The organism is Cytobacillus sp. C11.1 (assembly GCF_058145115.1).
In genome coordinates, this window is sequence record NZ_CM176935.1 from 115,344 (window position 1) to 171,658 (window position 56,315).

The following is a 56,315-nucleotide window of genomic DNA, read 5'->3' on the forward strand; positions in this document are numbered from 1 at the left end:
CACTTCTTCATTAATCTCTATTCCTGTCAGGTCAGCATTGGGAAACTTTTGGCTGATCCTGGTCAAATAGCCTCCTTCTCCACAGCCAATGTCAATAATCCGCCTTATCTTGTTTTTACGGATTGTTTTTAAAAGCCGGGGCAGGGCGAGCTGTTCAAGAAGTGAGGAGGTTCTCGCAACTGTTTGCCCATGTTCTTCATGGTTAAAAATGTTTCTCTTATTAGAACGAAGCAGTTCCGGATATGAAAGCAGTGTTGGGATATGAACCTCCATCATTTCTTTCAGAATGATCCCTGTGGACCTAGGATTATCCGGTGTCGAGGGCAGACTGAATTTGGAAGCTGTTTTAATTTTATCCTTCCCTTTCTTTTTTAAATGGCGGATGGCCAGTCCCACCTCCACCCATCTTAAAAGCAGCTCTTCCTGCAGATTCCTGCTTGATGCCACTTCTTTAACTGTCCTCCATTTCCTGAACTGTGAAAAAAGGTCAAGCTCGAAGCCTACATAAGCATGCCAGCTATACAGAAACGGCTGGTTTTTTTTCATCCAATTCCTTGCTTTGAGTAAACGTACATATTCCTTTATCATCTTTGTCCAACCTTCTTTCAGCTTTTCCAAGGATAGTCGTCTTTATCTGTGTAAAAGTAATTCCTTTTTGCATTCGAGGAAAGGCCTCTATTTCTTGCAGGCAGCACTCCCGCCTGTACAAAACGGTCCAATGCCGATTCGGACCAGTACCCAAGCCCGGAGACATTCAGCATTTGTTTAAATTGAAGTGTCTTGTCCCTTTCAATTTGCTTCAATCCTTTCCGGCGAATTCCAGTAATGAATCGGTTGGAATAGGAGTAAACCAAAGCGGATAAGTGGCTGAGGCTGATCATTTTTTCAGCCCGCGGCTTTCGGACTTTTTCATACCACTTCAGCCTGCCGGGTGAAATTCTCCCGGTTGAATACATACTTTCATACAATTCCCCAAGGATATCAGCATCCTGGATGGCCATATTCATCCCCTCGCCGGCCATTGGATGAACCGTATGGGCGGCATCACCCAATATTGCGTACCTGCCATTCACATATTTATCAGCATAAAAAGCTGTCGGAATCATTAGCTGAATATCACTCCAATCCTTTAGCCTCGTTACGTACCCCTTCAAGTCCGGAAAAAGCTCCAGATAGTTTTGATGAAAATGGTCTATCCCCTTTGCGTGAAACTCCTTATAACTCCCCTTTGGAATCAGGTAGACAGACCTGACCTTAGCTTTGGGCAGCGGAAATAAACCAAGGAACCGTTCATCTTTTGAAATGATTTTTCCTTCATCCAGCGATTGAGGCCTTGGAAAAGTGACAGTCAAAAAATGATGGTTATAATCTATTTTTTTAATTTTGCTATTCATTTCTTTTCTGGTAATAGAGTTCCTGCCTTCTGCACCGACGTAGAAATCAGCCATTACAGAGAGCCTTTCCTTCCTATTCTTCCTCTCTACTATTAAACGCCCATCACAATAGCCTTTTCCGAAAGCGCCGGATAAGTACTGAAAGTTCGGATACTGCAGTGCCTGGCTGAGGAGAATTCTCTTCAGCTTTTCATGTTCGATCATAACGGCATAATCATAGTCTCCCGGCAGTATTCCATAGTCCATAAAAAACTCATTTTTTCCTTCCTCAAAGGCAATCCTGGAAAAAGAATAACCATTACATTGAATCTCTTTCAGAACATGAAGCTTCTCGAAAATTTGCAGGCTCTTCGGCTGCAGGAGCTCTCCTTTGTAAATGGAAGATGGCTCTTCAAGCTTTTCAATTACCATTACATCTATCTTCGACCTGGCAAGCTTCAGCCCGAGCGTCAATCCTCCAATCCCTCCTCCGACAACAGCTACCTCGGTATTCAAGGACATACTTCGCACCACCTTTGCCCTTTATTTATCCTCCTTTTTAAAAAGCAAAACCAATGGATATGCTGATATTACAGTGTTTGGAAAATTTTTATAAACCGTTCTAACGAAAAAAGGAGTATGATTAGGGAAGGCACCTTTATTTTCAAATTCCTATTTAATAGATAAAATAGAGACATACGAAATAATCTTTGATCCATCAAGGACAATCTATATAGCATTTAATTTGGAGGCATTTCTATGAGAGAAATAACTGTAGAACAATATATTCAAATGGATAAGGCAGTTCCGGTTGATGTAAGGTCTCCAATTGAATTTGAGGAGTGCAGCATTCCAGGAGCTGTGAATGTACCGCTTTTCACCAATGAAGAACGCGTGGAAATTGGTACTCTTTATAAAAAAGAGGGCTCTGATGCTGCTAAATGGAGAGCGATGGAAATGGTTTCACCCAAAATCCCATCCATGCTCGGGAAAATTCGGGACCTGAAAAATGAGGGCTACCAGCCTGTTATCTACTGCTGGCGCGGCGGCATGCGCAGTAAATCTGTAGCCACCTTTTTAACCTATGCAGGCGTGTCTTTCCCTCGTTTAGTTGGGGGATACAGAGCCTACAGGCAATATATTCTTGAAAACACAGCTGAGTTAATTCCAGATCAATCAGTTGTTTTGCACGGCATGACTGGCGTGGGAAAAACGGATGTACTGAAGGTATTAAACGAGAGAGGTTATCCTGTTATAGACCTTGAAGAAATGGCGGGACACCGAGGCTCGATTTTCGGCTCGTTTGGAATGGGTGAGGGCAGCAGCCAAAAAACCTTTGATGCGCTGCTGTATCAAGCACTTTCAGAGGTTAAGGGGTCTCCATATATCATTATGGAAGCAGAGAGCAAGCGAATCGGCAAGGTCGTTCAGCCAGATGAACTGCTGGATACGAAGAAAACAGGTATTCACATCGATATGTATGCAGGTATGGAGTCCCGTGTTCAGCGTATTCTCAGGGATTATGTTGAGCCCTATCAAAAGGAAGAATGGTTCAAGCCTAAAGTAAGCGAAAGCCTTATATTTATAAAAAAAAGACTCAAGGATCATGATATTCGTGCCCAGCTTGATGGAGCTGTTGAAAAAGAAAACTACCCACTGTTCATTAAGCTATTATTGGAACACTATTATGACCCCCGCTATGCCTTTAAGCAGCATGACTATGAAGGGCAGTTCCATCATGTTAACGCTGATGATGTTGAAGCAGCAGCTGAAAAAGTCATCAAAATCATTGAAACACAAAATGCTCCCGTCCTGTGACGTGGAGCATTTATTATAAAACTATCTATATAATTTGGTTATTGCTGTGGTATGATAATAACATTGAACAAATCGTTCTTTATATGGAACCTTTCTGTGAATTCTGCTATAATCATATTACATACAATAATAAGGTGTGTGAGATACAATGATCGGTGATCGTGTTAAAAAACTTCGCCAGGAAAAAAGAATGTCTTTATCAGAGCTTGCTGAACAGGCTGGTGTGGCCAAGTCTTACCTAAGCTCTTTAGAACGCAACCTGCAGACAAACCCATCCATTCAATTCCTTGAAAAAATTGCGGCCGTTTTGAATGTCCCAGTTGACCATTTAATCCATGAGCAAATAAACAAGGACGAGCTCGACACAGAATGGATGAAAATCGTAAAGGAAGCGATGGAATCCGGTGTTTCCAAAGAGCAATTCCGCGAGTTTTTGGATTTTAATAAGTGGAGAAGCGAACAGAAATAAAAATTTATAGAGCCTGAAATTTTTCAGGCTCTATTTATAAAAAACCCTTTACCATCACCTATAAAATTTGGTTTTACCGGGCCTTAGTTAAAACTTCCTTCACTTCATTTTTATGTAGAAATTCACGGATTTCCTCTTTTTCAAGGCCTAAGTTTTTTGCTTCCAAGATCAGCTGCATCCATTCCATATCAATTCCATCCATTTTTAAACCTATTGCCGCCACAACTATTCCCCCCAAAATACTATCGTATTCCAGGCAATCCAGCCATCCTAGTATTTCCCCTAATACCTTAGACCTGTGACTTTGCGTCCTCACCTTTCAATGAGTTTGCCTTTTTCTGTACCTTTTTACTTATCTTTTTCCTAATAAATGTATTCTACTATCATGATATTGATAATGTTGTCATAATATGTCAGCATCCTGCCTTTTTTAAAATATTTAATTAACTTATAATTCGACATATTCTTTTTAAATACTAGGTGCACTGGCCTAAATATTAAATGAGTTTTTCAAGACTTTGCCACTTCTAATAAAAAGATGTTACATATAGTCGAATTCTTTTTTTGTATAGTAAGAAAGTCCAATCCTTTTTTTAAAATTTTCATTAATTTGCTTAAATGAATTTTTTAATGGCTTATTCTTTCTGTAAATGACATGGATCGGCTCCATCGTCATGGCATCCAAAAAATCATTTTCAGTTAAATCATTTCCGCAGCAAGGACAGTGCCAATGCCCAATTTCACTGCTGCTGAAGGATGGGCTATCGCATTTATCACAGTTCTTTTGATACATAGAGCACCACCTAAAAACCTCCGTTCAGAATATTTAAGCTAAAATTAAAACAGAAATGAAATACTAGTCCTTTATAACGAACAGGTAATCTGAGTATAGTTCATATTATCTATTTTGCAAAATTCTAAAAATGGCTGTTTTTTCTCTAAAAAGAACACTTTTTGTTCTATTACTCTAAATACCTTCGTTTATCTCACTATTCCTTACTTTTTATTGAACGAAATGTTCGTTATAATGAATATATATATATATTTTTTTATAAGGAGCATTATGCCTATGGTAGGTAGACGCATTAAAAATTTGAGGATCAAAAGAGGGTATTCTATTAATGAACTCTCCGAAAAAGCCGAGGTATCCAAGTCTTATTTAAGCTACATTGAAAGAGGCATCCAAAAGAATCCCTCTTTGCAGGTACTATCAAGAATAGCAAAAACGCTTGATGCCAATCTTGAGGATTTATTGGAAGAAAATAAAGATATGATAGCCGATCTAACATCCCTGGATGAGGAATGGGTCAGCCTAGTAAGGGAGGCTATACGGCAGGGGATTACGAAGGCAGACTTTTCCTATTATTTAGAGTTTATTAAGTTCAAGAAAATGAATGAAGGGAAAGGATGATTGCTTTAATTTATGACGTACCCGCAGCGTCCTCCTCTATCTTTTAAACAGAACGGGCGGCTTATGTTGCTTAAATGAAAAAGCCAAGCCTATCATTAGCAGATAAAGCCTGGCTTCTCTTTCTTATTTATTATTCAGGCTGACGGCAATTTTAGAGCCAACCTCCGCATTATTCTTTACCAATGCAATATTGGCAGTCAGACTCGTACCTTCTGTTAATTCTTTTACCTTACCTAATAGAAACGGTGTTACTTTTTTACCAGCGATATTGTTTTCCTTCGCTTCTTTTAAAGCTGTTTCAATAACACTTGTAATAAATGCCTCTTCCATCGCATCTTTCTCAGGAATCGGGTTTGCAAGGACAACGCCGCCTTTTAGGCCAAGTTTCCATTTGGTACGGATCATTTCTGCCGCTTCCTCCGCACTGTCTACACGGTAATTTACGTTAAAAGGACTCGTGCGTGTATAGAATGCCGGCAAAACATCTGTTTCAAATCCAACAACCGGGACGCCATGCGTTTCCAAGTATTCAAGGGTTAATCCAATATCCAGGATGGATTTTGCCCCTGCACAGACAACAGCAACATTAGTTTGAGCCAGTTCCTTAAGATCTGCTGAAATGTCCATGGTGGTTTCTGCCTCGCGGTGTACCCCGCCAATTCCGCCTGTCACGAAGACTTCAATCCCTGCCAGCTGTGCGCAGATCATCGTAGCTGCTACAGTTGTTGCACCATTTCTCTTTTTCGCCACCAAAAATGGCAGGTCACGTCTGCTTGCCTTTTCTACATCCTTGCTTTGGGCCAGAAACTCCAGCTCTTCATCAGATAAACCGATTTTGATTTTCCCATTTAAAATCGCAATGGTTGCAGGCACCGCTCCATTTTTACGAATAATTTCTTCGACCTCTTTTGCTGTCTGAACGTTCTGCGGGTATGGCATACCATGTGAAATAATCGTTGATTCCAATGCAACAACCGGTTTATTTTCTTTCTTTGCTTTCAAAACTTCTTCTGAGTACTCGAGCCAATTTTCTAACATGATGTCACAATCTCCTTAGTTAAAATATTGTTTGAAGGTTTCCTGTAAGCGTGTATTATTAAGGTTTGGATTAACGGTTTCAAGTGATTGCAGCGCTAGCATTGAGCAGGCAATGCCAATTTTACAGGCATCCTCGGTATTCAAACCCTTCATATGAGCAAAAATAATTCCTGCTACAAGTGAATCTCCAGCACCTGTCACATCGGCAATTTTCACCTTTGGAGGTAGCAATACGCCCGCCTCTCCTTTGTTTGTAAAATAAATCAGCCCTTTATCACCCCGGGTAATGACAATTTTTTCCGCCCCTTTTTTCATCATTTTTTCTGCCGCTTTAAAAAAGTCTCCCTCACTGCTGATTTCCATCCCTGCCAAGGCCTCTGCCTCGTTTTTGTTAGCAATCAGCCAGGTAACACCATTCAGGTTCTTCGGCAGATTTTTTATTTTCGGAGCAGATACAGGCGTGATGCAAAGAGGTATGCTCTCTTCATCACATCTGGAAATAATCTGCTTTAGAACGGGTGGAGGGAAATTCGTATCAAGTATGACCATTTCGGAAGATGCAAGGTATCCCCACTTTCTCTCTACAAACTCCGTGTTGACGCTTTCATAAATAGACATATCTGCAAGAGCCACGGCCATTTCCCCTTCTTGGTCTAACACTGCCGTGTAAGTCCCAGTGGTAAGCCCTGACAAGGACAGAGAAGGTGTGATATCAACAAAAGCCTTTGTATACTCGAGCAGCCATTCCCCATCAGGGTCATCACCAACAACTGTCATCAGGCCAACATCACAGCCCAGCCTGCCAAGGTTCTCAGCAATATTGCGGGACACTCCTCCACAGGATTGCGAGCTTTCAGCGGGATTTGAAGTTCCATACTGAAGCTGCCCCGTCACCTGAATCTTTCTGTCAATATTGGAACCGCCAATACAAAGCACTTCTTTTTTCTCAGGAAGGACATAGGCTCTGCCCAAAATCTTTCCCTGCTTTGTAAGTGAAGAAATATATCCGGCTACAGCAGATCTGGAAAGCTTGGTCTTTTCAGCTAGATCATTCTGTGCGATAAAAGGATCCTCTTTAATAAGCTGCAAAATCAATGACTCTTTTTCGTTCATAATTAATCAGCCCTGTCGTAATAAACTTTTGTTTATATTATAAACTTTTGTTAATATGAAAAACAAGTGTTATTTTTCAAATAATTCTATAAACCAGTGACGCAACATTTTTATTCGCCTGTACACAAGGTTTGCAAAATTATAGGATTGTTCGCTAAATTTTCTTGCACCTTTCTTGATTAGCTAGTTTTCAGCTTTTTTTGTCAGGTCTGCAATTTGAAACAGCCGTCGTGCCCAATCAAATAAAAAAGCCTCCCGCCATTAGGCGGAAGACCATTTATTACGCTGCATGATCATCTTTTTTAATATCTTTTAAATAATATTGTTCAGATGTGAAGAATTCGTCTTTCAGCTGCTTGACTTCTTTGCTTAGAAGCAGGACAGCTAGGATGTTCGGTATCAGAATCATAGCAAGAGCCAGATCAAGGAATTGCCAGATGGTTTTCGCCGCTCCAACTGAACCGAGAACAATGGCACCAATGTAAACCACTTTGATGGCTTTTCCGGCAAAAGAGCCAAAAAGGAACTCGGCCATTTTCGAGCCATAAAAGACAACTACAATAATGGTTGAGATAACAAAGAATATTAAAGAAATCGCAACCAGTATTCCACCAAATGCACCGAAATATTGTGTGAAAGCTGCTGCTGTCAAGGCTGAAGGATCTTCCATTGCTCCTTCCCTTGTCCAAACGCCTGACGATAACACGACAAAGGCAGTTGCTGTACACACAATCAGTGTATCAACGACGATTCCAACAATTGCCCAAAAGCCCTGCCTTACCGGATGGTCCGTTGTAGCTGCAGCGTGGGCGATCGGTGCGGTTCCAAGTCCTGCCTCATTGGAATATAATCCTCGAGCAAATCCCCAGCGAATGATTTCACCAATAGCAGCCCCGGCAAATCCACCGATTGCAGACATTGGCTGGAACGCATAAGTGAAGATTAATTCCAACACTTCAGGAAGCTTGCCAAGATTCATAAATAATATAATTAGGGCACTGCCTACATAAATGAAAGCCATGAATGGAACAACAATCTCTGTGACTTTTCCGATTCTTTTAATACCGCCAAAAACGACTAATGAAACCAGAACAGCAACAGCAATTCCAGTATATAACCCGTTGATGCTGAAAGTTTCTCCAACTGCCGCGGCTACTGCATTCCCCTGAACCATAATGCTCGGAATCAGTTCTATCATGAGCGCAAAGGCAAAAATAACTCCAAGCCACTTCATATTGAGCCCTTTTGTCATATAGTACATCGGCCCGCCGACATATTCCCCTTCGTCATTTTTCTCACGGTACTTTACAGCCAATACACTTTCTGAGAATTTAATCGCCATACCAATCAAAGCAATGACCCACATCCAGAATACAGCACCGGGACCGCCAAACATTATCGCAGCCGGAACACCAACGATATTCGCAGCTCCTATAGTCGATGAAAGTGCAGAGGTCAATGCCTGTAGAGGTGTAACGGTACCCTTTCCTTTAGGCTTTTTAAAAATGCTTCCAAAGGTTTGCTTAAAAATATATACCGGGTAACGGAACTGAAAGAAACCTAGCAAAAAGGTTAAATATAAACCCGTTCCCGCTAATAATAGGATGATTGGGTAGCCCCACAGCCATCCTGAAACACTTGCAACGATCTCTAATAACTTGTCCAAAAAAATTTTCCCCCTTAGTTTTAAATACACAGCTGTCCCTACTGTTCTATTCCCTTTTATTTACCAGTTAAACATTGAGTTGGCTTAGGTTTACGAGAATGTAACTAAAGGGGGAATTCCGGTTGTGGCGGTAGACATTTTTTTGATTACCATGTATAGTTAGCTAGGTAACTATTTTAAGAAGGTGATTAAATGTATTCTAATCAAAGCGAATTTTTCCACTCCATAAATCAATTTACTCGCCATTTTTCTAAAGTACTTAATGAATGTTTAGTTCCGCTGGGTTTGTATGCTGCACAATGGACGATCATCTATCGCCTTAAAATAGGCGGTCCCAGCACGCAAAAAGAACTTTCTACCTATCTTGGCGTTGAAGCGCCAACAATGACTCGGACACTGGCCCGTTTAGAAAAATCCGGATGGGTTTCAAGAACAGCCGGCAAAGACAAACGCGAGAAAAAGATTACGCTGACCGAAGCAGCCATTCAAGAATATGACAATTGGCTCCAAGCCGTCCGCACAAGCGAAAGCACTGTTCTGACCAATATCACTGAAGAAGAAATCAACACCATGATCAGACTCATGGCGAAAATGAAAGAAAACATGGTACCAGGCACCTAGACCAGTTGAAGAAAGTGGTATAGGTACCTGGTACCAAATTGTTAGGAGGACAACATGAAGAAACAGCCGTTATGGACAAAGGATTTTTTGAGTATTTCTATTACTAGTTTTTTCTTATTTATGGGTTTTTATATTTTGCTGACAACGCTTCCCCTTTATATTTTGGATGATTTAAGCGGAGACGAGACACAGGTTGGTCTGATTATATCGGTATTCCTGATTGCCGCTGTGATCAGCCGACCATTTACTGGGAAGTGGATTGACGAGCTTGGCCGCAGGAAGATCTTGCTTGCTTCATTACTAGTCTTTGCAGTCTCATCCCTGCTTTACTTTTGGGCTGACTCCACGCCAACTCTGCTTGCACTGAGGTTCCTGCACGGAATCGGCTTTGGTATGGCAACGACAGCAACCGGAGCGATTGTCGCTGACATTGTTCCCAATGAACGGAGAGGCGAAGGGCTTGGCTATTATGCAATGTTTATGAATCTGGCCATGGTTATCGGGCCATTTGCAGGCTTGACGATTGTTCAATATGCCAACTTTGTATGGATTTTCGCTTTATGTACGGTTTTATCATTCATAGCGCTTTTATTGGGTGCTTTTGTAAACATTCCGCAAAGAGCCGGGAACGCTGTCAAGCATCCAAAATTTACTCTTTCAAGCTTGTTTGAGAAAAATGCAGTTCCTGTAGCAATTGCAGCAGGAATCCTGGCATTTGCTTACGCAGGAATTCTTTCCTTTATTTCTGTTTATGCCAAAGAGCTTGGCCTGCTTGAAGCTGCAAGTTTCTTTTTTGTGGTGTATGCTGCGTTCATTATCATGTCCCGCCCCTTCACAGGCCGCTGGTTTGATACTTATGGTGAAAATAAAGTCATTTATCCAGGCATTATCCTGTTTGCCGCCGGATTATTTTTGCTTAGCCAGGCAAACGGCACATTTTTGTTCCTGCTGTCCGGCGCAATTATCGGATTAGGCTACGGCACTATCGTTCCAAGCCTTCAAACAGTAGCGATCAAACAAGCCGATCCATCGAAAAGAGGCCTTGCTACTTCTACCTTCTTCACACTATTTGATACTGGGATTGGATTAGGCTCCTATGTTTTGGGAATACTCGCGGTTCAAACTGGATTTTCATCCCTATATTTCATGCTTGCGGGAGTTGCGCTGTTTGGCCTGTTCGTCTACTATTTGCTTCACGGGAGACAGAAAAAGCCAAATACAGTGCACTCTGAAGCTAATCTGCCGTTATAACTTGTATAGCTGCTTATTCCGGAAAAGAGCCCATTGCGGCTCTTTTTCTTTTATTGTTTGTCAACCCTTAATTGTGTATATTTTCTGAATATTTTATGTGTTTTTTGTGAAATCTAGCATATAATGTAATTAATATGTATGAATTTTTATGCCTTACTCCTCGAATAACACCTTACGAAGAGAATGCGAATGCCTTTTCGAAGATCTCGCTCCTTCCGCGCCAATAAACAACAGTGTAAAATCAAAATTAGCTTTACAACAGCTTTCTTAAAGGAGGTTAATAAATGACAATTGTTCATATTTTGAATTTCTCTATTCCTATTGCATGCGTCTTTCTTTTTGGTGTAATGGTTGACCGCATGTGCAAACCGGACGGATCTGAACAAGAGGCAAATGAATAAGGAATTTTTATTTTTGCAAAGCTGCTGAATATCAGCGCTTTTTGTTTTTTTTGACGTCCATACTGATATTTTAGTGAAAACCATTACATGCCCGCTGGAATTGAGATCTTTGCAAATTCAGGTATTTTATTAGTAACTTTTGAATACTAATAGCAATTTCAGTACCGCATTCACCCTTCACCCAAAAAAGAAACCAGCCCTGCTAGGACTGATTTCCCGTTCTCGGCAATATTAAAATTTCTACCCGTCTGTTTTTGGCTCTGCTATCTTTTGTTTTATTGTCGGCAACCGGCTGAAATTCGCCAAATCCCTTTGCGCTGAACCAGCGTGGGTCCAATTTATCATGATGAAGGATAATTTTCATAAAGTTGACCGCCCGCATTACACTCAGTTCCCAGTTAGATTCAAAGCGGGAATTACGGATTGGAACATTGTCTGTATGTCCGCTGATAATGATATTCCGAGGCGGATCCATGACGAGGAGCTCTGCTATTTCATTAGCTATTATTAAATCCTCTGTCCGAACCTCAGCACTTCCTGAGCTAAATAGGACATTATCTCTGATTGAAACAAGCAGCCCCTCTGTGGTTAAAGAAGTCTCCAACTTTTCTGCCAGATTCTTGTTCTCTATAAATGCATTCACTTTTTGCTGAAGGGCGGCCAATTCTTCCTGGTCTGCAGCCTGCTTCAGCTGCTCTTTTTCCAGCTTATCAAGCGCAGCCATTCCCTCCAGATCCTTGCTCTGTTTCTCTAATATAGCATCTGGTGATTGCATTTGGCCTTCAGGCATCGGGCTTGGAAATTCCAAGACACCTGTGCCGCCAGTAAAAACGTCATTGAATGCTTTCGATAACTTCTGAAACTTTTGTGCATCAACTGAACTCATGGCGAACAGAACAATAAAAAGAGCAAGCAGCAGGGTTAAAAGGTCAGCATATGGCAGAAGCCAGGATTCATCCACATGCTCATCGTGATGCTGCTTCTTTTTACGCCTACTCATCCTTGGCCACGCTGCTTTCTTCAAGGAATTTTCTGCGTTCTCCTGATGGAAGATAAGAAGCCAATTTTTGTTCAATTATCCGCGGTGCTTCGCCTTCCAGGATGGACAGGATTCCTTCAATCATCATGCTTTTCAGCTTTGCTTCCTGTTTAGATTTTCTCTTTAGCTTGTTGGCAAAAGGATGCCAAAGTACATATCCAGTGAAGATCCCCAGCAAAGTTGCAACGAATGCCGCACTAATGGCATGGCCCAAGCTGGTGGTATCATTCATATTGCCCAATGCTGCAATCAATCCAATAACAGCCCCCAACACTCCCAGAGAAGGAGCATACGTGCCTGCCTGACTGAAAATCAAAGCCCCTGATTGGTGCCTTTCTTCCATGGCATCAATTTCTTCGCTTAGCACATCACGGATGTAGTCAGCGCTTTGACCGTCAACGGCTAGAGATAATCCATTTTTTAAGAAGGTGTCTTCAATTTCATTGGTTTTAACTTCAAGGGCAAGCAGTCCTTCTTTTCTTGCAAGCTGAGCCCACTCTGAAAACATTTTGATCATTTCAGTAGGATTCATGAGCTTTTCTTCTTTAAATAAGACTGCAAATAACTTTGGTACCCTTTTTATTTCACTCGTTGGAAAAGCAATGGCAACAGCTGCTGCCGTTCCCAAAATGATAATCAGGATAGCTGCAGGGTTAAGGAGAACTGCCGGACTTACCCCTTTATAAATCATCCCTACTCCAACCGCTATAAATCCCAAAATTATTCCTATTATCGTTGTTTTATCCATGCATGCCACACCTATCTATGTAGTCTAAGAAAACGGTATTTCCACTTACTATTAATTTCGGATACTTTTTACAGTTCTTTAGGAAAAATCCCTTATAAATATAATAGGACAGGATCAAATAGTCCCTGTCCTGTAAACGCATTTTTTTAGATCCAGCGGCAGCCGCAATGCCTTCTGCGTCTTCTGTCGTCATCCTCTGCACCGCGGACTCTGTCACCTCTGCAGCCTCTTCCTGTTCCGGCTAAATCTCTGTTGTACCATAAGTCACCGGCGCCTGCTATATCGTGATGACGTCTTCTTCTGCGGTCATCTTCTGCTCCGCCAACATTATTACCGCAACCGAAATGTCTTCTGCGGTTATCTTCCACTCCTGCTACATCGTCATCACGGCGATGATGTCTTCTGCGATCGTCTCGGCGGTCATCTCGATCGTCTCGGCGATCATCTCGACGGTCGTCTCTCCGATCATCCCGACGGTCATCTCGGCGATCATCCCGACGATCTTCCCGGCGATCTTCCCGACGGTCGTCTCTCCGATCATCTCTACGGTCGTCTTTCCGATCATCCTCACCACGTCTATCATCTTCATCCCTTACAACAACTTCATCCGCACGGATTACTACTTCATCCGCATTGATCTCAAATCTTCTTCTCCAATTTCTTGACATATAAATACCTCCTTTCTCCTGGATACTATAGAATATGTTTTTGTGGAGATTTCCGCATGGACAAATCCCCAGACTGACAGAAATTGTGCATGTCATTAATATAAAAATAAAAAAACTCCTTTCCTTTTTAGGAGAGAAGTTATCCTGAACTATATTTTTTGAAAAACTAAATTATTGATCTTCATCAAGTGCTTTAATGCAGCCTGGAATGTGGCATGTGTTTCCGCATTAAGCTCAATGCCGGATAAGACAATTTCCTTTATTAACTGAGGCGTCATACCGACAAAATAAGGTTTAACACCCATTAGATGGATTGATTCTGTCAGATTTCGGACTTGCTGGCCCAATTCAACAAGGCACATCTTCTCAATTCGCTCGCCCGTAATATCAGTAAAATCGATGATGGCAAACTCTATATCATGATCTTTAATATGGTTTAGTATTTTTACTGTAATCTTTTCAAACCTTTCTGCCATGAGAAGGCCAGTTATCGGAACCAAAATAGTTTGCGGAACAATCGATGGAATGATTGGTGCAGTCATATCGGCGATGGCTGCTTCGTATTCTTCTACTCTTTTTTCAAGAAACTTTATATATTCATCTTTATTCATGGTTACTCCTTAATTGTTTCGTCATGCCTATCAGGGGAACTGTTAGGCGGGCAGCATTAAAACAATTTACTGTTTATTTTTTCTTCGTAGTTTTTAAAAATCGACGAATTGGTATTTTGTCTTCTTTTCGACATCATGCTATTAAAACGAAGCATTTTTTCATTCAGCTTCTGCTGTAATTCTTTCTTTTCTACACTATTCTCACACTTTTTGATTAAGTCTTCAATTGTGAGCATTTCCTGTTTAATCTGGCTTTCTTCCTCGGTATAGCCTGCATTTTTTAGAATGCGGTAAGCCATTCGCAGATTCTCCGGCACTGATGCGAGCTCATCAAAAGGAAGCGGCTTTCCATAACCAGGCAAATTGTCAAACTCACCATCTTTGTATGCCTTTTTAATCCGATCCTCTGACATAATGGTAAAGAAGTCCATTCATAAGTTCCCCCTTTACATAATTTGTTACTTCTTATTATATATTTTAAGCTCTGCTTATTAAAGGAATTATATTTTTTAGAAGCCTACGAAAAAACAAGAGAAAGCTTCCACCTCCTCCTGCTTAGATCTTACCTATTAAATTCGGATCCCGGTTGATGCCAGGCTGGCCAGGCTGCCAGTTGGCAGGTACTCCCTGCCCTGTCTGCTGGGCGTATTGAATGCCCTGCATCATTCTGACATGTTCATGAAGATTCCGGCCAACTTCCCCTGGGTAAATTAATTTTGCAGAGATGATCCCATTTGGATCAATAAAAACGGAAGCTCTTACAGCTGCCCCAGACTTTTCATCCAGAACCCGGTATGATCTGCTGATCGTATGTGTCCTGTCACTTACCATTGGAAAATTCACATTTTTTAAAGATGGAGAGGTCTCCTTGAATACTTTGTGGGAATACACACTGTCCGTACTAATGGACATGACTTCACAGTTGAGTGCTTTTAAGTAAGGATTAACAGCGGCGACCGCCGCCAATTCTGTCGGTCAAACAAATGTAAAGTCGCTTGGATAAAAAAACAGCAGTACCCACTTACCCTTATAATTCTCTAAATTGATTTTTTTTATTTGATTATCAATAATGGCATCAGCAGTGAAAACCGGAGCGCGGTCTCCACGGCTTGCGCAAAAAACCGCTGGGCTTGCAGCGACGGCTGCGTTAAATTCATTCACCATTCCGTTGCTCCCTTCATACTTCAATATCCACCATATATACTTATGCTTTTAAAAAGGAAAATGAACGCGAAAGAATGAAAATAAGCTGCCATACATAGTCCTTAAACTCGGGGGGGAAAATAGTGAAAGACCCGTAACCTTAAAGATGAAAGGAGCATTACCATGTCACGTGGAGTACATTTTAACCATAAAAGAAAGCACCATCCTGGGAATTTCCCCGAACATACAATGGTAGAGCAGCATACAACCGAAGCTCAGGAAGATGAGGAATTAATTGTTACACAAGAAGCATTTAAAAACCGCTTTGAAGAAGATGAAGCAAAAGAGCTAGAAGATCGGGCTAAGGAATAAGAATCAGGGTCTGAAAAATTTCAGACCCTGATTTTTTATATTGCTTCAATATCAAATTTTTTCAGCCAGGAAGCACATGACTCAATATCCTTTGAGAAAATGCGATCCTTTGTAATGGAAGGGACTATTTTTCTGGCTTCTTCATAGAATTTCTTTGTTTTATCAGCCATTTTCTCTTGTCCGCGGTATTCTGCTGCCTGAAGGGCGCAAATTAATTCAATGGCAAGGACTTTATTAACATTTTGGATAATTTGATACGCATGCCTTGACCCGATTGTTCCCATGCTGACATGGTCTTCTTGATTACCGGAGGAAGGAATGGAATCTACACTTGCCGGATGTGCAAGTGTCTTATTTTCCGATACAAGAGACGCCGCCACATACTGGAGAATCATTGCGCCTGATTGCAGTCCTGGTTCAGGGCTTAAAAATGGCGGCAGATCACTTAGCTGCGGATTTACAAGCCTTTCAATTCTGCGCTCAGAGATATTAGCGAGTTCAGCGACAGCTATTTTCATAAAATCCATTGCGAGCGCAATCGGCTGGCCGTGAAAATTCCCCCCGGAAATGACGCTTTCTCCATTATCAAAAATGAGCGGATTATCTGTTGCTGCGTTCATCTCGATCTCAAGCTTTTCTTTTACATAATCAAGCGCCTGCCAGGATGCACCGTGCACCTGAGGTATGCACCGGATTGAATAAGCATCCTGAACTCTAATCTCTCCCTGCCTTGTGATCAAACTGCTGCCTGAAAGATATTCACGAATCCTCCTCGCTGTATCCACTTGCTGCTGGTAGCCTCTAGCCTGATGGACATTTTCATCAAAGGCGTCAATAATTCCATTTAAGCCCTCCATTGTCACAGCGGCAATCAATTCACTTTGATAAGCCATCCTTTCTGCTTCAAGATAAGCTACAACACCCATTGCCGTCATGGCCTGTGTACCATTGATAAGCGCAAGGCCTTCCTTGGCTTCCAATTTTAGCGGTGCTATTCCTTCTTGCTCAAGAACTTCCATTGCAGGCTTCCTTTCACCCCTGTAAAATACCTCTCCCTCTCCAACTAAGACCAGAGCTAAATGGGAAAGAGGCGCCAAATCGCCGCTTGCACCAAGCGACCCCTGCTGTGGAATAACTGGATGGATATTTTTATTAACCAGCTCAAGCAGTGTCTCAATAACTGTTGGGCGAACCCCTGAAAACCCTTTTAATAATGCATTGGCTCTTAATAGCAGCATTGCTCTTGATACCGGCTCAGGAAATGGCTCTCCGACACCGCATGCATGCGAACGGATCAGATTCAATTGAAGATCCTGTACGTCCCCCTGGTCAATGAGCACATCGCTGAACTTTCCAAAGCCTGTATTAATGCCGTAGATTACCTTTTCTTCACTGACAATTTTTTTTACTGCTGCATGGCTGTTTTTGACACTCTCCATACTTTCTTCGGATGCTGCCGCTTGTTCTCCTTCATATAAGACTCTATTGATATCCTCCAAAGTGAGCTGGTTCCCATTTAAAATAACCACTTTATTTTCCCTCCCCTGTGTTATAGTCATCAAAGATCCTGTTAAATTTTCCATTTCATATCCTCCCCGGTACATTAGCGAAATAAAGAAAAGGCTGTATTTCAAACACAGGTTTGAAATACAGCCTTTTTAAAAAGATTATTCGCAGCGAAATTTTTTGGGTGTTTCATGGTCATCAGTCCAATATCTATATATTTTCTGAATATAATTAATTTTATGTGTCCTAAAGAGTGTTGTCAATTATTTTTTACCAGTTTTTAACAAATTAGATTATTAGAATGGTAATACAGTAAAGCGTTTATAACAATTTTTCATCTAAAAAAGAGCCTGCAATCCAGCAAGCTCTTCTCTCTCTAATATTATTCTTTGTTTTCAATCCCTTGCCTTCTCAAGGCCTGCTTTAATGTACTGTAAGTATCTATACCTGTAAAGTCCAAACCCAATTGGATAGAGGTCTGGGCAACTTCAGGGCGAATGCCGGAAATGGTTGACCTTACACCCAGCAGCTTTAATCCAGTTGTGAGTGAAAATATTTGATGGGCTACCATCGTATCAATAATGGCAACACCCGATAAATCAATAAATAGGTGCTCTATGTTTTCCTTTGCACATTTTTGCGGGATTTGCTCCAGAAGCAATTGGGCGCGCTCAGTGTCAATATCGCCGATCAGCGGCAAAACCGCAGTTGAATCTTTAATAGGAATAACTGGGGACCCCAGTTCGTTAATAAGATTTTGCTGGGCGATAAGCCTTCTATTTGTAAGGTTATAGTACTTCTCCGTAAACTTATTAATTAACTGATCGAATGCTGTATTAATGATGGAACTCCACTTCAATACATCGTCTGTAGAAATATCATCCTGATTTTCCTTTATAAACTTTTCAACAAAATGCCAAAAGGTTTCTCTTACATTGCTTAAAGCTTCAAGGACTTCATAAATAGGCGTATCTGATTCGATTCTGCTTTCCGCTACTGTGCTCGCCCACCTCTCCCTGTTTTCGGCGAATTGCTTCTCGTCCTCCAGCAGAGCAGTAGAAACGGTATAGTTAGTAAAAGCGTTTTGTTCCCGCAGCAATCTCTCGTAAGCCGGATCTGCATCGGCTGAGTATATCGAATTTTCCTGTTTTTCTCTCATAGAAAGCCACTTGTCAGTAATGTTTTTTGAGTTGGCTTGAATAAAATCAAATAGTCTTCTGTTTTTTGAATCCATAATTTCACCTTGTCTTTCCATTTGTAAAGATACTGGTAATTTCATTGTAAAATGAATGGACTTTAAATTGAAAGCAATACACCTTATGCCGCCTAACTTATCTTTCCAAACCAGTGGAACGTTTATATCTTTTCTTTGAGGATTACCTATCTTGTTCAATAAAGATAGCCCCCTCCATTACAAATTTTGTTGCTTTTCCGCTATACTGAGTAAGGATAGAAAAAGATTGCGGTCTTGCCGTAATCGAAAGGAGTTACGATGAAATCACTTGTTCTTGCAGAAAAGCCCAGTGTTGCACGTGAACTTGCAAGGGTGCTGGGCTGCCGGCAATCACATAAAAGCTATATAGAAGGCGACAAATTTGTCGTTACTTGGGCTCTGGGACATTTAATCGAATTAAAGATGCCCGAACACTATGACAGCAAATATAAAACATGGAAGCTGGAGGACCTGCCTATCATCCCAGAGCAAATGGGGCTAAAGGTGATGAAGCAGACAAGCCACCAGTATAAAGCGATTGAAAACCTGGCAAAACGAAAGGATATCAATGAGGTCATTATTGCAACGGATGCAGGCCGGGAAGGTGAGCTTGTCGCTCGCTGGATACTGGAAAAAATCCGCTGGCGCAAACCAATCAAACGTCTATGGATCTCCTCTGTTACAGATCGCGCTATCCGGGATGGCTTTAAAAACCTGAAGCCGGGGAAGCAATTTGATGATCTATATGAATCCGCAGTCTGCAGGGCAGAAGCCGATTGGCTCATTGGCTTAAATGTAACAAGAGCCCTGACAACCAAATATAAGGATCCTCTTTCTGCAGGAAGGGTGCAGACACCGACTCTGGCTCTTATTATGGAAAGGGAAAAAACCATTCAAAAATTTGTTCCTAAAGAGTACTGGACCATTCGTGCCCAGGTAGGGCCTCTTCAGGCTGATTGGGAAAAAAACAGTGAAAAACGCGTTTTTTCAAAAGAAACAGCTGATAAAATCGTCTCTAAAACAGAAGGGCAAAAAGCCGTTATCCACTCCATAAACCGGAAGGAAAAAACGGAGCCGCCGCCGCTTCCTTATGATTTGACCGAGCTGCAGCGTGATGCCAATAAACGTTTTGGCTTTTCGGCCAAGAAAACATCAAATGTGCTGCAGAAGCTTTATGAACAGCATAAGCTTGTCACATATCCGAGAACAGATTCCCGTTATTTGACCAAGGATATGGAAGCAACAATGATTGACCGCCTCCATGGCATTGCCGCTTCCTATAAAGATGAAGTACGGCCGATACTGGCCAATCAGGGAAAGGTACTTGCAAAGCGGGTCTTTAACAATGAAAAAGTCACAGACCACCATGCCATCATTCCGACGGAGGAACGTGTCCATCTAGGAGATTTGTCCACAGATGAGCGAAAGTTGTATGAGTTGATTCTGCGCAGATTTCTGACACTTTTCCATAATCCTTATAAGTATGAAAGCATTCATGCCATTATTGAAGTAAGCGGCGAAACCTTTACAGCCAGAGAAACGGCTGTTGTCGATTTAGGTTATCGCAAAGTTGAACGGAATACAGATGAGGAAACAGTAAAACAAAGCCTTAAAAATATTTCAAAAGGCCAATCCTTTACAGTTCAAGCAGCAGAAGCTGCCGCCAGGCTGACCGAACCGCCGCTCCGTTATTCAGAAGCGGACATTTTGACCCAAATGGAAAAATACAGCCTTGGTACCCCTGCAACAAGAGCAGAAATTATTGAACGCTTGTTGGAGACGGAAGCAGTGGAACGGCAAAATGGCCGCCTTTATCCAACCAAGAAGGGCAAGCAGCTCATGGACCTTGTAAATGATGACTTAAAATCACCTGAACTGACTGCCAAATGGGAACAGAATTTAGAAAAAATTGCACGCGGAAAAGCAGACCCAAAAGAATTCCTGAAGAATATCCGCAAGCAGACAAGGACATTGGTATCCGAGATTAAAAAGAGCGATAAGTCTTATCGAGCCCATAATCTGACAGGCTCGAAATGTCCCGAATGTGAGTCCTTCCTGAAAGAGAGAAACACAAAGGATGGGAAAATACTGGTCTGCTCCAATCTGGAGTGCAGTTTCCGAAAGAGGAAGGATCCCAAGCTTTCGAACCGCCGCTGCCCTCAATGCCGCAAAAAAATGGAAATCCACCAGGGCAAAGCAGGTGCATACTTCCAATGCCGACCATGCAACGTCGTTGAAAAAGCCCAGGACAAGAAAAAAGCAGTTAATAAACGCGAAGAGCGCAAACTTGTCCAAAAATATACCCAAAAGGAAGATTCCTTTGGAACAAGCCTTGGTGATTTGCTGAAGGCTGCTATGGAAGATAAAGATTAAAGTTTGGCCCCCGGCTGATGCCGGGGGTTTTACATTTTGATCCCCGATAACTGTTTAGCTTCGGCTCTCATGGACTATATGTACTTTCCCTCACCTAATCTGTGAAACCCACCGCCGATCAGACAGAGTTTTTTCGCAAACATTGTTGCTTTTTTAACAATAAATAAGGTTGGTTGATTGGAGCGCAAGGTGCGAGACTCCTGCGGGAGGAGTGGGACAGGTGAGACCCCACAGGTGCTGCGCGCCGAGGAGGCTCACCGCCCGCCCCGCGGAAAGTGAGCATCCTGGAGCGGAAATCAACCTCTCCACACTCTTTGTTTTTTAATCACAAAATCATAATAAAACAACAATCTTTTAGAAAAGAGCCATGTGAAAAGGCCAAACCCAATGCGGTTTAGCTTTTAAAAACATCTTGTATTTTGTTCAAACTTGGTAGTATGATAGCGTTATTCTGATAATCGAAGTTGGGGAAACAGCATGAGAATAAGAGATTGGGATAAGAATTTAAAGGTGCGATTATTTGGGGAAGCGCTAATGAATATTACATTTTGGATGTTCTTCCCGTTTTTAACGATATATTTTGCGGATGAATTCGGAAAAGACAAAGCCGGGTTACTGCTCATTTTTTCGCAGGTTTTTTCTGTGCTGGCCAACTTAATGGGAGGTTATTGTGCCGATCGATTCGGGCGAAAGAAAATGATGGTTCTTTCAGCCTTTGGGCAGGGAGTATCCTTTTTCGTTTTCGCCTTCGCGAGTTCTCCCTGGCTGGATTCTCCTGTGCTTGGCTTTGTCTGTTTTGCTCTAGTGGGTGTCTTCAGTTCATTTTATTGGCCGGCAAGCCAGGCGATGGTAGCAGATGTGGTGGATGAAAAAGATCGTAGCCATGTATTTGCTATCTTTTACACATCGATTAATATAGCTGTTGTTGTGGGGCCAATCCTGGGAGCTATCTTTTATATTCATTACCGCTTTCAGCTTCTTATAGCCGCTGGCCTTATCTGTATACTTTTAGCCATTATTCTTGGAAAGTGGACAAGGGAAACAGCTCCTAAGCAGTCTTATGTATTGAGCGAAAAAGGCAAGTGGTATTCCTTTTTATTAAAGCAAGTGAAGGATTATGGCATTATTTTCAGTGATAAAACGTTTCTTTTGTTTATTATTGCTGGGATTCTGGCAGCGCAAACCTTTATGCAGCTTGATCTATTAATACCTGTCTATGCAAATGACTTTGTTAAAAATCAGCAGCTCTTTAAATGGGGGAAATGGTCTTTTCATGTCCATGGAGAGCAGGCCTTTGGAATTCTGCTTTCCGAAAACGGCTTTCTGGTAGCTCTATTTACCGTTGCCGTAACGAAAATGATGCTAAAATACAAGGAAAGAAATGTCTTTATCTTATCTTCGCTCACATATGCTGCGGCCATTATTATGTTTGGCCAAACACAATGGATTTGGGGATTAATCCTGGCAATGGCTGTTTTTACACTAGGCGAATTAATGACCGCTGGCCTGCAGCAGAGCTTTGTATCAAAAATTGCCCCTGAGCAGATGAGGGGCCAATATTTTGCTGCAGCCTCCCTCCGATTTACCATCGGGAAGACCATTGCTCCTATATCCATTCCGCTAACGGTCTGGATCGGCTATGATTGGACATTTATCATCCTGGCTTTCCTGGCCTTATTAAGTTCATTCTTATATTGGCTGATGTTTGCACTTCCCGAAAGGAGCAGGACAGTTAATCCTGAAAAGGAATCTGTATAAGATTCCTTTTTTTATTTTAGCTCTTTTATAGCCAATTGGATTTAGCACTGTGTTAAGTGGAGTGGAGATCAATACCCAAGTTAAATAGAGCCTTTATTATTATCCAATTTCAGTCCTGAGATGGAGAAAGCAGGTTCTCCGGAATGGTTTTAAATTCAATATGTTTCTTTTTCTGAACAGAAAAGCTACAATTGATAATGAAGATTCTGACAAAGGAGAATACATAATGAGTAACTTTCAAACTAATTTAGAGAAGTACGCTGAGCTGGCTGTTAAGGTTGGCGTGAATGTCCAAAAGGGCCAGACGCTTGTTGTTAACACAACGCTTGATGCAGCAGAATTTGTCCGTGTGGTTGTAAAAAAAGCTTATGAAGCAGGTGCACACAATGTTGTTGTAAACTGGAGCGACGACACGGTTACACGCACAAAGTATGACCTGGCTCCTGATGAGGCTTTTTCAGAGTACCCGGAATGGCGTGCAAAAGAAGTAGAAGATTTGGCTGAAAAGGGCGCGGCATTTATGTCTATCGTATCAGCAAGCCCTGATTTGCTGAAAGGCGTCAAATCAGAACGGATTGCCAACTTCCAAAAGGCTGCAGGAACGGCGCTTGCGAAATACCGCAAGTTTATTCAATCCGATAAAGTCAGCTGGACTGTAATTGCTGCGCCATCTCCAGCATGGGCAAATATGGTATTTCCTGACGCACCAGCGGAATCCAGAGTGGAAATGCTTTGGGATGCTATTTTTAAAGCAACTCGAACAGATCTGGACAATCCCGTTGAAGCTTGGAAAAAGCACGATGAAACACTTCATGAAAAAGTGGATTATCTGAACAGTAAGCGTTATAAGAAGCTTCACTACAAAGCTCCCGGAACTGACCTTACAATTGAACTGCCAAAAGGCCACTTATGGGTTGGAGCAGGCAGTGTAAATGAACAGGGACATGAATTCATGGCAAACATGCCTACAGAAGAAGTATTTACCGTTCCTTATAAAACTGGTGTTAACGGCACAGTTTCCAGCACAAAGCCATTAAGCTATGGCGGAAACATCATCGATAACTTCAGCCTGACATTTGAAAATGGACGCATTGTGGATGTAAAAGCAGAAGAAGGCGAAGAAATTCTTAAGCAGCTTGTTGAAACGGATGAAGGCTCGCACTACCTTGGTGAAGTAGCCCTTGTTCCTTACAACTCGCCAATTTCCCAGTCAAACCTGCTTTTCTATAACACTTTGTTTGACGAAAATGCATCCAACCATCTTGCTATCGGCAGTGCATATGCATTCTGTATTGAAGGCGGAAAGAAAATGTCCAGCGAGGAACTGGCGGAAAACGGCTTGAACGAAAGCTTAACACATGTTGATTTTATGATTGGCTCTGCTGAAATGGATATCGATGGCATCACCGAAGACGGCAATGCTGAACCCGTATTCCGAAAAGGCGATTGGGCTTTTTAAGGATAATTCAAGATTATCATTTCAATAAAAAAATCATGCGGAATTATTCCGCATGATTTTTTATTGTTTTAGTTAAGTATATTTTGCTGACCTGTCCCTCTTCATCAGAAAAAACTTCGATGGAGTACTTATCTGCCGTGTACACCGAAATGGTTCCATCTGAATTCGGTTCATCTACTACTTCAGCTGGATTTCCAAATAGGGTCTTTATCTCATCGATCGTGGTTCTCATCCGCTGACCAGGGATGGAAATAGCAGTTACATTACCAGTTTCACGTTCGTAGTAATAGGTAATGTCCGGGTACCTGACATACGGGCTATCATCTTCGGATTCCTTATCTATAAAGTCCGGCTCTGATTTCATAATTTCATTTATATTTGTGCCAATTGGATAAGGACTTCCAAGCGGAATTCCTTGTTTTGCTTTTTCAATTACATCACTGCTAAGTTCAAGATTCTTAAATGGGTAATAGAAGGCTTCATCTTCTATCCATTGATTCATCCAGCTGGCATTGTTCACGCTCTCTAGCTCTTCACGATCGTGAAGAGTCAGGGAAAGGGTTTCCTCGTTAAAAAGCCATGTTGAAAAAACCAATTTATCTTGTTTACTTTGGGCAGTTTGGATAAATTTCTGGTTTACTCTCTTTATTTTAGCCAGTGAAGAAGTGATTACTTCCTTCTCAGAATTAATCTCGATTATTTCACCATCTTTAATTGCCAATAAATGGCCCTTGGCTTCGTCCTTACCTTTCGGCTGAAAAACTGAAATGATTGTCTTGTTTCGCATTTTTAATGTATACGCTTGTTCCTTCGAAGGGTTAAAAACCATTTCGCCATTCTCACTAAGAACATCCTGTTTAAAAGCGACATCAGATTCCTTTTCTGCCAAATAGACCGAGTAATGCCCTCTATAATAGGAATCACCTTTTTTGCCTTTTTGGCTGTCTGCCTCAAGGATTGTATCTCTTTCATGTTCGGCATAAAGATATACGGTATATTTTAGTTTCCCATCAGAAGCTTCAAATTGGTATAAAGACTTATTATTAAGCCAAGCAGTATCTTTTTTCTCTTTCCCCTCTGTTTTTACAGCAGGAAATTTATTTTCTGACTCAACTTTATCTTCTTTTTTAAAAGTAACATCCTCTGTATTTAAGGAAGCATTGGTTTCACTTGAACAGCCTGCTATTACAGACGATAACATGACCATCGATATGATATATATAAAATTTTTCATTGTAATCTCCCTAATGTATTAAAAACATTTCCATTTAAAGTCAAATGTTACAATAACTTTGCCTTTAACCTACTAAGTGTAACAAATAGGGATAGTTTCTACAAATCTACCAATATGCTCATTTTTTTATAAAAACAAGCATTTCCTTTCATATCCTCTGTTTAAGGCAATTCTCCTGCTTCAATCAAACGTTTGATTGAATCGGGTTCCGGCCAAGTATATCAATGGATCCAGCCTCAAAAGCAAAGCAGGCTCCAGTTATAATGGAGCCTGCTTTTTTACATTTCAGCAGCCGCTGACGATGGGTTTTCGGTAAAAAGGCTTACTGCTACATAAGTTAGCAGGGATAATGCAATAGGCAAAACGACTGTATTCATGCCTAACGCATTTGGATAAAAGGTATGAAAGAGGATATAGGAGCCTGTTCCAGTAAGCATGGAGGCTACTGCTCCGAACTTATTCCCTTTTCTCCAGTACAGGCCGAGCACAACCGGCCAAATGAAGGCTGCTTCAAGTCCCCCAAATGAGAAGAGGTTCAGCCAAATCAACAGGTCAGGCGGACTGAGGGCCATTAGAAACACCAGGACGCCCAAGAGAGCTGTAACACTAAAGCTCATTTTTTTAATTGTGTTTTCACTGGCATCAGGCTTTATGTAATTGATATACACATCTTTTACTATGGCTGAACTGACAAGCAGAAGCAAAGAATCAACGGTTGACATGATAGCCGCCATCGGAGCAGCCAGTACAATTCCAGCCAGCCAGCCAGGAAGCACTTCCATTGCAATCATCGGCATGACTTTGTCCCCTACTTCCATCCCCGGAAGAATCGGACGGGCAAATACACCGATTAAATGCATGCCGAGCATGATAGAGCCAACCACCACGGTTCCAATAATAATCGCCCGGTGCATGGCTTTTGCATTTTTATAAGACATGGCTCTCACTGCAACCTGCGGAAGACCAACAACGCCAACTCCCACCAAAATCCAGAAAGATGAAACATATAAAGGCGTAAGCCCGCCATCAAAACCATATGGAGTAATAAGATTCGGGTTTTCTGCCGAGAGGTCACTGATAATATTGGATATTCCTCCCCCTGCCACAATGACAGCAATTAGAAGGATCAAGGTTCCGATAAACATAATCGCTCCCTGGACAGCATCGGTCACCGCTACAGCACGGAAACCTCCAATAACCACATAAACCATTACAGAAGCTGCAAAAATAAACAATGCAGAAATATAGCTTAACCCTGTCAATGACTCAATTAATCTTGCACCGCCAACCCATTGAGCCGCCATCGCGGAAAATAGGAAAATAATGATGCTGAGAGCTGAAAGCCAGACGACCCATTTGCTGTTATATCTTTCTTTCAGGAAATCTATGAGCGTGACCGCATTATACTTCCTCGCTGTGATTGCGAATTTCTTACCAAGGACCATAAGAACGAAGTAGCCTGTAACCACCTGTGACATGGCAAGCAAAACCCAGCCAAGCCCTTGTGTATATGCTACACCGGGACCTCCAATAAAACTGCTGGCACTTCCGTACGTAGCAATCATCGTCATTGCCAGGATAAACCCGCCCAGCTGCCTTCCACCCAGAAAGTAATCCTGAAGAAATGAATTGCCTGATTGCATTTGCCTGCTGGACCAAAAGCCAATAAGAAAAATAATGACTAAAAAGATGAGAAGAGGAGCCACGACTTCCCAGTTCATTCGGAATCTCCCCCTTCCGCCCGATCTTCAAAAGGCACTTCTTTAAAAAGGAATCTAACGGCTGCAGTTACCAGCACCACCATAATAAGAAAGCCCGCTACACAGCTATAGAAAAACCATGCCGGCAATCCAAAGATGTATGTATATTCCTCTGCGGGACCCGAGCCCATTCCATAGGCAAATCCATACCACCATATAAAGTTAAAAAGAACGAGTGCAATTCCGATCCATGCCTCTTTTTCAGCAATTTTAAAGCGAGGATCTTTTTTATGTCTATCTATCTTCATCTTTTCCCCCTTCAGTGCTTTCTTTTAGTATGTATTAATTGGAAGGTATTCTTGCATTCGGTTAAAAGAATACAGAATATTCCCTAAACATAATCCCATTAATATTATTTTTGTGCAACAAAAAAAGCAGATTGCTCTGCTTTTTTGATACTATTTTAAAAATAAATTTAATGCAAGCTCATGCCGCAGCATTTGCTTCACCGCCAGTACGTTCCTTTTTCGCCATTTTAACAAATAAATAGACTAACGGTGTATCAGCAACCGCTACGATAAATTTAAAGATATACTGAGTAGCCACCATGCCCATTAAAGCCCCAAGCGGCATTGTGCCAAAGAAAGCAATCAGAATAAAAACCGTTGTGTCAATCAGCTGGCTGGAAGCCGTTGAGAGATTGTTGCGAATCCACAGCTTTTTGCTGCCGTGCTTTTCTTTCAACTTGTGAAAAACAAACACATCAAGATTTTGGCTTACCAGGTAGGATATTAGGCTGGCAATGGTTACCCTGAAGCTGCCGCTTAGGATCGTTTCAAACTCGGCTTGTGCACCGAAAAAAGGTGCGGAAGGAAGGTGGATGGCCGTGAAAATAAAAATCGCTGCCATCAGCTGAGTCACAAATCCGGCAAATACTGTTTTACGCGCCGCTTCTTTGCCGTAAACCTCACCAATAATATCTGTAATTGGATACGTAAATACATAAACGATTACAGCAGCGGGCAGGATCGCCCAGCTTCCGATGCTGAACAATTTAACAGCCAGGATATTTGATAATATAAGCAGCCCTGCAAAGGCTGCATTTAAATATAAAAGCAAAGATATTCACCTCTCATTAACGATTGTCGATCGTCTCCGGATAAAGATCATGGTTCATTAAACGGTAATCCGCCATTTTTTCATACTTCGTGCCCGGCTTGCCATAGTTACAATAAGGGTCAATCGAAATCCCGCCTCTTGGCGTAAACTTGCCCCATACCTCAATGTAGCGCGGGTCCATCAGTTCGATTAAGTCGTTCATAATGATATTCATACAATCCTCATGAAAATCGCCATGGTTTCTGAAGCTAAATAGATATAACTTCAAAGACTTGCTTTCAACCATTTTTTGATCTGGGATGTAGCTGATGTATATGGTCGCAAAGTCCGGCTGACCCGTTTTCGGACACAGACTCGTAAACTCCGGGCAATTAAATTTTACAAAATAATCGCGGTTTGGATGCTTATTATCAAAAGCCTCCAAAATCGCAGGCGAGTATTCAAAAAGATACTTAGTGCCCTGATTTCCCAATAAAGTAATATCTGTTAACTCCTCATCTTTTCTTCCTGACATAAAAAAAGCCTCCCTTTATAGATTCCGCGGCATCTAAGAGAGGTCCAAAACACAGCCTGAAAAAACAAAAACCATATCCTCTCTTGGATATGGTTGATTATTGTATAATCAAAGCCATAGTTTTTTATAGAGGGTGAAGCTATGAACCTCTCCCGTTGACACGGGAATATTCTAAATGTAATTGTCATAGTTACTATAGAGAAAAAGCTTGTTTCTGTCAACGGATATTTTAGGAAAGGACCAGGGCTTTAACTCTTGGTTTTGAAGAGAGATAACATAGTAGCTTCTTTGATGCCGGCTCTCCTATTTTTTTCTTTGATTCTTCATATACCTGGGTTTTGGAAGTAGTTATTTCTAAGATATATAAAGATTTGTCCTCCTTCGTTAGAGGTTTTCTCATTTAAGTACTGACCTATCTAGTCTATCCCTTTCTGTACATAGTATAATAACGGTAATTTGTATAGAAAGGTGATAGGGATTATATGTGGAATGAATTTAAAAAGTTTGCTTTAAAAGGGAATGTTTTAGATTTGGCTGTTGCAGTTATCATCGGAGCAGCTTTCGGAAAAATTGTTTCTTCCCTTGTAGATGATATTATTATGCCGCTTGTTGGGCTGCTATTGGGTGGAGTGAATTTCACAAACCTGATGGTCAAAGTGGGAAGCGCCGAGGTAAAATACGGTTTATTCCTGCAAAATATTGTTGATTTCCTGATCATTGCATTCTCGATTTTTATGGTTGTAAGGATGATAAACCGCTTCAAAAAGAAAGAAGAAGCCAAGCCTGCACCAGTTGTGGATAAAAATGTGGAGCTTCTAACAGAAATCAGGGATTTATTAAAAAACAAATAAAATCCTGAAACCTCCTTAGCAGGTATTCCGTATATACATATATAAAAATTATGTTAGAGGAGAAATGAAAAAATGTATGTACAGCACACTGCAAACCGCAATAGCTACTTGCCATCTGTACTGAGGGCATTTGCACTATCATTAGGAATTGCTTTTATGGGGACGATGGCCGGCGTGTTTGTTCCGCCTGCATTGTTTCTGCCGTTAGTTATTCTGGAAGTCGGAATGCTGCTTTTCGCCTTTCTGCTTCGCCGCAAAAAAGCGATCGGTTACACATTCCTTTATGTGTTCACGTTTATCTCAGGGGTGACAACCTATCCGATTGTGGCCCATTACCTTGCTGCCATAGGACCGAACCCTGTCCTGGTTGCTCTTGCGACAACTACGGTCGTTTTTACAGGTCTGGCAGTTTACGCTACCACAACAAAACGCGATTTATCATTCCTGGGCGGTATGCTTATGGCTGCATTGCTTGCACTTATTGCGATTTCCATTTTTAATATCTTCTGGCCGCTAAGCTCTACCGGAATGCTGGCCTTCTCTTTCATTGGAGTGCTGGTATTCAGCGGATATGTACTATTCGATTTCAACCGCATGAAGCATTATGGTGTTTCAGCTGAAGAAGTGCCTTTAATGGCTCTTAATCTATATCTTGATTTTATCAACCTGTTCATCAATATCCTGCGTATTTTCGGGATTCTGGGAAGCAGGGACTAAGAAAAGCAGGAGCAGATCCTGCTTTTTTCTTTTTGCACAGAGCATTATTTCTGTATTCCTTTATAAAGGTTCGGTATGATCTAAAGTATCTCTTGAAAGGCGGTAAATACATGAAATACATTCTAGAAACCCAGAACCCTGAACAAAGCATTACTCTGAACCAGGCAATCCATGGCCAATATACCATGGCTGTTTTCGTCCGCCACCTTGGCTGACCAGTTTGCAGAGCCTATCTTGCGCAGTTGCGCGAGCGTATAAACGAAGTGGAGGCCAGAGGCTTTCAGGTTATTGCCATCGCTCCTTCTAAAGGACCTTTCATCAAACAATTCCTTGACCAGTTTGGTCCCTACCCATTTCCAATCCTCGGCGATCCATCCAGGGAGTCTTATAAGGGCATGGGACATAAAACGATGCCAAAATGGAAGCTTCTTTCCAAAGCAGCATTTGGTTTTATAACCGGAAAGGTTAACGGATTTATCCCTAAGGATGAACAGCAAAAGGAATTCGTATTGAAATCCATGAAAACTCAAGATGTCTATATTCAAGGCGGAACCTGGCTTTTCTCTCCAAATGGAAAGATATTGTGGAACCATATTGATGAATCACCTGAAGATCACGCAAAGATTGATGATGTTATAAAGAAAATGGATGAAGTAAAAGCCTAGAAGGCAGCCTGATCATTTTGCTGCCTTCTTTTTGTCATCTCCCATAATTCCCGCAATACTGGCATTTCCTCCATTTCCTCTTCGGTCACAAGTTCCCATTGAATACCATCCGGTTTTGGATAAGGTGTTTTCGTTTGAATCAGTTCCTTTTCGGTTGCAATCCAGTCCACCGTCAAATCATAGGGATCTCTTGGTATATCTGCCTCTGTGACCTGGGCGCTATTAACCGTTCCAATTACAGGGATTGGAGGGTTTCCAAGCTCCCTGATAATGGCATATTCCCGGTCAGCATACCCCTCGCCCTTCCCAACTCGCCTTCCATCCCTATGAAGCCCTACCGATCCTGCAAAAAATAAATCGATCACAGGAAGTTCAGTAAGAGGAACTTCTTTTCCGTATGAATGTATGTGCTTAAGGCTCGCGGCTTTTCGTTCTTCGCCGGCAGGAACCCATTTCGGTTTTACCATAATAAAGCCTGCTCTCAGTCTTGGAGTCGGCACCAGCAAGGTCTTACCGTCTTTTAAAACTTGTGTGCGGATCGGCAGCTGCGGACTATCAGGATTCACTTTTATTACTTTTGCTTCTTTGTATTCGGGCATTCTAAAAACAAATTGTGCCGCCTTTTCAGCACCTTTGAAATTGGGAATTCTATTTTTCAGCGGAAAAGGATAACGTCCAAGCTTATTTTCCTCAAGATAATTCCATATGTATTCACGAATTTCTTTCTTTGTATTCAATGCATTCACCCCCTATCCTTTTATTTTATCCATCTTATATAAAACTGAATAGAAAAGGGTTCTTAATTACCAAATATTTCTTCTAAGAAAAATGTTTTGGGACAGGTCATCGTGGTAAACAGATAATGCAAGGCCAATAACAAAACAGAAGGGACTGGTTCACGATGAAAAGCGTAACAGCGACTTCAAGGTTCGTCATTGGCATTGCAAGAAACCAGGGAGGATTTGCAGAGCGTTCGAAAGGCACTCTCGTCTATAACCGATATATTTAAGATCGGTTCGATCCTATGCATATCGTAACTCCTTAGGTTGTCCGTCATCGGACTTAAAAAAGGTGCAGACCAAACGGTTTGCATCTTTTTTAATGCCCTCGAAAAAGCTTTTTCACTAGATTCCTTCCCTACCGCTTTAATTTCCAGTTATTTTCTTCCTATCTTGCCTTCCCTATATTTCAAATTCTCCCTCTATTTTTCTGCCGCCTTATTAAATTTTTTTAAAACTTTGTTTAGATATGAATATCTTTTTCCATAATGCCTAATAAAAGGAGGTTTCCAGTTAATGTCTGAACATGAAAATAAATCAGAATCAACCATGTCGCGAAGAAAATTTATCCGCAATTCCGGTTTAGTTGCTGGTGGATTGGTAGGCGGAGGGATTCTTGGCGGGCTGATTGGAGCCAACATGAATAAAGATGACGGCACTGCCACTGAAGGTAACGAACATGAAAATGGACATGACCAGGTTGCATACCAGCAGTCACCACTTTATTTTACCAATCCAGAGATATTCGGGATTCTGCAAGCCGCTGTAGAAAGAATTTACCCGAAGGATGAAAACGGGCCAGGGGCAAATGATTTGGATGTTCCATTTTTCATTGACCATCAGCTGGCTGGTTCATGGGGCCACAATACAAAGGAATATATGCAGGGCCCTTTCTTTCCCGGTTCAAACTTTCAGGGGTATCAATCCCCTCTTAAACGCCATGAAGTCTTTGATGTTGGCCTGGTCGCTCTTCAAACCTACAGCAGGGATAAATTTAAAAAGCCTTTTGCTGAACTGGAAGGTGAACAGCAGGATGAAATCCTCACTGCCTTTGAAGAAGACAAAGTGGAGCTGCGGGGCGTTACTTCTAAAACGTTCTTTAGTATCCTGCGGGCTGCAACCATAGAGGGTGTGTATGCGATCCTGCCTATGCAGGCAATAAGAATATGGAAGGGTGGAAAATGAAAAACTTCCCAGGCCACCAAATGAGCTATATTAACCAAATTGAGTCCGAGAAATTCGTTGAGATTAAACCGAACAGCCTCCATGCATATACGAAATAATAGGAATTTGAAAGTATTTAAATCTATTTTCCACTATCGGGAGGGAAGATTATGGTTAAAACATTGCCAAAAACAGATGCAGTCATTATAGGAGTCGGCTGGGCAGGAGGAATTCTTGCCGCCGAGCTTGGAAAGCAGGGAATCAAGGTTGTCGGCCTTGAACGAGGAAAAGAACGCGGTGTGAAAGACTACTATGTAGTCCATGACGAGCTTCGCTATGGAATTCGCTATGAATTAATGCAGGATCTATCAAAGGAGACCATTACCTTCCGCAATCACGCCAAGGAAAGGGCCCTTCCCATGAGGCAGCTTGGTTCCTTTTTGCTTGGTGAGGGCCTAGGCGGATCAGGTGTCCATTGGAATGGTCATACCTTCCGCTTTTTGCCCTATGATTTTGAAATAAAATCGCAAACTATAAAAAAATATGGCGAAGTAAAGGTAAAGGATCTCGGCCTTCAAATTCAGGATTGGGGCATTACCTACGATGAACTTGAGCCTTATTTTGATCAATTTGAAAAAGCTGCTGGGATTGGCGGAGAGGAAAGCGAGCTCGGCCCTAAAAGATCGAACCCTTACCCTAATCCTCCAATGAAGGAAACGCCTATTACTGCAAGGTTTAAGGAAGCGACCAAGTCGTTAGGAATGAAGCCTTATCAAATGCCTTCCGGGAATATGAGCCAAGCTTATGAAAACCAGTATGGCGCCAAGATGGCCGCTTGCCAGTATTGCGCTTTCTGTGAGCGCTTTGGCTGTGAATATGGGGCTAAAGCAGACCCAACCGTTGCTGTTATTCCTTTTGCCAAAGAAACGGGAAATGTTGATATCCGTAACTATGCGAATGTAACAGAAATTCTTCATGACGGAAAAAAAGCAACTGGTGTCAGATTTATTGATGTCCAGACGAAAGAAGAATTTATCCAGCCGGCTGAAATGGTCATTGTGACAAGCTATGTCATGAATAACACCCGCCTTTTGCTTACTTCCAAGCTTGGCCGTCCCTATAATCCTGACACAGGTAAAGGTGTTATTGGAAAGAATTACTGTTATCAGATACTTCCTGGTTCTGCAGGCTTCTTTGATGAAGAACAATTCAATACGTTCATGGGTGCTGGTGCTTTGGGGGCGACAGTCGATGATTATAATGGCGATAATTTTGACCATTCCGATCTTGACTTCATCCACGGCGGTTCCATATCCATTAACCAATCCGGCTACAGGCCAATCCAATATAATATGGTTCCGACCGATACACCAAAATGGGGCAGCAAGTTTAAGGAAAATTCAATCAAGTATTTTACAAGGGCACTAAGCATTGGTACACAGGGTGCATCCATGCCAGTCAAGACTAATTACATGGACTTGGATCCTTCCTACAAAGATGCCTATGGACTCCCGCTCTTGCGTATGACTTACGACTTTACTGAACAGGATAAAAACCTTTACAACTACATTGGCAGTATCACAGACAAGATAATGAAAGAAATGGGCCCTTCGAGAGTTAATGACCGACAGCAGCTTGAGCATTATGATATCGTCCCTTATCAGACAACTCACAATACGGGCGGTGTCATTATGGGAGCAGACCCGGAAACTTCTGCGGTCAATAACTACCTCCAGATGTGGGATGCGGAAAATGTATTTGTCATTGGCGCATCTGCTTTTGCCCATAATGGAGGCTATAATCCTACAGGAACAGTGGGAGCACTTGCCTACAGGGCAGCAGAGGGCATTATTAAATACAGCAAAGAAGGCGGCCTGCTTGCATAAGCCGGACTTCCGCCTAAAAAGGAACGCAGACTAAAACCGCTGCGTCCTCCCAAAAGCTGCACTTTTGGGAGAACGATGAGTATACTGACGAAGCTTTCTGTCCATGAGCTTAAGACCTTGAGTTGATTGCGCTTAAGCCTGACATCATAAACAGCAGTAAAAGGAGTGAGGATTATGGGTCTTTCAAATATAGGTATTCCGGGATTGATTATCATCCTGGTCATCACTTTAATTATCTTTGGCCCCAAGAAGCTGCCCGAAATCGGGTCGGCTTTTGGGAGAACACTTTCCGAATTCAAAAAGTCAGCCAGGGATATTATGAGTGACGATGATGAGCCTGAAACGAAGACACGCCCAATCGAACCATCAGACCGAAAGGATAAACCGCTTTAAGAGGAGGGTTTGAAATGGACAAAGATGAACAAACCCTTGTGGAGCATTTAACGGACCTAAGAAAAGTGCTTCTTCGGTCGCTAATTTTCTTTATATTTTGCTTTGCCGTTTGTTTAGTTTCCATCAATAGATTAATACCCTTGCTGTCAAATCAGCATGAACTCGTCATGCTTGGGCCTCTTGATGTCATTAAGATGTATACAGGAATAGCAGGAAGCATTAGCCTCGGGCTTTCGCTTCCTTTTATCTCCTATCAGGTGTGGCTATTTGTGAAGCCGGCATTAACTGAAAAAGAAAGCAGGGTATCTATCATGTTTTTCCCAGCCATCCTTTTCAGTTTTATCGGCGGTCTTTGCTTCGGTTTTTTCATTATCTTCCCCACCATTTATCAATTTCTGATGTTACTTGGGGAATCCCACTTTTCCATGATGATTACTGCCAGGGAATATTTTTCATTTTTGCTGATGTCCACCATCCCTTTTGGGTTTCTTTGTGAGGTTCCCTTGCTTTTGTTATTCCTGACAGCCATTGGCATTGTCACACCTGCTATGCTCAGTTCCATGCGGAAATACGCTTATGTTATTATGGCAGTTGTTTCAGCACTAATTACGCCGCCCGATCTATTTTCACAGATTCTCGTGTTAATACCATTGATCGGGTTATATGAAATTGGGGTTCTTTTATCCAGAGCAAGGTTTAAAAAATTGAATGCAGTAAAGGGGACTTCTCCTTCAAATGAACTCTAGCAAATGCAGGAAGCTAGTTTAACTTGTCTTCTAAAAGGATATTTAATAAGAAACATTCTTTTAGGAGGCCATAAGTATGAATGAACAAGAACACGTAATTAAACAAGATGGTGAATTGGATACAGAAAATGTAAGAAAGGCAATGGACCGTATGTCTAATGAGCGAGCTGAAGATATCTTAAGCAGCTTTGATGAATTTAAGAGCTACCTGAGCGAAAGAATCGAGCTTGGCAAAAGGCTGGGATTAAATGAAGAGCAGCTTGCGGTAACAGCTGAAAAGGTTGCTGCTTACCTCGCTGAAAATGTGGAGCCAAAAAACCGTGAAGAGCAGCTCCTGAAAGAATTGTGGAAGGTAGGAGATGAAGAAGAAAGGCATAAGCTGGCCCACATGCTTGTGCGCATAAGTGAACAGGGTTAAAATACACGGCCGGAATCGTCTGTTAATGACTGTTCCGGCTTTCTTATTGCTTGAGTTCCTTATAATGATGGATAAATTGACTTGGTTCAGATTTCACATGAAAGGAATACAGTCCCCGGTTCGTATGAAGGTAAAGGAATCCGATTTCCGAATTGGACACCCTGTATGACATATCCCATACTTCATCAATCAGAAATTTTTCCGTGGGCGAAATAATCTGGTCTTCATAGAGATGAAGATGGTGTTCCTGTTCAATGTACTGCTGCTGATTCCAGTCAATCGTCCGGCTTACAATGATAAAGGGGTGGGAAGCAATGATTCTCACAAGAACCTCCATTTAGGAAAAGTTATGCTTCCATTGAAACACATTCAAGAACCAGATTCAAACTAGGCGTGTTTAGCCATGTATTCTTCCCGCAAGATCGCATAATAAGTTAAATCTACCGGCTTCCCGTCTCTTACTGCATGCTGGCGCAATATTCCTTCCCGATTCATTCCAGCCTTCTCCATAATCCTCCAGGACCCCGGATTATCGGTAAAAGCAAGCGCATAAATGCGGTTATGATTCATTTCTTCAAAGCCGTATTTGATAACCGCCATGGCCGCTTCAGTTCCATAGCCTTTACCCCAGAATGGCTTGCCGATCCAATAGCCGATTTCCGCTCTTCTGTTTGCATTTGGTCCCGAAATATTAATCAGCCCAATTAAACTATTATCCTCTTTTAGCGTGATGGCAAAAATAGCAATCCTTCCTTTTTTCTCGGCTTCAAGAATATTTGTAATAAACTCCTCTGCACCGCCTTTAGGATAAGGGTGCGGAATATTTAAAGTGGTCTTTGCTACGTCATAATTGCTCGCATACTCTTCTACCTTTTCGGCATCATCAAGTGTAAGGTTTCGAAGAAGAATGCGTTTAGCCTCCAATGTTTTCATTGCTTTTGCCTCCTTTTAGATATTATGAGCTTTGCTTTGTCTCTACTTTAATGATTTTTCCATAAGGCTGTTTTCGCAAATTTTGTTACTTTTATAAAAAGTAGGGAGGAGAGGTTGATTTCCGCTCCAGGATGCTCAAGCTTCCGCGGGCGGGCGGTGAGCATCCTCGGCGCGCAGCGCCTGTGGGGTCTCACCTGTCCCACTCCTCCCGCTGGACGTTGAATAAGCATCCTTGAATCAACACCGCACGAAGGAAATGCGAATGCATTTTCGAGGATCTCGCACCTTCCGCTCAAATCAACCAACCTTATTTATCAACGGTTCGCATTGGATTTGGCTTTTATAGAGTGTCCCCTATGCTTGTTAATAATTAATCATACGATGAAATTCAGTATTCTGCTTTTCCAGGCAAACCTCCTTCCATACTGAAGAAATTTTATTAGAAAAAGCACACCACCATTGTGATGTGCCTTCCAACCCTTTACTCTACTGTTACAGCTAATTCCCTAATTAAAAGAGAAGGAGATCCAATATAGCCTGATGCCATGAATCCCATGGAGAATTCCAAGTCAGAACCTATTGCTTCAATATTATTGAGCAACTCATAAAAATTGCCTGCAATGGTCATTTGATTGACAGCGTTTTGAATGTTTCCATCTTTGACAAAGTAGCCATTTGCTGCAATGGAGAAGTCGCCTGATACAGTATTCGCGCCGGAATGAAGTCCGGATAATTCAGTAATGATTATGCCTTCAGAAATGGACGATACCAATTCCTCATAGCTTTTATCAGCCGGAACGACATGAAGGTTCGTTGGAGCTACCGTTAACGCTCCCTTATAGGAGGCTTTATAGGCATTTCCTGTCGATTCCACTCCTTCTTTTTGTGCTGTTTTACGGTTATGCATCAGCGAAACGAGCTTGCCGCTTTTTACAATATCCTTTTTAACTGTTGCAACACCTTCGCTATCAAAGCTTGAACTGAGCAGCCCTTCTTCCAAAAATGGATCGTCTACAATACTTAATGACGGGACCGAAATCGTTTCGCCTGTTTTTCCGTTTAAGGCTGATTGCCCTTTTTGTGTATTTTCTGCTGAAAAAATAGGGGCGAATGTTTGCAATAATGCACTCGCAGCATCGTTCCTCAACAAAACTGGGTAGTTTTTGCTTTCAGCACTTTGAGCATCCAGCTGCGACAAGGCTTCTTCCACTGCATGTTTTGCGATTTCTCCAGGTTTTAAGATCGAGAAGTTTCTTGTAAACTTCGAGTACTCTCCATTTTTCACCTGATCGTCCTGCTTAACGATTACCGATACATAAATTCCGATATGATTCTTCTTTTCACTGAGGCTGAGACCTTTGCTGTTCATAATAGCCTTTTCTGTCTCACCGCTGCTCAGCATAAAATAATCGGTCCCCGTTACCCGTTCATCATACGCATAAATATGCTTTTCAATTTCCTTAAGCAAATTGATTTTTTCTGAAATTGTTACTTTTGCAAGATTAGCCGAATAAAAGTTTCCTTCTTCATACTTTTGGCTTCCAGCGAAAATCTCTTCTTGCACTTCATCTTCTATAAATTTGGAGTTTTCCTTCGCATTTTCTATAAGAAAAGAAAGAGATTCTTCATCAAGCTTTTCCGTAAAAGCATAGCCCATTTTGCCCTTGTAAAGGCCTCGGAAGGAGGTTCCGAATACTTCGGAAGTGTCATAGGAATCGATTTCCCCTTTATAAAGCTCACAAGCAAACTTCTCATCCCTCTCGTAATAGAGCTCCATATCCTTAAAGCCATGCTGCTCACCCAGCTGAAAGAGCTGCTCCTTAAACTCCTGTAAATTCATCCTATTTTCCCCCCTTTCTTCCGCCGACGGTCATTTCGCTCACACGAATCATCGGCTGGCCTACGTTCACAGGGATGCTGCCGCTTTGAGACCCGCACATACCCGCACCATGATCAAGATTGTTTCCAACCATATCAACAAGCTGGAGGGTTTTAGGTCCGTTTCCGATTAAGGTAGCACCTTTAAGCGGTTTGCCGATTTTCCCATTCTTCACAAGGTACGCTTCCATAACCGCGAAATTATAATCGCCGGTCGTTGTGTTCACCTGGCCGCCGCCCATGTATTTCGTATAGATGCCATGCTCAGTGTTTGAAATAATTTCTTCCGGAGAGGACTTTCCATTAGCGATATACGTATTGGTCATTCTGGAAGTCGGAGCGAAACGGTAGGACTGCCTTCTGCCTGAGCCGGTTGACTCCATGCCCATTCTCCGCCCGTTAAATTTATCAATCAGGTAACCTTTTAAAATACCATTTTCAATCAGAACATTTTTGCGTGCTTTTTCGCCCTCATCATCAATGGTGATGGATCCCCACTCATTGGCGATTGTGCCGTCATCAATATATGTAACGACATCCGAAGCCACTTTTTCCCCAATCCGGTTGGCAAAAACGGAATTCTCTTTCGCGACAGATGTGGCTTCAAGTCCATGTCCGCATGCCTCGTGGAAAATAACGCCGCCGAATTCATTATCAATAATGACAGGGAATTTCCCGCTTGGGCAAGGATCTGCACCTAGCATCGTAACCGCAATACGGGACGCTTCATTTGCATAATGCTCAAGATTCAGGTTTTCCATAAATTCAAAGCCTTTATGGGCACCAGGTCCGTAAAATCCCGGCTGCATCTGGTTGCCGTCTGCTGCAATCGATTGAATCGCAAGGCGGCTGCGTACTCTGCGGTCTTCTACAAACTTGCCTTCCGAGTTGGCGATCAGTACATTCTGCTCTTCATCCAAATATCTAACCGTAACCTGCTGGATGCTATTATGATAGTTTTTGGCAATTTCGTAAGCCTTTTTCATAACATCCACTTTGCGGAACTTCTCAACCTCCCTCGGATTTAAAGAGATCGGATGTGCCGCAGGAATAATTTCCTTTTGCAGCTGGGATGGCTGAATAACCGTGTTTCCGATGATTGCCTGCGCAGCATTCCCCGCCGCTTTTAATAAGCCTTCCTTCGTCCCATCCGTTGTATAGGCATAAACACTCTGCAGTTCCTTAAACACGCGAATGCCAATCCCATAATCCCGGCCTGACAAACTGCTTTCAATTTTCCCGCCCTGCAGCGCCAAATTATTTGTAAAACGGTCCTCAACAAATACTTCCGCGAAATCCCCGCCAGTGGCTAGAGCTGCCGCTATGACGTCTTCAATAAGTGATTGTGAAAGCATGAAAACCCTCCTTCTTATATCTAACTTTTCAAACTATTCTAATCATATCGTACTAATAATCATTTTAGTATGGATTTTTCCTTATTTGACCAATAGGAAGAATGATTGTTCCTCGGTCTGGAGACCTAAATAGAAATGAGTGATTGGCTATTTGCAGGTTGGACCACTCTATTTGCAGGTTCTATTCTCTAATTTGCAAGGTAACAATTATCTTTCCAGACATAAAAAAAGGCGCCTATCCAAGACACCTTTACAGAACACCCGAAAACAGCCGGGCGAATGATTCTTTTGATCTTTCAACAAAACCTCTCTTATAGTACTCTACAGGACTTATTTTAACGCTCTCCTCCAAATCCTCCTCATAATGGGCGACAAGATCGCGGATGGAGCTGGTGCCGTATAGGAATACATTTACTTCAAAATTCAAGTGGAAACTTCTCATGTCCATATTGGCTGTTCCAATCGAAGCGAGAATGCCGTCAACGATAATGATTTTTTGATGTAAAAAGCCTTTTTTATAAGAATAAATCTCCACTCCGTACCTCAGCAGCTCCGGAAAGTAAGATCTGCTCGCATATTGGGTCAGGAAGCTGTCGTTAATTTCCGGCACCAGGATACGCACCTCCACCCCTTTAGCTGCCGCAACCCTTAAAGCTGTCCTGATGGATTCGTCTGGAACAAAGTATGGCGTGGCAATCCAAATGGATTTGGTTGCACAAGAGATGATGGAATAATATAAATCACTCATAATGCCCTGCTGTGTGTCAGGGCCGCTTGCAACAACCTGCACCGCCCCATCCAGCACATCATCGTCAATTGGATACTTAACCTCTCTATATTGCTCGAGTACCTCTTCATTACTGACATATTCCCAATCCAGCAAAAACACCGTATGAAGGGTGTATACGGCCTCACCTTTTAAGATCATATGGGTATCTCGCCAAAAACCGATTTTTTCGTCTTCGCCCAAGTATTCAACGCCAACATTGAGGCCGCCTACAAAACCGACCTTCCCATCAATTACGACAATCTTTCGGTGATTGCGGAAATTAAATTTCTGATTAAAAAATCCATATTTCAGAGGGGAAAAAGGCCGTACTTTAATGCCCGCTTCCTCCATGGATTGCGATCCTCCAGTGAAATCCCCATGCTGCCTGCCGCATCAAAAATAAACAGCACCTCCACACCCTGCTTAGCCTTATCAATTAATATATTTATGATTTCTTTTCCAAGCCGGTCTGAGCGGAAAATATAATATTCCATATGGATAAACTCTTCTGCTTCTCGCAGTTTTTTCTTTATTTCATTAAAGGTTTCCTCTCCATTTTTCAGCATCTTCGCCCGTGAATTGGTACTAAGCGGCGTTAAGGCCACATTATTTGCAAACCTGGCAAAGCATAGCTGGCTGTCCTGCAGGAAGGAAATATCCGGGGTATCCTCTCTCTTCATCAGTCTTTTCCATTCATCCCGGTCCCTGCTCCTTTTACTTTTAAACAAATAGCCTTTCAAGTAAAGCTGTCCGGAAAACAAGTAAAAAAGATAACCAAACACCGGAAAAAACACAAGAACATACATCCATAAAAGGGTCTGATGGGGGGAACGGTTTTCAAGCATCAATGAATAGGCACTTATTAAAATGGCCGTGCCATACAAAATAGCAGCAACTAGCTTGATTAGTGTGCTGGCATCTGTAAAAAATATTGTATAGGTTGTTACAATTAAGATAAATACAAAAAGTGACTCGATTCTGCGTCTTCTCATGGCCCACTTCTCCAACTCTAAAAAGGTTATAATTCTGTATGTATCTTATACCCTTTCTGATGCCCAAAAGAAACCAGGTACCCTTAGCTTTTCCCATTTTCAGGAGAAGAAAGCATTATAGGGACAAAAAAAGAAGCCTTGCTTATTACACAACGCTTCCCATTTTATTGTCCCCCTCCAGTATATCGATTGTCGCCCATCATATAATTCGAACTTTCTCCCGGCTTTTCGTTTGGGCTAATTCCTTTTTGCAGTGTATTATTATTCTTCTTTCGCCTGCGGTCAATGCTGTAGGCAAAGGCAAGAGTCACTATAATTAAACCAAATAATACGCCCATCTTACGTCCCCCTTTTTATATGTATATTCATCATCGGCAAACCTTTGCTTTAATATTCGGGGCGAAATTCATTTTTCCTTTAAAAAAGGCTGTTTTCGCAAAGTATGTTGCTTACAAACTAGTTTTAATTACTGAGTTGATTGGAGTGGAAGGCACTTGATCCTCAAAAATGCATTCGCATTTTCTTCGTGAGGTGCTTATTCGAGGAAGCTTATTCAATGTCCTGCGGGAAGAGAGGGAGCGGGAGACCCCGCAGGCGTGAAACGCCGAGGAGGCTCCCGTTCCTCCCCGAGGAAAGCAAGTGACTGGAGCGGAAATCAACGGGCATGCTTCCTAGTCCCAAAACAAAAGAGCCTTTAAAAAAGAGAGCTACAATTTATAGCTCCCTCCCTTTACACTATTTTCTCATGTTCTCCTGATCCTTCAAACGGTTTTGCTGATCCGGCAAGCGTTCCTGATCCTTCAGTGATTGCTGCTTGTCCTGCTGGGACTGCTGCCCTTTTACAACATCTCTTAGGTCTTTGCTGTTTTCCTGTGACATGTTAATCCCTCCTGTTTATCCTTTTCATTTCTGTTCCCGTATATTGGGGATTAAAACCAATTTTCATAAAAAGCAGGCTCATTTTCTCATAGGTTGTTTTTGTTTTATTAATTTTGCCCTTTGATTTCCGCTACGGGCACTCAGCGAACCCGCGGGAAGGGTTGCGAGCCTCCTCGGCTACGCCTGTGGGGTGTCGCACTTCCCTCTCTTCCCGCAGGACATTGAATAAACTTCTTTGAATAGACACCTCTTCGTAAGAAAATGCGAATGCATTTTCGAGGATCAAGTGCCCTCCGCTACAATCAACTCAGTAGGTTAAATTACGGTTGCCTTCAAAAGGCAACAAAGTTTGCGGAAACAACAAAAAAGTAAAAGGGTTTTGTGCAGGTACAGAGAAAGTAATGGAAATAGGATTTTAACCATAGGGGGAATGGCAGGGTGAAAAAGTGGTCAACTGAAATAGAAATTCAAGCTCCGATTGAAAAGGTATGGGGGCTATTAAATGGTTCTGAGGAAAATATGCAAAAAATCATGCCCCAGGTGGTCGAGCATAAGCCGGTTAAAATAACAGATGAAGGTGTCGGAAGCATCTACCGGCAAAAATATAAAGAAGGATCAAGGGTTGAAGAATACGATGTAGAAACCCTCAAGTACTCGGATACTCCAGATCATAAAGAGCTGAAGGTCGGTTTTCGCCTTGCTAATATGTTCGATATTACAGCCCACTATGAAATGTACAAATTGGACGAGAACAAAACCCGGTTCAAATACACAGCCACGAACCAGGCGTTAAAATGGTTTGTAAAACTCTTCTTAATTTTTGCGAATGACAAGATCGTTAAACAATTTGCGGAGCGGGTCAAGCATGTAGCGGAGACAGAAGCGTGAAGGAGGCATTAAAATGGAAATAAGGCTTTTACAGCCTGATGATGCTGTAAAATACAAAGAATTGAGATTAGAAGGGTTAAGAAAGAACCCAGAGGCGTTTGGTTCTAGCTATGAAGAAGAGGTTGGGCGCCCTCCCGAAGTTTATGGAGGCCGATTTAAAGCTGATAACTCCTTTCACTTTGGCGCATTTGAAGGTGGCCAGCTTGTGGGTGTGGTTAGCTTAGTAAGGGAAACCGGATTAAAAATGAAGCACAGGTCCAATATATATGCGATGTATGTAACCGAAACCTCCAGACAGACGGGCATTGGAAAAAAACTGATCGGTGAAGCCGTAGAAAAGGCCCGGAGGTGGGAAGGCGTTGAGCAGATCCATTTGGCTGTCATGTCAGAAAATGAGCCTGCGAAAAAGCTATATTCGTCTTTTGGGTTTGAAGTTTACGGCAAGGAACGGCGTGCTTTGAAGATTAATAGTGTATACTACGATGAGGAACTAATGGCATTGTATTTTTAACTGAAAGGCAGCTTCCTGTTATTGAGGCGCTGCCTTTTTCTTATTGATATTTTTTCACCATTTCCTGCAGCTTAAGGGCAAGGCCCATTTTGCCATCCACCTTAAGTCCGCCGGTCATAAACGCCACCGTCGTGTTCAAGTTGTCCTTTAAAAGCTTGGAGAAGTTTTTATCTGATAGTTTAAGTGTAACTTCCGGTTCATAAGGTGCGTCCTCCTCCACAGCCACCTGTCCATCTTTTAAAATGATTTGCAGCCGGCCGCTTTCCTCTAGGTCCACCTGGAATACCCGGTCCTTTTCATCCTTGATATGTACAGGGTCCGCATTCATTTTATCGACAAGCTGCTGAAGCTCTTCTTTGACTGTCACTTTTATTGCCTCCTTATTTGATTAAGTTTTTTTCTAGGCTTCTTCTTAAAAGTTCCGCCTGTTTAATACTATCCTTCAGCCAGATTGGAGCAGCGGGATTCTGCAGAATTTCATCTGTTGCCATCCAGAAAACAGCTTCCACTTCATCCGGGCTTTTATTAAAAGCCTCCCCGCTTTCATACTCACATAGAAACACGATATCCACTACATGGACGCCGTTTGCAATGAAGGATGTATTTCTTACATAATGCATATGGTCGCTGACCAGCAAGCCGACTTCTTCAAAAATCTCCCGCTTTACAGTACGCTCGAGAAGATTTGTTGTATGGCCTTCCTGCTCCGCCTTCCCGCCTGCCAGAGCCAGCTCGCCTGCTGCATGTGATTCCTTCCGGCCACGCTCAATAACCAGCCACTTGCCATCTTTATAAATAGCGCCTTCTACATTTACGGTAAACATTTATTCACCCCCATCTGTTAAATTCCACAATTGAGGAGAAATCCCTCCTGCTAAATGAATACTCATTCAGTTTTATTTTTTAATAGAATTTGAGTTCGAATTTATTAATGTGGATCCCTTTGACAGCTTTGATAGAGTTTTCAATGCTTTTTTCTGTTTTAAAAAGCTGGGATTTTGCTGCACTTGTTTTATTTTTTGATTACCTATCCGATATTTGCGGACAACTTCTTAAATTTATGCATCACTTTCCTGGATTTGCGTGCAGCTTTTACAGTTTATGAACCGCTTTCCTCGATTTGCGTGCAACTTCCTATTCCACCGTCTGTTATAAAGGGTACACCTGTTCTGCAAAACGGCGCAGAAATACAAATAGCGCCCCACCGTAGCAGGGCGCTATCTTTTGATATTCTATTTTCTTTTATCTTTTCCATTACCTTTCAAGTCTACACCGATGGCTGCTCCGTTGCGGCTGGAGTCGGCCACGCCTTTAAAGGTGCCATTTTCATGGTCAATTAGGATGCTCTGGACATTTCCAATTGTTGTTGAATTTGGACCGAAGTTATGCCCCATATCATTTAGATGATTAATGACTCCCTCAGAAATTCCCTCTTCATATCGATAGGAATTCAAATTGTTCGTATAGATGCGCGGCTCTTCGACTGCTTCCTTTAATTCCATATCATACTCGATTGCATGTAAAATGGTTTGCAGTACTGATGTGATAATGGTCGGGCCGCCTGGTGAGCCGACAGTCAGTACAGGTTCTCCGTCTTCAAAAACGATTGTTGGTGTCATGGAGCTTAACGGGCGCTTGTTTGGCTGGACTTCATTGGCTCCGCCTGGAACAGCATCAAAGTCTGTCAGCTCGTTATTCAGCATGAATCCGTAGCCTGGTACCATGATGCCAGTGCCAAATACCTGTTCAATCGTTGTTGTATAAGAGACGACATTCCCCCATCTGTCAGTTACTGAAAAATGGGTGGTCTCGCCATATTCACGATCATTTGGCTGGGCAGCCGCTTCATAATTTGCTGAGCTGTTTTCATACTTCCATGGATCTCCAGCTTCTGGGTTTGCATTCACTTCATCCAGGCTGATTAGCTCCTGGCGCTCTTTAATATAATCCGGGTGGAGCAATCCATTAATCGGAACATTTACAAATTCCGGATCACCTGCGTATGCCGCACGGTCTGCATAAGCCAGATGCATCGTTTCAGCAAGCAGATGATATTTTTGCCATGAGTCTGTTTCGTATTGTGATAGATTAAAATCATCCAAGATTTTAAGCATCTGCAACAAAAATACACCGCCCGAGCTTGGAGGAGGCATGCTAGCTATTTCATATCCCTGATAGTCTCCCCAAACCGGTTCATCGATGGTTACATCATAGTTTGCAAGATCTTCCCGTGTCATCGATCCGCCGAAATCCTGGACAACACCAGCGAGAGCTTCAGCAATTTGCCCATTATACAGAGCGTCTGCCCCGCCAGAACGAATCATTTTCAAAGTCTTCGCCAGGTCCTTTTGTACAAGATGGTCCCCTTCTGCCAAAGGTTCGCCATTTGGCAGAAATACTTCGCCTGCACCCGATCTGCTCAGCTTATCCTGATTATCGGCAATCGCATCCGCTAAAACCGAATCAATCGGGAAACCTTTATCAGCCAGCTTAATAGCAGGGCCGATCAGCTGCTGCATTGGACGTGTTCCCCACATATCCAGTGCCGTTTCCAATCCTTTTAAGGTCCCTGGTACCCCGACTGCTGTACCTCCGGTTGAACGCTCGGAAAATGGAATAGGATTTCCGTCTTCATCCAGAAACATATCAGGTGCGGCCCCGGCCGGAGCACGTTCCCGGCTGTTAATAATGGTCGTTTCCTCTGTCTCGCCATCATACACCATCATGAAGCCGCCGCCACCAATACCTGACATCATCGGTTCCACCACGTTGAGTGCAAACTGGACAGCAACAGCGGCATCAATGGCATTACCGCCCCTTTTTAAAACATCGGCACCAATCTGTGAAGCGAGCGGATGGGCCGAAGCCACCATGCCGTCCTCGCCGACGTCAACCTGGCTATAGCCTTCATAGTCATTTTTAGGCTTTTTTGCCTGGCCGGTTAAAGGCATTGTCCCAGCCACTAGTAAAATACTAAAAAAAACGGCTAAACTGGCTTTCCATATTCTTTTCATCTTTTTCCTCCTTTAGTAAGTTTTCTACACGTCTAACTTAAGAGGAAGGAAAAGGATTAGCAAGAAATAAGAGTTAATATTCTGAAAGTTAAATCTATTTTACTAGACTCGGATATGTAAAAAGTTCCACATAACTTGGAATACTAGGAATAAATGAGGAGTTATTTTTTTACAATTTAAACACTATTCAATTCGAAAACCCCTCGGTCTACAGAAATTTCCACATACCCGATTATCTGATCAAATGAGAGAATCACTTATTCTTTGGTATTTTTTCAAGAACTCTTTGTAATCAATTGTACGGGAATAGTCATTTATATCTCCCCTAAAAAAATGGGAATATTCTTTGGGAGAAACAGCATCAGGCGCTATTCCTCCCAGTATAAAAGCTAATTTGTCTTTCAGTTCCAGTCTGGATGCGATTTCATTAGCAATGATTGCATGCATGACTCTTTAACCCATTCTTCTCCCACTATCTACCAGGGCAAACCTGTTCCGTATTTTTTTGCCCTGGCTTCACTGTCTTTTTTGCGTTTTTTCCGGATTTCAGCGCGTTCTTTGGCTGTTTCATATAAATTCTTTTCTTCATCAGTTTCTGGCACTACGGAAGGTACTGGAGTTGGCTTGCCATTTTCATCGATGGCAACCATCGTCAGGAAAGACATGGCGCAAACATTTCGTTCGCCCGTGACCAGATCTTCGGCAATTACTTTTACAAAAATCTCCATCGAGGTTCTGCCTGTATATGTTACAAATGCTTCTAGACAAACCGAATTGCCTTCATAAACAGGATGAAGGAAGTCAACGGAATCAGTAGATGCCGTTACGATATTCTTTCTCCCATGCCGCATCGCTGCAATGGCTGCCACATCATCTATATAGGCCATAAGCTTCCCGCCGAATAAGGTTCCGTATGTATTCGTGTCAGGCGGCAGGACAATGCTTGTTTTTACTGTAAATGACTCTCTGCATGTTTTTGTTTCATTCATGTTGTTTCCTCCCGGAGAGATAAAATATTTTCTTCTAGCATACCAAAAGCTGTTTGCTAATAAAAATAATTTGGAAAGTTAATCAAATTATTGTTGCCAAAAATATCCTTAAGGGCATATAATTTTATTGACCAGTGTTCAATAATGAAAGGTGATTTGATGAGTCCAAGAAAAGCAGCCCACGATGAACTAACAAAAGAAGCGATCATCACTGTAGCACGTGACCTATTTGTCAGGGAAGGATACTCAGCTGCTTCCATGAGAAAAATTGCGGATACCCTCCGCTGCAGCCACGGTGCCATCTATTATCATTTCAAAAATAAAGCCCAATTATTTTATGAAATAATTGAAGCCGATTTCCAGAAGCTCAATCAGGACCTCGAAGGTGTTCTGGCTGAGCCTGCAGAAACCAATGAACAGAAGCTATATAACATTCTGTACCGTTATATAAAATTCGGCCTTACCCATCAAAAACATTATGAATTGATGTTTTTGATTCGTGACGATGATGTTAAAAGCTATCTTCAGGAAGGACCAAATAAAAGCTATTTACATTTTGCACGGGCTATTAACTCTCTAACCGCTAAGCCGCTTTCCGTGAAGGAGATTTGGTCGATATTCCTAAGTATGCACGGTTTTGTGACGCATTATTGCAAATCGGAAACATCATTTGAAGATGTGAAGGAGCTAGCCTCTTCACATGTGAATTTTTTAGTCAAAGCAATTAGGTAGAGAAATGAAGTATCATTCCTTTCATTTTTACCCTCATTTGAACAGCGGTCAATTAAATAAAAAGGATGATTAATATGTTTAAAACAGCTGCAGTGCTCGGTGCTACCGGCGGAATGGGCTATGCTTTGACAGAGGCTCTCTGCCAGAAAAATATTAAAACCATCGCGTTTGCCAGATCAAAAGAGAATTTGGTTAAATACAAAGATAATTGGGGTTCAAATGCTGAGATTTTTGCAGGAGATGCCATGAATCAGGCTGATGTTGAAATAGCCGTTTCCAAAGCGGATGCCGTATTCCATGCTATCAATATCCCTTATCAGAACTGGAACCCGGCACTGTCCATTCTCCTGGATCATATTCTGGATGTTTGCCGCAAGGAAAATAAGCCATTTATCTATGTTGATAATATTTACTCCTACGGTATGCAATCCAAACCTGCAACCGAAACATCCGCCAAGAATCCGCACACAAAAAAAGGCAAGCTTCGCCAAACTTTAATTGAGAAAATTAAAAACTCAGGTGTACCCTATATCATTGCGCATTTTCCTGATTTTTACGGCCCGCATACAGGCAACACCCTTTTACAATACACCTTCCAGCAAATCATCGAGAAGAATAAAGGCATGTTTGTCGGTAAAACCAACATAGCCAGAGAGTTTATTTATATAAAGGATGGAGCCAAGGCATTAGCTGACCTTGCCCTAAAAGAAGAAGCGTACGGTGATGTATGGAATATTCCAGGGGCAGGAACGATCACAGGTGAAGAAATCGCACATATTGCTTCCCGGCATCTCAATAAACAAGTCTCTTTTAAGCCTGTTTACAAATGGATGATCCGTGCCATTGGGATCTTTGATCCTTTCATGCGGGAATATACGGAAATGATGTATCTAAATGAAACGCCCGTAATTCTGGACGGCAGCAAATACGAAAATCGCATTGGTGCTCTCCCTAAAACAACTTATGAGGATGGAATAAAGCAAAGCCTAGACCATTTATTGAAAACAGCTGAGAGGAATGCCGTTTAATATGGGCATTCCTTTTGTTAGGCTATGTAAAGGCTTATTGTTGAATTTTGCACTTCTCTTTATTGCAGCGGAAGGCGCGAGCGCCAAGGAACGTCGGACCGCCCGCGTTCGGTGGGTGCCTACAAGGCAAATTTAAAAGTGCCTTTATTTAAAGAAAGAATCCTTCTTTCTTCCTCGCAATATATCACCCATCCATCCTTTTTTAACGAGCATAATGTAAAGAGCTGCTGTAGTCGCAACAATTACGAAGATGGATAAGGGATATCCAATTTTCCAGTCAAGCTCAGGCATATACTTAAAGTTCATGCCCCAAAGCGCTCCCCAGGAAGCAATCGGAGTCATTAAAGTCGTTATGACAGTCAGCGTTTTAACAATCTCGTTTCCCCTGTGCATGGATACCATTTCTTCAAAATTAACCAGATCATCAATTTCCTGCTGATATTCCCTTACAAGCGTATATCCCCTCTCAATTCTCTTGCATGTTCTTTTGAATTCGGCCCCTTCGGTTACATCTTCGCCAAAAGCTTCCTCAATCCCAAGCCTGATTTCTTTAACAGGAATCATTAGATTTTTCCATACTAAAATTTGATGGCGGAGCTGATAGATTTCTTCGAGGCGATTAATATTGTTTTTCTCTTTTATCTTCCAGAGCAAATCGTTTAATCTGACTTCAAATTTATCTATCTTTTTAATGTTATCACTTAGGACTTCACCCAAAATGACAAAAAATCCATCGATCGCATTGTGTGTTTGTTCCATTTTTTTTAATAGCAAAGAGTTATCGGATTGAATAACAGCGGAATCAAAGTTTACGGTTATTAGAAAGTCTCTCGTTAAAAAATAGTGAAATAAGCTGTTCTCATGCTGCTCTTTTATTGTCTGCTGATATATGAGCGAGCCGCTTATATACTCTTTTTCCCGCACAGTAGTATCCATTTCCATTACATTTGTTTTATTCTCTGTCGTTTTTTCAGCCCACTTCTGTAATGCATCTTTAAAATCCGGGGCTTTTTCACATTCTATTTCATTAGTATGGTCATAGCGATGCCACTTCCAATTATGCTCACTGTATTCTTTTTTCATCGCCATCTTCCTTTCCAGCTGGAGCCTTTCTCTTCTTATTTAATAATTACATGTTTCCCCTCTCCCCTCCTCATTAAAACCTTGCATAAGGAGTAATTATTTCTTGATCTGGAAACAATGTTTAAATAAAAAATGTTTTCATTTAAACAGGCCGGGTAAATGTAGAGTAAGAAATACAAATTAATATATTTAAAGAGGAGGAGCATAATAATGAATTCTCGTCCGTTAAATCCATATGTACTAGCAGGTGTCGGAATTACAAGTATTTTATTATTGGCCAGCAAGAACAATCGTAACAAGGTACAGTCCCTTGCCGTTAAAATGAAAGGCATGATTCCTGACCGTTTCCTTAATGATACAGTGCCAACAGAAAAGCTTGGTCACCCTGACCCCCATAATATTGAAGACAATAAAATGGTTGATGAAGGTTCCATGTATTCAGTTCAATACTATAATGAGACAGTACAGCAATGACCTAAGGACTAGCTTCCTTAGGTTTTTTATATAATTCAAAATAATCGGAGGAATAGAGATGGGTGTGCTTTTTATCCTGATTTACTTGGGAATTGTTCTGGCTGTGATCGAAATAAATACACTGCTTTTTACTTATACCGGGCTGGATAAGCATATTGCACGATTTCAGGTTATCTCTATGCTGACTGGTACAGGATTTACAACAGGAGAGTCGGAACTGATCATTGATCACCCCATTCGCAGAAGAGTCGGTGCCTTTTTAATTTTGTTCGGTGCCTTTTCTTTGGCCGTGATCATTTCGGCCATCAGCAATCTGCTTTCAGATGAGTTTTACACTACAAAAATTTCAATCGTAGCCGTCGTACTCATTATTATTATTTTTATTCTAAGAATGCCTTACATAAGAAAGTTTCTATCCGAAAAGCTTGAACATGAACTGGAAGAGCACTACGACTTTCGGGACTTGCCGATCAAGGAAGCCTTGCTCACAGATGAAAGCGATCATATTTTGGATTATTTTATAGACAAGTCTTCCGGTTTCATTGGCAAAGAACTCAGAAATATTATTGAGGAGGATGAAGATATCCTTGTTCTCTACATCCAAAGAGGTGATTTGAAAATCAGGAAAAAGCGGCTGGTCACAGAAGTCCAAGAAGGAGATCATGTTATTTTATATGGCGATGAGAAAGCAATTGAAGGAAAATTCGGTACAAAAGAAGATAGACAGAAATAAAGCATCTTCTGCTAACAGGAAGATGCTTACTTTGCTGCTTTCCGATGGGGCGCATAGCCACTTCTATCCTGCCATTCCTCCCATCAATAAATATTTTCTCTATTTTATCCGCTTTCTCAGTTAAATTGTTTGGCAGGCGAGAGAAAAAGGGTTAGGCCGATTTTCCGGCACACCGTTACATAATGCATCATGGCGAGCAGAACAGCCCCAGTGTTCATCCCCATGATAATCCCGTCCATCTGCAGGCTGTGCATCGAACCCAGGAGGAACATAGCTGTAAAAGAAACAATCGTTGACCAGATTGAATGATAAAAGGCATCTTTCATGAGACCCATGCCGATTAAATATGCTTGCATCGGTATAATGAAAAAATGCAGCAGAAAGAATGGCCACAGCATCTGCAAATACACGGCTGCATCGGTTGAATGGAAAAAAACATCCGTTAGCGGCCTTGCGAAAAAGTAGAATAATACTACGGAAGGAATACCATATAAGAACGTTACAAAGAACACCTGCTGAAGAAGGCGCCGCAGTTCCTCCAGATTTCTATCTGCATACTCTTTAGATACAGTCGGAATCAGCATGATTAAAAATGAGTGGGCAATAAATGATGGAAAAAAGCCGATGGTCATCGCTACACCAGCAAGCATCCCAAAATGCTCCGTGGCCACTTCCCCCGGTACGCCTGCTTTTAAAAGGGCTCCTTTTATCAAAAACGGCTGAACAGCATGTGTCAGTGCATGAAATACTCTTAACGCTGTAGTAGGAACAGAGACAGAGATTAAATTTTGTCGTACACTTTTCCCGCTAAGGAATTCAGATGGCTCTTTTTTGACACGCTGATACTGAATAATAAACATATGAAGCAAATAGAGGAAGACAACAATTTCGCTCCCTATGAATGTACAAAAGGCGATAAATACTGCCGTAACCGTATCGAATTGAAAGGCCTGATACAGCACAACCAGCAATAGAAGCTGAACAGACTTTCGCAGGAAATTCGAGGCTGCAATTTTCCCCATTTGATGCTTGCCCATAAAAAAGCCCCGGGCTATTGATGAAAAAGACACAATCGGAATAAATCCAATGACCGTCCACCTTAGCAGAGGATGATATTCATTAAAAACAGAGACAAATGGAATAATTGCCGCCGCAAGCGGCACCAGTACAGCCGTAAAAATGATGGTCAGCTTAATGACATGGTTAAGCATGCTTTTATGATATTTTTTATCCTTCTCAGCAATAAATTTGGATATGGATATCGGAAGCTCAAAGCTTGCTAAAAGAACGATCAGGAAAATGGTCGGCAAAATGGACATATACATGCCGAGCCCTCTCTCTCCAAGTTCCCTGGCAAGGACCATATTCACGACAAATTCTATACACTCACTGGCAAAGGCTGCCAGCGCAAGCAAAACAACTCCCTTGAAGAATTTACTCATTGCGCCTCTCCTTATACATTGCAGATTCTATATAAGATATGAGACATGTCCCCATAATATTTTGCCAAATTAAATCTCTCCCTGAAAAAGTTCCGAATAGGTATTTATTACTATATGGTTTTATTATATTATTACAATACATATAGTAATATGTATCCATTAAATCCGAATTTTAGGAGGAGAAAAATGAGCATTTATAGTTTTATAGTCCTTATACATGTCGTTGCCGCAGTGGTCGGCCTCGGCGCCAGCTTTGCCATGCCAGTTGTAATGAAAAGCCCTGCTACAGCAGGACAGGCAAGGTATTCTTTAAACCTGAACAGCAAAATTGAAACCTTTGCAAAAGTGGGAAGCATACTTTTGCTGATTACCGGGCTAATTCTAGGCATATTGAACACCGCTCTGTTTACACAAGCCTGGTATATTGCCAGTGTCGCGATCTACATAGGTGTACAGTTTATTGTTGCAGGCATCATGCCTAAAAAGATTAAATCCATGGCTGAAATCATGGAAAACCATAAAGGCGATGATATCCCTGATCCTTACTCCAAACTGAATCAGGAGCTGCGCCCTTATAACGCAATCATTCATACTGCAGCGGTTGTACTGATTGTGTTAATGTCCTTAAAGCCGTTTTAAAAAGGCTGTTTTCTAAAAGATTGTTGTTTTTAAAGTATTTTTTGTAAATAAGAATATTGATATATAAGGTTGGTTGATTGGAGCGCAAGGTGCGAGACTCCAGCGGGAGGAGTGGGACAGGTGAGACCCCACAGGCACTACGCGCCGAGGAGGCTCACCGCCCGCCCCGCGGAAAGCGAGCCTCCTGGAGCGGAAGTCAACCTCCACAACACTTTTTTAAAGGGCAACAAAATTTGCGGAAACAGCCTTTAATAAAGAATTGCGGAGATTAGACTCTAGTTTAAAAAGTTATATGCAAAAATGAAAGGAGGCCGGCAATGTTGCCGGCCTCCTTTTCTATTAAGCGCTGCTATAATTATCTGCCCAATCAACGGATTGCCAACAGCTACAAATAACTCTAACAGCCTCTATTAAAAGACAAAAACATGTGCAATTAAAACAATGATTGGTAAAGTGATGATGGTTCTTTCAATAAAAATAATAAATAAATCTGTAAAGCTTAATGGAATATTCGAGCGCAAAATCAATATGCCTATTTCGGACATATATACTAATTGCGTTAGGGAAAGGCCTGCCACTACGAATCTTGTTAACTCGCTTTCAATTCCGCTTCCAATGACCGCCGGCAGGAACATGTCAGCAAAACCAACAAGCATCGTTTGGGCTGCTGCACCTGCTTCAGGCAATTGCATAAATTCCAGAACCGGAATCAGCGGATACGATATAATTTGAAAAACAGGTGTATACTCAGCAATAATCAAGGCTGCGGCTCCAAGGCTCATAACCAGTGGGATTAACCCCATCCAAATGTCCAATACGGTTTCCACTCCATTGAATAGAAGCTTCTTCGGCCCCGGAGCATTTTTTGCTTTTTCAATGGCTTGGAGCCAGCCCCACTTAACATTTGAAACCCCTTCCGGAATGGTCTCATCGATTTGCTGGCCAACTGGTTCATAATAGGTGTTAGGCTTCCTGGATAAAGGAGGTATTCTCGGCATAATCAATGCAGCAACAATGCATGCTGCCGAGACTGTTAAGTAAAAAGGAATGAATAAATGGCCTAGCCCCACAACATTTGCTACCACCAGGCTGAAAGCAACAGAAGCGATAGAAAACGTGGTTGCGATGACCGCCGCCTCTCTTTTCGTATAAAATCCTTCATCATATTGCTTTGTTGTCACTAACACCCCTACTGTTCCTGCGCCCATCCAGGAAGCCAGACAGTCGATTGAAGATCGGCCAGGCAAAGTAAACAGAGGTCTCATGAATTTTTGAACAAGCGCCCCAATAAACTCCATTAAGCCAAACTCAACTAATAGCGGGAGAAGAATTCCCGCAAATAAAAACCATGTTAAAAGAACAGGAGCCAGATCGTACAGGACGACTCCACCTGTATTCCTGGACCAAATAAATTCAGGGCCTGCTTCCAAAATGGTCATCAAACCGACTGCGAAGCCAAGTATTCTCATAATCAAACCGAATTTACCGGTATCAAACAATCCTTTAAGAAATTTGTTATCCATTATGAGCGCTGGCTTAAAAGCTTTCGTAATAATAGAAACACCAGCGGATAAACCGAGAATAAAAATAATAAATGCAGGCATCTGCTCACTAAATGCATTACTTAAAAAGGATGCCAGAATGCCAACACCAATTGTAACATCTCCTTGAAACTTAACCGGAACCAGGAATAATAGCGTTCCAATTAACGATGGAATAATAAACTTCCAATATTCACC

At 41.9% G+C, this 56,315-nt stretch carries 57 protein-coding genes, 3 pseudogenes and 2 riboswitches (2 of these 62 cut by a window edge); of the genes and pseudogenes, 24 read left to right on the forward strand and 36 right to left on the reverse strand.

Annotated elements, in window-relative coordinates; all coding sequences use genetic code 11:
- Positions 1-546: the 5' portion of a class I SAM-dependent methyltransferase gene (locus AC3ZVC_RS00575; RefSeq protein WP_490065799.1), read on the reverse strand. 402 nt of this gene lie to the left of the window's left edge; only the first 546 of its 948 coding nucleotides appear in the window; its start codon is at positions 544-546; its stop codon lies beyond the left edge, outside the window.
- A gap of 59 nt (positions 547-605) precedes the next feature.
- Complete coding sequence (locus AC3ZVC_RS00580; RefSeq protein WP_490065800.1) at positions 606-1,895, reverse strand: FAD-dependent monooxygenase; 1,290 nt, start codon at positions 1,893-1,895, stop codon at positions 606-608.
- A 237-nt stretch (positions 1,896-2,132) separates the two neighbouring features.
- On the opposite strand from AC3ZVC_RS00580, the gene mnmH reads away from it, so the two are divergent.
- Positions 2,133-3,191, forward strand: a complete 1,059-nt coding sequence (mnmH, locus tag AC3ZVC_RS00585) for a tRNA 2-selenouridine(34) synthase MnmH (RefSeq protein WP_490065801.1) — start codon at positions 2,133-2,135, stop codon at positions 3,189-3,191.
- A 148-nt stretch (positions 3,192-3,339) separates the two neighbouring features.
- Complete coding sequence (locus AC3ZVC_RS00590) at positions 3,340-3,660, forward strand: helix-turn-helix domain-containing protein (protein ID WP_490065802.1); 321 nt, start codon at positions 3,340-3,342, stop codon at positions 3,658-3,660.
- Positions 3,661-3,733: 73 nt separating this feature from the next.
- On the opposite strand, the gene AC3ZVC_RS00595 is transcribed toward AC3ZVC_RS00590, so the two are convergent.
- Together AC3ZVC_RS00595 and AC3ZVC_RS00600 are read right to left on the reverse strand one after the other, a co-directional pair.
- Positions 3,734-3,883, reverse strand: coding sequence for an anti-repressor SinI family protein (locus AC3ZVC_RS00595; protein ID WP_490065803.1), 150 nt, complete (start codon positions 3,881-3,883; stop codon positions 3,734-3,736).
- A 29-nt stretch (positions 3,884-3,912) separates the two neighbouring features.
- Positions 3,913-4,003, reverse strand: a riboswitch (cyclic di-GMP riboswitch).
- A gap of 198 nt (positions 4,004-4,201) precedes the next feature.
- Positions 4,202-4,453 carry a hypothetical protein gene (locus AC3ZVC_RS00600; protein WP_490065804.1) on the reverse strand — a complete coding sequence of 84 codons (252 nt, stop codon included), beginning with the start codon at positions 4,451-4,453 and terminating at the stop codon, positions 4,202-4,204.
- Positions 4,454-4,729: 276 nt separating this feature from the next.
- Here AC3ZVC_RS00600 and AC3ZVC_RS00605 point away from each other — a divergent pair, with 276 nt between their 5' ends.
- On the forward strand, positions 4,730-5,071 hold the full coding sequence (locus AC3ZVC_RS00605) for a helix-turn-helix domain-containing protein (protein ID WP_490065805.1): 342 nt from the start codon (positions 4,730-4,732) through the stop codon (positions 5,069-5,071).
- A 123-nt stretch (positions 5,072-5,194) separates the two neighbouring features.
- On the opposite strand, the gene AC3ZVC_RS00610 is transcribed toward AC3ZVC_RS00605, so the two are convergent.
- The 3 genes from AC3ZVC_RS00610 to AC3ZVC_RS00620 form a co-directional block, all read right to left on the reverse strand.
- Entirely contained in the window at positions 5,195-6,109 is a 915-nt protein-coding gene (locus AC3ZVC_RS00610) for a pseudouridine-5'-phosphate glycosidase (RefSeq protein WP_490065807.1), read from the reverse strand.
- A 15-nt stretch (positions 6,110-6,124) separates the two neighbouring features.
- Positions 6,125-7,222 carry a carbohydrate kinase gene (locus AC3ZVC_RS00615; RefSeq protein ID WP_490065809.1) on the reverse strand — a complete coding sequence of 366 codons (1,098 nt, stop codon included), beginning with the start codon at positions 7,220-7,222 and terminating at the stop codon, positions 6,125-6,127.
- 280 nt (positions 7,223-7,502) lie between these two features.
- On the reverse strand, positions 7,503-8,888 hold the full coding sequence (locus AC3ZVC_RS00620; protein WP_490065810.1) for an alanine/glycine:cation symporter family protein: 1,386 nt from the start codon (positions 8,886-8,888) through the stop codon (positions 7,503-7,505).
- Between the two features lie 192 nt (positions 8,889-9,080).
- On the opposite strand from AC3ZVC_RS00620, the gene AC3ZVC_RS00625 reads away from it, so the two are divergent.
- Entirely contained in the window at positions 9,081-9,509 is a 429-nt protein-coding gene (locus AC3ZVC_RS00625) for a MarR family winged helix-turn-helix transcriptional regulator (protein ID WP_490065812.1), read from the forward strand.
- Positions 9,510-9,563: 54 nt separating this feature from the next.
- Positions 9,564-10,760, forward strand: a complete 1,197-nt coding sequence (locus tag AC3ZVC_RS00630) for an MFS transporter (protein ID WP_490065813.1) — start codon at positions 9,564-9,566, stop codon at positions 10,758-10,760.
- Between the two features lie 603 nt (positions 10,761-11,363).
- Here AC3ZVC_RS00630 and motB read toward each other — a convergent pair.
- The 6 genes from motB to AC3ZVC_RS00660 all read right to left on the reverse strand — a co-directional run bounded on the left by motB (position 11,364) and on the right by AC3ZVC_RS00660 (position 15,391).
- Positions 11,364-12,161 carry a flagellar motor protein MotB gene (motB, locus tag AC3ZVC_RS00635; RefSeq protein ID WP_490065814.1) on the reverse strand — a complete coding sequence of 266 codons (798 nt, stop codon included), beginning with the start codon at positions 12,159-12,161 and terminating at the stop codon, positions 11,364-11,366.
- Complete coding sequence (gene motA, locus AC3ZVC_RS00640) at positions 12,154-12,948, reverse strand: flagellar motor stator protein MotA (RefSeq protein WP_490065815.1); 795 nt, start codon at positions 12,946-12,948, stop codon at positions 12,154-12,156. The genes motB and motA overlap by 8 nt, the downstream gene beginning before the upstream one ends.
- A gap of 146 nt (positions 12,949-13,094) precedes the next feature.
- On the reverse strand, positions 13,095-13,616 hold the full coding sequence (locus tag AC3ZVC_RS00645; protein ID WP_490065816.1) for a hypothetical protein: 522 nt from the start codon (positions 13,614-13,616) through the stop codon (positions 13,095-13,097).
- A 149-nt stretch (positions 13,617-13,765) separates the two neighbouring features.
- Positions 13,766-14,227: an STAS domain-containing protein gene (locus tag AC3ZVC_RS00650; RefSeq protein ID WP_490065817.1), complete on the reverse strand. Its 462-nt coding sequence runs from the start codon at positions 14,225-14,227 to the stop codon at positions 13,766-13,768.
- Between the two features lie 56 nt (positions 14,228-14,283).
- Positions 14,284-14,658, reverse strand: a complete 375-nt coding sequence (locus tag AC3ZVC_RS00655) for a DnaJ family domain-containing protein (protein ID WP_490065818.1) — start codon at positions 14,656-14,658, stop codon at positions 14,284-14,286.
- Positions 14,659-14,782: 124 nt separating this feature from the next.
- Complete coding sequence (locus tag AC3ZVC_RS00660; RefSeq protein WP_490065819.1) at positions 14,783-15,391, reverse strand: peroxiredoxin; 609 nt, start codon at positions 15,389-15,391, stop codon at positions 14,783-14,785.
- Positions 15,392-15,553: 162 nt separating this feature from the next.
- Here AC3ZVC_RS00660 and AC3ZVC_RS00665 point away from each other — a divergent pair, with 162 nt between their 5' ends.
- Complete coding sequence (locus AC3ZVC_RS00665) at positions 15,554-15,742, forward strand: hypothetical protein (RefSeq protein WP_144542209.1); 189 nt, start codon at positions 15,554-15,556, stop codon at positions 15,740-15,742.
- A gap of 35 nt (positions 15,743-15,777) precedes the next feature.
- Here the strand turns inward: AC3ZVC_RS00665 and hutH are convergent, their stop codons facing one another.
- Both hutH and AC3ZVC_RS00675 read right to left on the reverse strand, forming a co-directional pair.
- Positions 15,778-17,271: a histidine ammonia-lyase gene (hutH, locus tag AC3ZVC_RS00670; protein WP_490068771.1), complete on the reverse strand. Its 1,494-nt coding sequence runs from the start codon at positions 17,269-17,271 to the stop codon at positions 15,778-15,780.
- A gap of 359 nt (positions 17,272-17,630) precedes the next feature.
- Positions 17,631-18,641, reverse strand: a complete 1,011-nt coding sequence (locus AC3ZVC_RS00675) for an STAS domain-containing protein (protein WP_490065820.1) — start codon at positions 18,639-18,641, stop codon at positions 17,631-17,633.
- Positions 18,642-18,740: 99 nt separating this feature from the next.
- Here AC3ZVC_RS00675 and AC3ZVC_RS00680 point away from each other — a divergent pair, with 99 nt between their 5' ends.
- From AC3ZVC_RS00680 to AC3ZVC_RS00690, 3 genes are all read left to right on the forward strand, one after another.
- Positions 18,741-20,834, forward strand: a complete 2,094-nt coding sequence (locus tag AC3ZVC_RS00680) for a DNA topoisomerase III (protein ID WP_490065821.1) — start codon at positions 18,741-18,743, stop codon at positions 20,832-20,834.
- A gap of 477 nt (positions 20,835-21,311) precedes the next feature.
- Positions 21,312-22,592: an MDR family MFS transporter gene (locus AC3ZVC_RS00685; protein WP_490065822.1), complete on the forward strand. Its 1,281-nt coding sequence runs from the start codon at positions 21,312-21,314 to the stop codon at positions 22,590-22,592.
- Positions 22,593-22,818: 226 nt separating this feature from the next.
- Entirely contained in the window at positions 22,819-24,051 is a 1,233-nt protein-coding gene (locus AC3ZVC_RS00690) for an aminopeptidase (RefSeq protein WP_490065823.1), read from the forward strand.
- Positions 24,052-24,094: 43 nt separating this feature from the next.
- On the opposite strand, the gene AC3ZVC_RS00695 is transcribed toward AC3ZVC_RS00690, so the two are convergent.
- From AC3ZVC_RS00695 to queF, 5 genes are all read right to left on the reverse strand, one after another.
- Positions 24,095-25,285: a hypothetical protein gene (locus AC3ZVC_RS00695; RefSeq protein WP_490065824.1), complete on the reverse strand. Its 1,191-nt coding sequence runs from the start codon at positions 25,283-25,285 to the stop codon at positions 24,095-24,097.
- A gap of 278 nt (positions 25,286-25,563) precedes the next feature.
- Positions 25,564-27,006, reverse strand: coding sequence for a sodium/pantothenate symporter (gene panF, locus AC3ZVC_RS00700; RefSeq protein ID WP_490065825.1), 1,443 nt, complete (start codon positions 27,004-27,006; stop codon positions 25,564-25,566).
- Positions 27,003-27,293: a YhdT family protein gene (locus tag AC3ZVC_RS00705; RefSeq protein ID WP_214725655.1), complete on the reverse strand. Its 291-nt coding sequence runs from the start codon at positions 27,291-27,293 to the stop codon at positions 27,003-27,005. Before AC3ZVC_RS00705 ends, panF begins: the two co-directional genes overlap by 4 nt.
- Before the next feature lie 178 nt (positions 27,294-27,471).
- A complete protein-coding gene (locus AC3ZVC_RS00710) occupies positions 27,472-28,104 on the reverse strand; it encodes a queuosine precursor transporter (RefSeq protein WP_490065826.1) in 633 nt (210 codons plus the stop codon).
- Positions 28,105-28,120: 16 nt separating this feature from the next.
- Complete coding sequence (gene queF / locus AC3ZVC_RS00715) at positions 28,121-28,618, reverse strand: preQ(1) synthase (RefSeq protein WP_214725653.1); 498 nt, start codon at positions 28,616-28,618, stop codon at positions 28,121-28,123.
- A gap of 110 nt (positions 28,619-28,728) precedes the next feature.
- Positions 28,729-28,774: riboswitch (PreQ1 riboswitch) on the reverse strand.
- Between the two features lie 326 nt (positions 28,775-29,100).
- Here queF and mscL point away from each other — a divergent pair.
- The 3 genes and pseudogenes from mscL to AC3ZVC_RS00730 form a co-directional block, all read left to right on the forward strand.
- Positions 29,101-29,469, forward strand: coding sequence for a large conductance mechanosensitive channel protein MscL (gene mscL, locus AC3ZVC_RS00720; protein WP_490065828.1), 369 nt, complete (start codon positions 29,101-29,103; stop codon positions 29,467-29,469).
- A 72-nt stretch (positions 29,470-29,541) separates the two neighbouring features.
- Entirely contained in the window at positions 29,542-30,186 is a 645-nt protein-coding gene (locus AC3ZVC_RS00725; protein ID WP_490065829.1) for a Bax inhibitor-1/YccA family protein, read from the forward strand.
- A 227-nt stretch (positions 30,187-30,413) separates the two neighbouring features.
- Positions 30,414-30,851, forward strand: a pseudogene (locus AC3ZVC_RS00730) (peroxiredoxin-like family protein); the annotation flags it as partial.
- On the opposite strand, the gene AC3ZVC_RS00735 reads toward AC3ZVC_RS00730, so the two are convergent.
- Complete coding sequence (locus AC3ZVC_RS00735) at positions 30,848-31,588, reverse strand: 5-formyltetrahydrofolate cyclo-ligase (RefSeq protein ID WP_490065830.1); 741 nt, start codon at positions 31,586-31,588, stop codon at positions 30,848-30,850. The pseudogene AC3ZVC_RS00730 and the gene AC3ZVC_RS00735 overlap by 4 nt on opposite strands.
- A gap of 558 nt (positions 31,589-32,146) precedes the next feature.
- Here AC3ZVC_RS00735 and AC3ZVC_RS00740 point away from each other — a divergent pair.
- The 5 genes and pseudogenes from AC3ZVC_RS00740 (at position 32,147) to AC3ZVC_RS00760 (ending at position 36,237) form a co-directional block, all read left to right on the forward strand.
- Positions 32,147-32,913: pseudogene (locus AC3ZVC_RS00740) on the forward strand (gluconate 2-dehydrogenase subunit 3 family protein).
- 51 nt (positions 32,914-32,964) lie between these two features.
- Complete coding sequence (locus tag AC3ZVC_RS00745; RefSeq protein WP_490065831.1) at positions 32,965-34,680, forward strand: GMC family oxidoreductase; 1,716 nt, start codon at positions 32,965-32,967, stop codon at positions 34,678-34,680.
- A 174-nt stretch (positions 34,681-34,854) separates the two neighbouring features.
- Positions 34,855-35,073 (forward strand): twin-arginine translocase TatA/TatE family subunit, encoded by a 219-nt coding sequence (gene tatA, locus AC3ZVC_RS00750; RefSeq protein ID WP_214725641.1) that lies wholly within the window; start codon positions 34,855-34,857, stop codon positions 35,071-35,073.
- A gap of 14 nt (positions 35,074-35,087) precedes the next feature.
- Positions 35,088-35,819, forward strand: a complete 732-nt coding sequence (tatC, locus tag AC3ZVC_RS00755) for a twin-arginine translocase subunit TatC (protein WP_490065832.1) — start codon at positions 35,088-35,090, stop codon at positions 35,817-35,819.
- A 76-nt stretch (positions 35,820-35,895) separates the two neighbouring features.
- On the forward strand, positions 35,896-36,237 hold the full coding sequence (locus tag AC3ZVC_RS00760; RefSeq protein WP_490065833.1) for a DUF3243 domain-containing protein: 342 nt from the start codon (positions 35,896-35,898) through the stop codon (positions 36,235-36,237).
- A 43-nt stretch (positions 36,238-36,280) separates the two neighbouring features.
- On the opposite strand, the gene AC3ZVC_RS00765 is transcribed toward AC3ZVC_RS00760, so the two are convergent.
- From AC3ZVC_RS00765 to AC3ZVC_RS00795, 7 genes and pseudogenes are all read right to left on the reverse strand, one after another.
- Positions 36,281-36,562, reverse strand: coding sequence for a hypothetical protein (locus tag AC3ZVC_RS00765; protein WP_214725635.1), 282 nt, complete (start codon positions 36,560-36,562; stop codon positions 36,281-36,283).
- A 62-nt stretch (positions 36,563-36,624) separates the two neighbouring features.
- Positions 36,625-37,170 (reverse strand): GNAT family N-acetyltransferase, encoded by a 546-nt coding sequence (locus AC3ZVC_RS00770; protein WP_490065834.1) that lies wholly within the window; start codon positions 37,168-37,170, stop codon positions 36,625-36,627.
- Positions 37,171-37,651: 481 nt separating this feature from the next.
- Positions 37,652-39,010 carry a TldD/PmbA family protein gene (locus AC3ZVC_RS00775; protein ID WP_490065835.1) on the reverse strand — a complete coding sequence of 453 codons (1,359 nt, stop codon included), beginning with the start codon at positions 39,008-39,010 and terminating at the stop codon, positions 37,652-37,654.
- A gap of 1 nt (position 39,011) precedes the next feature.
- Positions 39,012-40,403, reverse strand: a complete 1,392-nt coding sequence (locus tag AC3ZVC_RS00780; RefSeq protein WP_490065838.1) for a TldD/PmbA family protein — start codon at positions 40,401-40,403, stop codon at positions 39,012-39,014.
- A 250-nt stretch (positions 40,404-40,653) separates the two neighbouring features.
- Positions 40,654-42,164: pseudogene (gene cls / locus AC3ZVC_RS00785) on the reverse strand (cardiolipin synthase).
- Between the two features lie 164 nt (positions 42,165-42,328).
- Positions 42,329-42,502: a hypothetical protein gene (locus AC3ZVC_RS00790; RefSeq protein ID WP_214725625.1), complete on the reverse strand. Its 174-nt coding sequence runs from the start codon at positions 42,500-42,502 to the stop codon at positions 42,329-42,331.
- A gap of 397 nt (positions 42,503-42,899) precedes the next feature.
- Positions 42,900-43,043, reverse strand: coding sequence for a hypothetical protein (locus tag AC3ZVC_RS00795; RefSeq protein WP_490065839.1), 144 nt, complete (start codon positions 43,041-43,043; stop codon positions 42,900-42,902).
- Between the two features lie 438 nt (positions 43,044-43,481).
- Between AC3ZVC_RS00795 and AC3ZVC_RS00800 the strand changes: the two genes are divergently transcribed.
- Positions 43,482-43,931 (forward strand): SRPBCC family protein, encoded by a 450-nt coding sequence (locus AC3ZVC_RS00800; RefSeq protein WP_490065841.1) that lies wholly within the window; start codon positions 43,482-43,484, stop codon positions 43,929-43,931.
- A gap of 13 nt (positions 43,932-43,944) precedes the next feature.
- On the forward strand, positions 43,945-44,442 hold the full coding sequence (locus AC3ZVC_RS00805; protein WP_490065843.1) for a GNAT family N-acetyltransferase: 498 nt from the start codon (positions 43,945-43,947) through the stop codon (positions 44,440-44,442).
- Positions 44,443-44,482: 40 nt separating this feature from the next.
- Here AC3ZVC_RS00805 and AC3ZVC_RS00810 read toward each other — a convergent pair whose 3' ends face one another.
- The 5 genes from AC3ZVC_RS00810 to AC3ZVC_RS00830 form a co-directional block, all read right to left on the reverse strand.
- On the reverse strand, positions 44,483-44,809 hold the full coding sequence (locus AC3ZVC_RS00810) for an SCP2 sterol-binding domain-containing protein (protein WP_490065844.1): 327 nt from the start codon (positions 44,807-44,809) through the stop codon (positions 44,483-44,485).
- A gap of 13 nt (positions 44,810-44,822) precedes the next feature.
- Complete coding sequence (locus tag AC3ZVC_RS00815) at positions 44,823-45,266, reverse strand: NUDIX hydrolase (protein ID WP_490065846.1); 444 nt, start codon at positions 45,264-45,266, stop codon at positions 44,823-44,825.
- A 408-nt stretch (positions 45,267-45,674) separates the two neighbouring features.
- Positions 45,675-47,456 carry a gamma-glutamyltransferase gene (gene ggt, locus AC3ZVC_RS00820; RefSeq protein WP_490065848.1) on the reverse strand — a complete coding sequence of 594 codons (1,782 nt, stop codon included), beginning with the start codon at positions 47,454-47,456 and terminating at the stop codon, positions 45,675-45,677.
- 240 nt (positions 47,457-47,696) lie between these two features.
- Positions 47,697-47,903, reverse strand: a complete 207-nt coding sequence (locus AC3ZVC_RS00825) for a hypothetical protein (protein WP_490065851.1) — start codon at positions 47,901-47,903, stop codon at positions 47,697-47,699.
- Between the two features lie 29 nt (positions 47,904-47,932).
- Positions 47,933-48,445, reverse strand: coding sequence for an acyl-CoA thioesterase (locus tag AC3ZVC_RS00830; protein ID WP_490065853.1), 513 nt, complete (start codon positions 48,443-48,445; stop codon positions 47,933-47,935).
- A 159-nt stretch (positions 48,446-48,604) separates the two neighbouring features.
- On the opposite strand from AC3ZVC_RS00830, the gene AC3ZVC_RS00835 reads away from it, so the two are divergent.
- Both AC3ZVC_RS00835 and AC3ZVC_RS00840 read left to right on the forward strand, forming a co-directional pair.
- Complete coding sequence (locus tag AC3ZVC_RS00835) at positions 48,605-49,177, forward strand: TetR/AcrR family transcriptional regulator (protein WP_490065856.1); 573 nt, start codon at positions 48,605-48,607, stop codon at positions 49,175-49,177.
- A gap of 74 nt (positions 49,178-49,251) precedes the next feature.
- Complete coding sequence (locus AC3ZVC_RS00840; RefSeq protein WP_490065857.1) at positions 49,252-50,205, forward strand: SDR family NAD(P)-dependent oxidoreductase; 954 nt, start codon at positions 49,252-49,254, stop codon at positions 50,203-50,205.
- A 144-nt stretch (positions 50,206-50,349) separates the two neighbouring features.
- On the opposite strand, the gene AC3ZVC_RS00845 is transcribed toward AC3ZVC_RS00840, so the two are convergent.
- Entirely contained in the window at positions 50,350-51,288 is a 939-nt protein-coding gene (locus AC3ZVC_RS00845) for a magnesium transporter CorA family protein (protein WP_490065858.1), read from the reverse strand.
- Between the two features lie 210 nt (positions 51,289-51,498).
- Here AC3ZVC_RS00845 and AC3ZVC_RS00850 point away from each other — a divergent pair, with 210 nt between their 5' ends.
- Together AC3ZVC_RS00850 and AC3ZVC_RS00855 are read left to right on the forward strand one after the other, a co-directional pair.
- Positions 51,499-51,762 (forward strand): hypothetical protein, encoded by a 264-nt coding sequence (locus AC3ZVC_RS00850; RefSeq protein ID WP_490065859.1) that lies wholly within the window; start codon positions 51,499-51,501, stop codon positions 51,760-51,762.
- Positions 51,763-51,820: 58 nt separating this feature from the next.
- On the forward strand, positions 51,821-52,495 hold the full coding sequence (locus tag AC3ZVC_RS00855) for a TrkA C-terminal domain-containing protein (RefSeq protein WP_490065860.1): 675 nt from the start codon (positions 51,821-51,823) through the stop codon (positions 52,493-52,495).
- A gap of 116 nt (positions 52,496-52,611) precedes the next feature.
- On the opposite strand, the gene AC3ZVC_RS00860 is transcribed toward AC3ZVC_RS00855, so the two are convergent.
- Entirely contained in the window at positions 52,612-53,937 is a 1,326-nt protein-coding gene (locus AC3ZVC_RS00860) for a polysaccharide biosynthesis protein (protein WP_490065861.1), read from the reverse strand.
- Positions 53,938-54,123: 186 nt separating this feature from the next.
- Between AC3ZVC_RS00860 and AC3ZVC_RS00865 the strand changes: the two genes are divergently transcribed.
- On the forward strand, positions 54,124-54,576 hold the full coding sequence (locus AC3ZVC_RS00865) for a DUF2269 family protein (RefSeq protein ID WP_490065862.1): 453 nt from the start codon (positions 54,124-54,126) through the stop codon (positions 54,574-54,576).
- A 410-nt stretch (positions 54,577-54,986) separates the two neighbouring features.
- Here AC3ZVC_RS00865 and AC3ZVC_RS00870 read toward each other — a convergent pair whose 3' ends face one another.
- Positions 54,987-56,315, reverse strand: the 3' portion of a protein-coding gene (locus AC3ZVC_RS00870; RefSeq protein ID WP_490065863.1) for a YjiH family protein. The gene runs 39 nt beyond the window's last position; 1,329 of the gene's 1,368 nt are visible here — the last part of the coding sequence; its start codon lies beyond the right edge, outside the window; it ends in the stop codon at positions 54,987-54,989.

What these genes read in the sequence shown, in the direction of transcription:
- AC3ZVC_RS00580 (WP_490065800.1), bottom strand. Translation starts at nt 1,895, where the DNA reads ATGTCCTTGAATACCGAGGTAGCTGTTGTCGGAGGAGGGATTGGAGGA.
- mnmH (WP_490065801.1), top strand. Translation starts at nt 2,133, where the DNA reads ATGAGAGAAATAACTGTAGAACAATATATTCAAATGGATAAGGCAGTT.
- AC3ZVC_RS00590 (WP_490065802.1), top strand. Translation starts at nt 3,340, where the DNA reads ATGATCGGTGATCGTGTTAAAAAACTTCGCCAGGAAAAAAGAATGTCT.
- AC3ZVC_RS00600 (WP_490065804.1), bottom strand. Translation starts at nt 4,453, where the DNA reads ATGTATCAAAAGAACTGTGATAAATGCGATAGCCCATCCTTCAGCAGC.
- AC3ZVC_RS00605 (WP_490065805.1), top strand. Translation starts at nt 4,730, where the DNA reads ATGGTAGGTAGACGCATTAAAAATTTGAGGATCAAAAGAGGGTATTCT.
- AC3ZVC_RS00610 (WP_490065807.1), bottom strand. Translation starts at nt 6,109, where the DNA reads ATGTTAGAAAATTGGCTCGAGTACTCAGAAGAAGTTTTGAAAGCAAAG.
- AC3ZVC_RS00615 (WP_490065809.1), bottom strand. Translation starts at nt 7,222, where the DNA reads ATGAACGAAAAAGAGTCATTGATTTTGCAGCTTATTAAAGAGGATCCT.
- AC3ZVC_RS00625 (WP_490065812.1), top strand. Translation starts at nt 9,081, where the DNA reads ATGTATTCTAATCAAAGCGAATTTTTCCACTCCATAAATCAATTTACT.
- AC3ZVC_RS00630 (WP_490065813.1), top strand. Translation starts at nt 9,564, where the DNA reads ATGAAGAAACAGCCGTTATGGACAAAGGATTTTTTGAGTATTTCTATT.
- motB (WP_490065814.1), bottom strand. Translation starts at nt 12,161, where the DNA reads ATGAGTAGGCGTAAAAAGAAGCAGCATCACGATGAGCATGTGGATGAA.
- motA (WP_490065815.1), bottom strand. Translation starts at nt 12,948, where the DNA reads ATGGATAAAACAACGATAATAGGAATAATTTTGGGATTTATAGCGGTT.
- AC3ZVC_RS00645 (WP_490065816.1), bottom strand. Translation starts at nt 13,616, where the DNA reads ATGTCAAGAAATTGGAGAAGAAGATTTGAGATCAATGCGGATGAAGTA.
- AC3ZVC_RS00650 (WP_490065817.1), bottom strand. Translation starts at nt 14,227, where the DNA reads ATGAATAAAGATGAATATATAAAGTTTCTTGAAAAAAGAGTAGAAGAA.
- AC3ZVC_RS00655 (WP_490065818.1), bottom strand. Translation starts at nt 14,658, where the DNA reads ATGGACTTCTTTACCATTATGTCAGAGGATCGGATTAAAAAGGCATAC.
- AC3ZVC_RS00665 (WP_144542209.1), top strand. Translation starts at nt 15,554, where the DNA reads ATGTCACGTGGAGTACATTTTAACCATAAAAGAAAGCACCATCCTGGG.
- AC3ZVC_RS00680 (WP_490065821.1), top strand. Translation starts at nt 18,741, where the DNA reads ATGAAATCACTTGTTCTTGCAGAAAAGCCCAGTGTTGCACGTGAACTT.
- AC3ZVC_RS00685 (WP_490065822.1), top strand. Translation starts at nt 21,312, where the DNA reads ATGAGAATAAGAGATTGGGATAAGAATTTAAAGGTGCGATTATTTGGG.
- AC3ZVC_RS00690 (WP_490065823.1), top strand. Translation starts at nt 22,819, where the DNA reads ATGAGTAACTTTCAAACTAATTTAGAGAAGTACGCTGAGCTGGCTGTT.
- AC3ZVC_RS00695 (WP_490065824.1), bottom strand. Translation starts at nt 25,285, where the DNA reads ATGAAAAATTTTATATATATCATATCGATGGTCATGTTATCGTCTGTA.
- panF (WP_490065825.1), bottom strand. Translation starts at nt 27,006, where the DNA reads ATGAACTGGGAAGTCGTGGCTCCTCTTCTCATCTTTTTAGTCATTATT.
- AC3ZVC_RS00705 (WP_214725655.1), bottom strand. Translation starts at nt 27,293, where the DNA reads ATGAAGATAGATAGACATAAAAAAGATCCTCGCTTTAAAATTGCTGAA.
- queF (WP_214725653.1), bottom strand. Translation starts at nt 28,618, where the DNA reads ATGTCAGGAAGAAAAGATGAGGAGTTAACAGATATTACTTTATTGGGA.
- mscL (WP_490065828.1), top strand. Translation starts at nt 29,101, where the DNA reads ATGTGGAATGAATTTAAAAAGTTTGCTTTAAAAGGGAATGTTTTAGAT.
- AC3ZVC_RS00725 (WP_490065829.1), top strand. Translation starts at nt 29,542, where the DNA reads ATGTATGTACAGCACACTGCAAACCGCAATAGCTACTTGCCATCTGTA.
- AC3ZVC_RS00745 (WP_490065831.1), top strand. Translation starts at nt 32,965, where the DNA reads ATGGTTAAAACATTGCCAAAAACAGATGCAGTCATTATAGGAGTCGGC.
- tatA (WP_214725641.1), top strand. Translation starts at nt 34,855, where the DNA reads ATGGGTCTTTCAAATATAGGTATTCCGGGATTGATTATCATCCTGGTC.
- tatC (WP_490065832.1), top strand. Translation starts at nt 35,088, where the DNA reads ATGGACAAAGATGAACAAACCCTTGTGGAGCATTTAACGGACCTAAGA.
- AC3ZVC_RS00760 (WP_490065833.1), top strand. Translation starts at nt 35,896, where the DNA reads ATGAATGAACAAGAACACGTAATTAAACAAGATGGTGAATTGGATACA.
- AC3ZVC_RS00770 (WP_490065834.1), bottom strand. Translation starts at nt 37,170, where the DNA reads ATGAAAACATTGGAGGCTAAACGCATTCTTCTTCGAAACCTTACACTT.
- AC3ZVC_RS00775 (WP_490065835.1), bottom strand. Translation starts at nt 39,010, where the DNA reads ATGAATTTACAGGAGTTTAAGGAGCAGCTCTTTCAGCTGGGTGAGCAG.
- AC3ZVC_RS00780 (WP_490065838.1), bottom strand. Translation starts at nt 40,403, where the DNA reads ATGCTTTCACAATCACTTATTGAAGACGTCATAGCGGCAGCTCTAGCC.
- AC3ZVC_RS00790 (WP_214725625.1), bottom strand. Translation starts at nt 42,502, where the DNA reads ATGGGCGTATTATTTGGTTTAATTATAGTGACTCTTGCCTTTGCCTAC.
- AC3ZVC_RS00795 (WP_490065839.1), bottom strand. Translation starts at nt 43,043, where the DNA reads ATGTCACAGGAAAACAGCAAAGACCTAAGAGATGTTGTAAAAGGGCAG.
- AC3ZVC_RS00805 (WP_490065843.1), top strand. Translation starts at nt 43,945, where the DNA reads ATGGAAATAAGGCTTTTACAGCCTGATGATGCTGTAAAATACAAAGAA.
- AC3ZVC_RS00815 (WP_490065846.1), bottom strand. Translation starts at nt 45,266, where the DNA reads ATGTTTACCGTAAATGTAGAAGGCGCTATTTATAAAGATGGCAAGTGG.
- ggt (WP_490065848.1), bottom strand. Translation starts at nt 47,456, where the DNA reads ATGAAAAGAATATGGAAAGCCAGTTTAGCCGTTTTTTTTAGTATTTTA.
- AC3ZVC_RS00825 (WP_490065851.1), bottom strand. Translation starts at nt 47,903, where the DNA reads ATGCATGCAATCATTGCTAATGAAATCGCATCCAGACTGGAACTGAAA.
- AC3ZVC_RS00830 (WP_490065853.1), bottom strand. Translation starts at nt 48,445, where the DNA reads ATGAATGAAACAAAAACATGCAGAGAGTCATTTACAGTAAAAACAAGC.
- AC3ZVC_RS00835 (WP_490065856.1), top strand. Translation starts at nt 48,605, where the DNA reads ATGAGTCCAAGAAAAGCAGCCCACGATGAACTAACAAAAGAAGCGATC.
- AC3ZVC_RS00840 (WP_490065857.1), top strand. Translation starts at nt 49,252, where the DNA reads ATGTTTAAAACAGCTGCAGTGCTCGGTGCTACCGGCGGAATGGGCTAT.
- AC3ZVC_RS00845 (WP_490065858.1), bottom strand. Translation starts at nt 51,288, where the DNA reads ATGAAAAAAGAATACAGTGAGCATAATTGGAAGTGGCATCGCTATGAC.
- AC3ZVC_RS00850 (WP_490065859.1), top strand. Translation starts at nt 51,499, where the DNA reads ATGAATTCTCGTCCGTTAAATCCATATGTACTAGCAGGTGTCGGAATT.
- AC3ZVC_RS00855 (WP_490065860.1), top strand. Translation starts at nt 51,821, where the DNA reads ATGGGTGTGCTTTTTATCCTGATTTACTTGGGAATTGTTCTGGCTGTG.
- AC3ZVC_RS00860 (WP_490065861.1), bottom strand. Translation starts at nt 53,937, where the DNA reads ATGAGTAAATTCTTCAAGGGAGTTGTTTTGCTTGCGCTGGCAGCCTTT.
- AC3ZVC_RS00865 (WP_490065862.1), top strand. Translation starts at nt 54,124, where the DNA reads ATGAGCATTTATAGTTTTATAGTCCTTATACATGTCGTTGCCGCAGTG.